At 52.2% G+C, this 56,207-nt stretch carries 50 protein-coding genes and 7 tRNA genes (2 of these 57 running past the window's edge); 36 read left to right on the top strand and 21 right to left on the bottom strand.

What is annotated here, in order from left to right:
• On the top strand, positions 1–405 hold the 3' portion of the coding sequence (locus CFK45_RS16530) for a chorismate--pyruvate lyase family protein (protein ID WP_096087552.1). Its footprint begins 132 nt before the window's first position; 405 of the gene's 537 nt are visible here — the last part of the coding sequence; its start codon lies off the left edge, out of view; its stop codon occupies positions 403–405.
• A gap of 24 nt (positions 406–429) precedes the next feature.
• Here CFK45_RS16530 and CFK45_RS16525 read toward each other — a convergent pair whose 3' ends face one another.
• A complete protein-coding gene (locus CFK45_RS16525) occupies positions 430–1,281 on the bottom strand; it encodes a helix-turn-helix transcriptional regulator (RefSeq protein WP_096087551.1) in 852 nt (283 codons plus the stop codon).
• Positions 1,282–1,451: 170 nt separating this feature from the next.
• Here CFK45_RS16525 and CFK45_RS16520 point away from each other — a divergent pair, with 170 nt between their 5' ends.
• The gene (locus CFK45_RS16520; RefSeq protein ID WP_239923731.1) at positions 1,452–1,775 is read left to right on the top strand and encodes a SemiSWEET transporter; all 324 of its coding nucleotides are present in this window, start codon (positions 1,452–1,454) and stop codon (positions 1,773–1,775) included.
• A 194-nt stretch (positions 1,776–1,969) separates the two neighbouring features.
• On the opposite strand, the gene CFK45_RS16515 is transcribed toward CFK45_RS16520, so the two are convergent.
• The 3 genes from CFK45_RS16515 to CFK45_RS16505 form a co-directional block, all read right to left on the bottom strand.
• Positions 1,970–4,198: an agarase gene (locus CFK45_RS16515; protein ID WP_096087550.1), complete on the bottom strand. Its 2,229-nt coding sequence runs from the start codon at positions 4,196–4,198 to the stop codon at positions 1,970–1,972.
• 183 nt (positions 4,199–4,381) lie between these two features.
• Positions 4,382–6,424 carry an agarase gene (locus CFK45_RS16510; protein ID WP_096087549.1) on the bottom strand — a complete coding sequence of 681 codons (2,043 nt, stop codon included), beginning with the start codon at positions 6,422–6,424 and terminating at the stop codon, positions 4,382–4,384.
• Between the two features lie 127 nt (positions 6,425–6,551).
• A complete protein-coding gene (locus CFK45_RS16505; RefSeq protein WP_096087561.1) occupies positions 6,552–7,235 on the bottom strand; it encodes a hypothetical protein in 684 nt (227 codons plus the stop codon).
• A 365-nt stretch (positions 7,236–7,600) separates the two neighbouring features.
• Between CFK45_RS16505 and CFK45_RS16500 the strand changes: the two genes are divergently transcribed.
• Genes CFK45_RS16500 through eno form a run of 3 tightly spaced genes read left to right on the top strand, consistent with a single transcriptional unit; the run spans position 7,601 to position 11,361 of the window.
• Positions 7,601–9,067 (top strand): aldehyde dehydrogenase family protein, encoded by a 1,467-nt coding sequence (locus tag CFK45_RS16500; protein WP_096087560.1) that lies wholly within the window; start codon positions 7,601–7,603, stop codon positions 9,065–9,067.
• A complete protein-coding gene (locus CFK45_RS16495) occupies positions 9,068–10,069 on the top strand; it encodes a phosphotransferase family protein (RefSeq protein ID WP_096087548.1) in 1,002 nt (333 codons plus the stop codon).
• Positions 10,070–10,071: 2 nt separating this feature from the next.
• On the top strand, positions 10,072–11,361 hold the full coding sequence (gene eno, locus CFK45_RS16490; RefSeq protein ID WP_096087547.1) for a phosphopyruvate hydratase: 1,290 nt from the start codon (positions 10,072–10,074) through the stop codon (positions 11,359–11,361).
• Between the two features lie 165 nt (positions 11,362–11,526).
• Here eno and traF read toward each other — a convergent pair whose 3' ends face one another.
• Positions 11,527–12,924 carry a conjugal transfer protein TraF gene (gene traF, locus CFK45_RS16485; RefSeq protein ID WP_096087546.1) on the bottom strand — a complete coding sequence of 466 codons (1,398 nt, stop codon included), beginning with the start codon at positions 12,922–12,924 and terminating at the stop codon, positions 11,527–11,529.
• A 355-nt stretch (positions 12,925–13,279) separates the two neighbouring features.
• On the opposite strand from traF, the gene CFK45_RS16480 reads away from it, so the two are divergent.
• A complete protein-coding gene (locus CFK45_RS16480) occupies positions 13,280–13,873 on the top strand; it encodes an outer membrane beta-barrel protein (protein WP_158224737.1) in 594 nt (197 codons plus the stop codon).
• A 71-nt stretch (positions 13,874–13,944) separates the two neighbouring features.
• Here CFK45_RS16480 and CFK45_RS16475 read toward each other — a convergent pair whose 3' ends face one another.
• Complete coding sequence (locus tag CFK45_RS16475) at positions 13,945–14,826, bottom strand: alpha/beta fold hydrolase (protein WP_096087544.1); 882 nt, start codon at positions 14,824–14,826, stop codon at positions 13,945–13,947.
• Positions 14,827–14,936: 110 nt separating this feature from the next.
• On the opposite strand from CFK45_RS16475, the gene CFK45_RS16470 reads away from it, so the two are divergent.
• The 5 genes from CFK45_RS16470 to CFK45_RS16450 all read left to right on the top strand — a co-directional run bounded on the left by CFK45_RS16470 (position 14,937) and on the right by CFK45_RS16450 (position 20,090).
• Positions 14,937–17,204, top strand: a complete 2,268-nt coding sequence (locus CFK45_RS16470; RefSeq protein WP_096087543.1) for a putative bifunctional diguanylate cyclase/phosphodiesterase — start codon at positions 14,937–14,939, stop codon at positions 17,202–17,204.
• 140 nt (positions 17,205–17,344) lie between these two features.
• Positions 17,345–17,704 (top strand): HvfA family oxazolone/thioamide-modified RiPP metallophore, encoded by a 360-nt coding sequence (locus tag CFK45_RS16465; RefSeq protein WP_096087542.1) that lies wholly within the window; start codon positions 17,345–17,347, stop codon positions 17,702–17,704.
• 140 nt (positions 17,705–17,844) lie between these two features.
• Complete coding sequence (locus CFK45_RS16460) at positions 17,845–18,729, top strand: HvfB family MNIO-type RiPP peptide maturase (protein WP_096087541.1); 885 nt, start codon at positions 17,845–17,847, stop codon at positions 18,727–18,729.
• Positions 18,729–19,466, top strand: coding sequence for an HvfC family RiPP maturation protein (locus tag CFK45_RS16455; protein WP_096087540.1), 738 nt, complete (start codon positions 18,729–18,731; stop codon positions 19,464–19,466). The genes CFK45_RS16460 and CFK45_RS16455 overlap by 1 nt, the downstream gene beginning before the upstream one ends.
• Positions 19,467–19,469: 3 nt before the next feature.
• Entirely contained in the window at positions 19,470–20,090 is a 621-nt protein-coding gene (locus CFK45_RS16450; RefSeq protein ID WP_096087539.1) for an HvfX family Cu-binding RiPP maturation protein, read from the top strand.
• Between the two features lie 34 nt (positions 20,091–20,124).
• Here CFK45_RS16450 and CFK45_RS16445 read toward each other — a convergent pair whose 3' ends face one another.
• Both CFK45_RS16445 and CFK45_RS16440 read right to left on the bottom strand, forming a co-directional pair.
• A complete protein-coding gene (locus tag CFK45_RS16445) occupies positions 20,125–20,706 on the bottom strand; it encodes a phosphoribosyltransferase (RefSeq protein ID WP_096087538.1) in 582 nt (193 codons plus the stop codon).
• Complete coding sequence (locus tag CFK45_RS16440; RefSeq protein WP_096087537.1) at positions 20,699–21,271, bottom strand: DUF1415 domain-containing protein; 573 nt, start codon at positions 21,269–21,271, stop codon at positions 20,699–20,701. The genes CFK45_RS16445 and CFK45_RS16440 overlap by 8 nt, the downstream gene beginning before the upstream one ends.
• A 155-nt stretch (positions 21,272–21,426) precedes the next feature.
• Between CFK45_RS16440 and CFK45_RS16435 the strand changes: the two genes are divergently transcribed.
• Both CFK45_RS16435 and CFK45_RS16430 read left to right on the top strand, forming a co-directional pair.
• Positions 21,427–24,435, top strand: coding sequence for a methyl-accepting chemotaxis protein (locus CFK45_RS16435; protein ID WP_096087536.1), 3,009 nt, complete (start codon positions 21,427–21,429; stop codon positions 24,433–24,435).
• A 90-nt stretch (positions 24,436–24,525) separates the two neighbouring features.
• The gene (locus CFK45_RS16430; protein ID WP_096087535.1) at positions 24,526–25,353 is read left to right on the top strand and encodes a sulfite exporter TauE/SafE family protein; all 828 of its coding nucleotides are present in this window, start codon (positions 24,526–24,528) and stop codon (positions 25,351–25,353) included.
• Here the strand turns inward: CFK45_RS16430 and CFK45_RS16425 are convergent.
• Positions 25,350–25,529 carry a zf-HC2 domain-containing protein gene (locus CFK45_RS16425; protein WP_096087534.1) on the bottom strand — a complete coding sequence of 60 codons (180 nt, stop codon included), beginning with the start codon at positions 25,527–25,529 and terminating at the stop codon, positions 25,350–25,352. The two genes, CFK45_RS16430 and CFK45_RS16425, sit on opposite strands and share 4 nt — an antisense overlap.
• Complete coding sequence (locus CFK45_RS16420; protein ID WP_096087533.1) at positions 25,522–26,133, bottom strand: RNA polymerase factor sigma-70; 612 nt, start codon at positions 26,131–26,133, stop codon at positions 25,522–25,524. Before CFK45_RS16420 ends, CFK45_RS16425 begins: the two co-directional genes overlap by 8 nt.
• A 104-nt stretch (positions 26,134–26,237) precedes the next feature.
• Between CFK45_RS16420 and CFK45_RS16415 the strand changes: the two genes are divergently transcribed.
• Positions 26,238–26,741: a DNA-deoxyinosine glycosylase gene (locus tag CFK45_RS16415; RefSeq protein ID WP_096087532.1), complete on the top strand. Its 504-nt coding sequence runs from the start codon at positions 26,238–26,240 to the stop codon at positions 26,739–26,741.
• Positions 26,742–26,750: 9 nt separating this feature from the next.
• Here CFK45_RS16415 and CFK45_RS16410 read toward each other — a convergent pair whose 3' ends face one another.
• The 9 genes from CFK45_RS16410 to CFK45_RS16370 form a co-directional block, all read right to left on the bottom strand.
• The gene (locus tag CFK45_RS16410) at positions 26,751–27,101 is read right to left on the bottom strand and encodes a hypothetical protein (protein WP_096087531.1); all 351 of its coding nucleotides are present in this window, start codon (positions 27,099–27,101) and stop codon (positions 26,751–26,753) included.
• 158 nt (positions 27,102–27,259) lie between these two features.
• Positions 27,260–27,336: transfer RNA gene (locus CFK45_RS16405), tRNA-Met, on the bottom strand.
• Between the two features lie 127 nt (positions 27,337–27,463).
• The gene (gene ychF / locus CFK45_RS16400) at positions 27,464–28,555 is read right to left on the bottom strand and encodes a redox-regulated ATPase YchF (protein ID WP_096087530.1); all 1,092 of its coding nucleotides are present in this window, start codon (positions 28,553–28,555) and stop codon (positions 27,464–27,466) included.
• A 23-nt stretch (positions 28,556–28,578) separates the two neighbouring features.
• Positions 28,579–29,175, bottom strand: coding sequence for an aminoacyl-tRNA hydrolase (gene pth, locus CFK45_RS16395; RefSeq protein WP_096087529.1), 597 nt, complete (start codon positions 29,173–29,175; stop codon positions 28,579–28,581).
• Positions 29,176–29,202: 27 nt separating this feature from the next.
• Complete coding sequence (locus tag CFK45_RS16390; RefSeq protein ID WP_096087528.1) at positions 29,203–29,838, bottom strand: 50S ribosomal protein L25/general stress protein Ctc; 636 nt, start codon at positions 29,836–29,838, stop codon at positions 29,203–29,205.
• Between the two features lie 139 nt (positions 29,839–29,977).
• Positions 29,978–30,910, bottom strand: coding sequence for a ribose-phosphate pyrophosphokinase (locus tag CFK45_RS16385; RefSeq protein WP_096087559.1), 933 nt, complete (start codon positions 30,908–30,910; stop codon positions 29,978–29,980).
• 71 nt (positions 30,911–30,981) lie between these two features.
• Positions 30,982–31,056: transfer RNA gene (locus CFK45_RS16380), tRNA-Gln, on the bottom strand.
• 222 nt (positions 31,057–31,278) lie between these two features.
• On the bottom strand, positions 31,279–31,851 hold the full coding sequence (lolB, locus tag CFK45_RS16375; RefSeq protein WP_096087527.1) for a lipoprotein insertase outer membrane protein LolB: 573 nt from the start codon (positions 31,849–31,851) through the stop codon (positions 31,279–31,281).
• The gene (locus tag CFK45_RS16370; protein ID WP_096087526.1) at positions 31,848–33,587 is read right to left on the bottom strand and encodes a tetratricopeptide repeat protein; all 1,740 of its coding nucleotides are present in this window, start codon (positions 33,585–33,587) and stop codon (positions 31,848–31,850) included. Before CFK45_RS16370 ends, lolB begins: the two co-directional genes overlap by 4 nt.
• A 190-nt stretch (positions 33,588–33,777) precedes the next feature.
• Between CFK45_RS16370 and hemA the strand changes: the two genes are divergently transcribed.
• From hemA to CFK45_RS16335, 7 genes are all read left to right on the top strand, one after another.
• Entirely contained in the window at positions 33,778–35,037 is a 1,260-nt protein-coding gene (gene hemA, locus CFK45_RS16365; RefSeq protein ID WP_096087558.1) for a glutamyl-tRNA reductase, read from the top strand.
• Between the two features lie 18 nt (positions 35,038–35,055).
• Positions 35,056–36,138: a peptide chain release factor 1 gene (prfA, locus tag CFK45_RS16360; protein WP_096087525.1), complete on the top strand. Its 1,083-nt coding sequence runs from the start codon at positions 35,056–35,058 to the stop codon at positions 36,136–36,138.
• A 4-nt stretch (positions 36,139–36,142) separates the two neighbouring features.
• Entirely contained in the window at positions 36,143–36,979 is an 837-nt protein-coding gene (gene prmC, locus CFK45_RS16355; RefSeq protein ID WP_096087524.1) for a peptide chain release factor N(5)-glutamine methyltransferase, read from the top strand.
• Positions 36,980–37,094: 115 nt separating this feature from the next.
• Positions 37,095–37,808 (top strand): spondin domain-containing protein, encoded by a 714-nt coding sequence (locus CFK45_RS16350; RefSeq protein ID WP_096087523.1) that lies wholly within the window; start codon positions 37,095–37,097, stop codon positions 37,806–37,808.
• A gap of 10 nt (positions 37,809–37,818) precedes the next feature.
• Positions 37,819–38,508, top strand: a complete 690-nt coding sequence (locus CFK45_RS16345) for a spondin domain-containing protein (RefSeq protein ID WP_096087522.1) — start codon at positions 37,819–37,821, stop codon at positions 38,506–38,508.
• Between the two features lie 143 nt (positions 38,509–38,651).
• Positions 38,652–39,368 (top strand): response regulator transcription factor, encoded by a 717-nt coding sequence (locus CFK45_RS16340; RefSeq protein ID WP_096087521.1) that lies wholly within the window; start codon positions 38,652–38,654, stop codon positions 39,366–39,368.
• Positions 39,368–40,867 carry a sensor histidine kinase gene (locus tag CFK45_RS16335; protein WP_096087520.1) on the top strand — a complete coding sequence of 500 codons (1,500 nt, stop codon included), beginning with the start codon at positions 39,368–39,370 and terminating at the stop codon, positions 40,865–40,867. Before CFK45_RS16340 ends, CFK45_RS16335 begins: the two co-directional genes overlap by 1 nt.
• A 7-nt stretch (positions 40,868–40,874) precedes the next feature.
• Here CFK45_RS16335 and CFK45_RS16330 read toward each other — a convergent pair whose 3' ends face one another.
• Both CFK45_RS16330 and CFK45_RS16325 read right to left on the bottom strand, forming a co-directional pair.
• Entirely contained in the window at positions 40,875–42,947 is a 2,073-nt protein-coding gene (locus CFK45_RS16330; RefSeq protein ID WP_096087519.1) for a methyl-accepting chemotaxis protein, read from the bottom strand.
• 252 nt (positions 42,948–43,199) lie between these two features.
• Positions 43,200–46,031: a M16 family metallopeptidase gene (locus CFK45_RS16325; RefSeq protein WP_096087518.1), complete on the bottom strand. Its 2,832-nt coding sequence runs from the start codon at positions 46,029–46,031 to the stop codon at positions 43,200–43,202.
• A gap of 184 nt (positions 46,032–46,215) precedes the next feature.
• On the opposite strand from CFK45_RS16325, the gene CFK45_RS16320 reads away from it, so the two are divergent.
• The 15 genes from CFK45_RS16320 to nusG form a co-directional block, all read left to right on the top strand.
• Positions 46,216–46,581 carry a response regulator gene (locus tag CFK45_RS16320; protein WP_096087517.1) on the top strand — a complete coding sequence of 122 codons (366 nt, stop codon included), beginning with the start codon at positions 46,216–46,218 and terminating at the stop codon, positions 46,579–46,581.
• Positions 46,582–46,658: 77 nt separating this feature from the next.
• The gene (locus CFK45_RS16315; RefSeq protein WP_096087516.1) at positions 46,659–47,921 is read left to right on the top strand and encodes a valine--pyruvate transaminase; all 1,263 of its coding nucleotides are present in this window, start codon (positions 46,659–46,661) and stop codon (positions 47,919–47,921) included.
• Between the two features lie 51 nt (positions 47,922–47,972).
• The gene (locus tag CFK45_RS16310; RefSeq protein ID WP_096087515.1) at positions 47,973–49,583 is read left to right on the top strand and encodes an NAD-dependent malic enzyme; all 1,611 of its coding nucleotides are present in this window, start codon (positions 47,973–47,975) and stop codon (positions 49,581–49,583) included.
• 118 nt (positions 49,584–49,701) lie between these two features.
• Positions 49,702–50,823 carry an alanine racemase gene (gene alr, locus CFK45_RS16305; RefSeq protein WP_143247621.1) on the top strand — a complete coding sequence of 374 codons (1,122 nt, stop codon included), beginning with the start codon at positions 49,702–49,704 and terminating at the stop codon, positions 50,821–50,823.
• 43 nt (positions 50,824–50,866) lie between these two features.
• Complete coding sequence (gene birA, locus CFK45_RS16300) at positions 50,867–51,871, top strand: bifunctional biotin--[acetyl-CoA-carboxylase] ligase/biotin operon repressor BirA (protein WP_096087513.1); 1,005 nt, start codon at positions 50,867–50,869, stop codon at positions 51,869–51,871.
• A 2-nt stretch (positions 51,872–51,873) separates the two neighbouring features.
• A complete protein-coding gene (locus tag CFK45_RS16295; RefSeq protein ID WP_096087512.1) occupies positions 51,874–52,593 on the top strand; it encodes a type III pantothenate kinase in 720 nt (239 codons plus the stop codon).
• 133 nt (positions 52,594–52,726) lie between these two features.
• Positions 52,727–53,383 carry an SPOR domain-containing protein gene (locus tag CFK45_RS16290; RefSeq protein WP_143247620.1) on the top strand — a complete coding sequence of 219 codons (657 nt, stop codon included), beginning with the start codon at positions 52,727–52,729 and terminating at the stop codon, positions 53,381–53,383.
• Between the two features lie 57 nt (positions 53,384–53,440).
• Positions 53,441–53,516 (top strand) — tRNA-Thr (locus CFK45_RS16285).
• 60 nt (positions 53,517–53,576) lie between these two features.
• Positions 53,577–53,660 (top strand) — tRNA-Tyr (locus CFK45_RS16280).
• A 79-nt stretch (positions 53,661–53,739) separates the two neighbouring features.
• Positions 53,740–53,813 (top strand) — tRNA-Gly (locus CFK45_RS16275).
• 30 nt (positions 53,814–53,843) lie between these two features.
• Positions 53,844–53,919 (top strand) — tRNA-Thr (locus CFK45_RS16270).
• A 74-nt stretch (positions 53,920–53,993) separates the two neighbouring features.
• On the top strand, positions 53,994–55,217 hold the full coding sequence (gene tuf / locus CFK45_RS16265) for an elongation factor Tu (RefSeq protein WP_096087510.1): 1,224 nt from the start codon (positions 53,994–53,996) through the stop codon (positions 55,215–55,217).
• Positions 55,218–55,287: 70 nt separating this feature from the next.
• Positions 55,288–55,363, top strand: a tRNA-Trp gene (locus CFK45_RS16260).
• 52 nt (positions 55,364–55,415) lie between these two features.
• Entirely contained in the window at positions 55,416–55,787 is a 372-nt protein-coding gene (secE, locus tag CFK45_RS16255; RefSeq protein ID WP_096087509.1) for a preprotein translocase subunit SecE, read from the top strand.
• Between the two features lie 10 nt (positions 55,788–55,797).
• A protein-coding gene (gene nusG / locus CFK45_RS16250; RefSeq protein ID WP_096087508.1) for a transcription termination/antitermination protein NusG crosses the window boundary here: on the top strand, positions 55,798–56,207 show its 5' portion. The gene runs 124 nt beyond the window's last position; only the first 410 of its 534 coding nucleotides appear in the window; the start codon lies at positions 55,798–55,800; the stop codon falls past the right edge of the window.

Here is a 56,207-nt window from a genome sequence, read left to right as displayed (position 1 = left end):
AAGATCCTCGAGAGTTATTTCTGGGAGCCGGTCAATGTCAATCGTTTGGCCCAGTGTCGCACGGTGTTAGCTAAGCCCAGTGCGAGTCTGGCGCTGCCGCGCGAGAGCGAGGTCATAGAGAGGCGCGTGAGTTTGAGTGGTGCCGATAGTGAGCGCCTTTACGCGCTGGCGCGCTCGTTTGTCAATCCGGCGGTGTTGCCCAGCAGCCTGGTGCAAGAGCTTGAAGCCGATCGTGTTGGCATTGGTGAGCTGCTTAGGGAGACGGGTTTGGAAACCTATCGTGAGCTGATATCGATAGGTCGCGACAGCATGCATATCAACCGTGTCTATCGCATCATGTCTGGCGGAAAACCCTGTATGGAAATCTGCGAACAGTTTCCGTTAGAGCTCTACAGCCGCTGTTAATGCCGGTTGCGGTACTTGCCTGCTTTATTTGTTTGCATTTTGTGATTTGCGGTAGTGCGCAGGTGCTTCGCCGACGCTTTTTTTAAAGCGCTTGGAAAAGCTAAATAGATCGTGGTAACCGACTTGTTCGGCTATTTGGCTCAGCGGCCACGCCGTGCTGCTGAGCAGGTACTTTGCACGCTCCATGCGCATATGAATAATTTGTTGCAGAGGGCTGCGGCCAAAGCGCTTTTGGCAGAGCCGGTGCAAGTGGGGGGCACTGTAGTGAATCAGCTGGCTCATTTCTTCAACGCTCCACGGGTAGTGCAGGCGCTTATCAATATCGCGAAACAGCTGATCGAGGCGTTGGCTTTCCTGGTTTTGGTTGGCCGGGGCTTTTAGGCTTTCCTGCAGGTAGTGCTCGAGGTAATCGAGCGTTGGCCGGCGCAGGCTGGCGTCGCGCTCGTAATAAAGCACTGCCAGGGCGTGAAAGATCTGCCGCCCACTTTGACAGAACTCGGCCGGCGCTTTGCCTGTGCACAGTTCGCTCCAGCGGGGGGTGTCTTCGAAGTCAAACCAGGTCATCGTCCAGAATGGCGCTTTGAGCTCAATTAAAAACGGCCTGTGCGCCGGCAAGATGATCAGCTGGCTTTTTCCGACAGTTTGACAGCCCTCGGGGGTATAGAGCTCAATGGCGCCGTCGACACTGTAAAGTATGGTATTGGCCACCGGTTTACTGCGCCCGACCCGGTAGTGGCCCTCCAGGTGGCTAAAACCACACAGTGGAATCGCGAGTTCTCTGAGCTCGGGGACCTTATCGGCATCTAAGAAGCGCTCATTACACTCCGGGCCGATCTCCAGTACATCCTGCCATTGCCAGTTTTTATCGATGATCATAATTTGATCTGTGATAGTTTTGGATAAGTTTTTGATAGCTTAATCCATAACCACTGCTGCGTGAAGTATTTAAACTATGCGCCATAGAGTGATGCAACACAGAACAAAATATCTGTCTGCGGTACTCAGGTCTTACGTCGCAAAGCGACATGAATTAGCGGAGATTAGAGATGACAAATTTAGAGCTGATGAACTTAGAAATGCTGGGCTTTATCGCTGCCATAGCCACAACTTCTTCGTTTTTGCCGCAGGCAATTCAAGTGTTGAAAACACGCGATACCGCGTCGCTGTCTTTAGCTATGTACAGTATTTTTACAGTGGGTGTAGCCCTGTGGTTGGGTTATGGTTTAGTTATTCAAGATGTCGCCATGATAGCAGCGAACATGATCACCTTTGTGTTAGCTGCCAGCATTTTGGCGGTGAAGGTTTATAACGAAGTTCAGGCTCGCCGCGAGAAAGATGAGCTGAACGAAGATTGTTTGGCGGAGTGTTAACGCTGCGGCCATTTTGCAAGTAGTTTTCTTAAAGCTTTCTTCAAGTTGCTTTCTTAAAATAACGAAGCCCGGCGACCGCCGGGTTTTTTATGCCTGTTAAGATGCTGCCCTGCTGGCGGCCTGTATTGGTGGGGTTTTCACGAGTGAAAAAAAACGGGCCTTGAGGCCCGTTTCAATGTCTATCTGGAGCTTTTTCAGTGTTCGTCAGCTTTGCTGCTTTCGGAATCCTCTTCGTTGAGCTCGGTTTTAAAGTGTTCCATTTTGTGTTCTTTGGGCTCGTTGCTTTCACCGCTTTGGGCCATGGCTTTGGCGTCTTTGAGTGCATCGGCAAAGCTTGGGTGCAGCAGTACCGGTTCAACCGCTGAGCGCTTAAAGGCTTTACTGTGCTGCATATTTTGCAGGGCGACAGAGCTAATTTTACCGCCGCTATCCGGGAAGCTGAGCTCGACGATGTTCTGTGTTTTTAACAACTCATAGGGCACAGGAATCTCAAGCACACCAAAGAAGCTGTCGCGCGCTTTGCCCGGCTCACCCGCGGCATTGTGGTATTGGTTGTAGCCGCGATAGTCTGTCGGAAGCTTGAGAGCGCTTCCGTTCAGGCTGATACTTGGCTCAAGGCTTAGACCAAAGTTGCGGCCCACGCCGAGCCGCAGTAGCGCTTCGCCCTGCTTACCAGGTTTGATACCGTCGATATCAAAGCGGAGCTTCTCGCCAGCTTCGATCGCTGTGTTCATTTGCTTGGCAAAATGGCGGCTCTCTTTGACCGAGGCCTTGGGTTTTAGCTTCTTATTGAAGTTAACCACAAGTACAGACGTAGCTTCAGCGCCGACGGGGATGCTTTGCGGGAGCTTTTTACCAAGCTCGGTCACTTCGTATTTGACGATTTTGTCATCGCCTAAATAGAGGTGGCGAAGCTCAGCACTTTTTACTTTCATTTTTTTCAAGCCGAGCACGTCGAGATCGAGCGTGATGTCTTTAAATTCAAGGCTGTTGGCGATGAGATAAAGTGTCTTGTCGTCAACGTAGGCGTCGACTTGCACATCCGGATCGGATGACCAGCTGTCGATGCGAGTTCCCGCAACACCGACCCACTGGTCGTAAAAGTGAATAAGGTCGGAGTAGACCCACTGCTCGCCTTGCTGGCCGGGCCGTTCTTTGGCCTGGATCATCAGGCGCCAGTAGTAGGGTACGGTGGGTGAGTTGCGCCCCCATTCGGCCTTAAGCGGGGTAAACGGCAGGCTCTGCTCAATGCGGTCTGGGCGCTCGAGAAATTGCATAAGCATGCTGTTGAAGGCTTTAATTTGCAGCCAGTCTCGCTCTGAGCTCCAGGGTTGGTGATACATGCCGTGCAGCTGTGAGCCGTACTCGCTGACAATGATGGGTTTGAGCTTGCCCCACTCGCTGGCCATGTAGGCGTCGAGCATGTCGAGCGTAGCTTCCATATTTGAGCCTTTGCGATATTGTTCGCGCACTACGGGCCCGTAGGGAATGTTGGGGAAGTCGTAAAGATGGATGCTGATAAAGTCCATGTTCTGACCGGCAACATCCATAAACAGCTTGTCGGTGTTTTCCCACTCCTGGAAGTTATTGACCTCGAAATTTGGGAAGGCGGCGGTGTAGCCGCCGATGAGTACTTCGCTGTCGTGTTTGCGGATTTGATCGGCCGCTGCATTGTGAAAATGCATGACCTGCTCAACTGTGGCCGGGTGGTGCTTGCCCGGGTACTCAACAAGCTCAAACAGCGGCTCATTCATGATTTCGACATACAGTGGTTTGAGCTGGCCGTCGCCTTTGCCATTGCGCGGGCGGAAAAACTCTTTGATATACAGGCCCATAAAATCACCTACGGCGGAGCCCAGCGGTTCGGCTTCGGTGTCGGCGGTAGAAAAATTCCAGGGAGTCGGGGTTAGGCCTCCAACTGGATCACCTCCGTCGGGCCAGTAAGGGCGCTGTTGAGCCCCGACAATTAAGCGGGTATTGCGGTTCTCGTATTTACGCGTGCTTTTTTCAAAGTCGTTGGTGCTATTGCTGTACCACCAGCGTGTATCTTTACCGGTTTTATTCATAAACGCCGGGTCGACCCAGCCCGGGCGCTTCGGGTTTTGCAAAGCGTTGACAACCTGCCATTTCATGCCGCCAGTATCGCGGCCAAAATACACGTCGCGTTTGATGATGACATCGTGCAATAAGTCTTTAACTTCGTTGGGCTGACCGAGGCTTTGAGGGTTGCCGCCAAACCAGTCGTGTTCGTTGTGAGTGGCGTGCATGGTGATATAGCGCTCGCGCTCGAAACTGTCGTAAGCGCCAACTTGATGTTTAACGTCTAAGTTAACTTGTACGCTGAACTTATCATCGGCCAGACTGGCTGAGGTGAGAAGAGAGGCGGCCAAGCTCAGGCCGCCGAAGTATAAAACTTTGCTCATAAGTATTCGCTAAGGTTGAATATAAAACACATCAAGTATAGGAGAGTTTAGTTGCCAAGCTAAAGCGCAGCGGCAAAGTTTGCGGCGCCAACTTGATCTATAAACTGACGAAATAAAAAAGGCGGTGCAAAGCACCGCCTTTTTGTTTAACTGTTGATCAGCATGCTTGATCAAGCATAGAACTTAGAGCCGTTTTATAGGCTTGCTGTGTTTCATATTTTGGATGGCTACCGAGCTAACTTTGCCACCGCTGTCGGGGAAGGTAAGTTCAACAACGGTAATTTTTTTCAGCAGTTCATAGGGTACGGGAATCTCGAGCACGCCAAAGAAATTGTCGCGAGCTCGGCCCGGTTTACCTTCGGAGTTATGCAGTTGGTCGTAACCGCGGAAGTCGTCCGGTATTTTGATTTCACTGCCGTTGACTAGCACTTTGGGTTTCAGGCTCAAGCCGTGCTTGCGGCCGAGGCCGAGGCGCAAAATAGCTTCGCCCTGCGCGGCGGGTTCTACCCCCCAGATAGTGAAGGTCATCGGATCTTTTGCGGCGATGTCCTGAGTCATGGAGTTGGCAAACAGGCGGCTCTCTTCAACTTTTTCTTTGGGGTTGAGTTTTTTATTAAATTCAATGGCAAGCACAGAGGTGGATTCGGCGGCCATGGGTAAGCTCAGGGGAATAACATTGCCCATGTCTTTGCTGACGTATTCGACCTGCTTGTTTTTGCCCAGAGATAGCTGGCGCAGCTCAACGTATTTGATTTTTAACTTATCGGCACCAAAAACACTGAGGTCGAGGTGCAAGTCTTTGTTTTCGAGGCTATTGGCGATGATATAAAGCTTTTTACCGTCGACATAGGCATCGACCTGAATGTCGGGGTCGCTGGCCCAGCTGTCGAGGCGCTTGCCCTGGACACCGTTCCACAGATCGTAAAAGTGCACCAGATCGGAGTAGACCCAGTCGTTGCCGCTTTGTCCCGGCCGCTCTTTTTGTTGAATCAGCAGGCGCCACTGGTAGGGGATGCCGGTTTTCGGGTCGCGGCCCCACTCGGCTTTAACTGGCACAAAAGGCACGGCCTGTTCGATGCGGTTTGGTCGCTCGAGCATTTGCATTAGCATGGCGTTCATCGACTTTAACATTTGCCAGTCGCGATAACTGCTCCACGGTTGGTCGAGCATGGCGTTGGCACGTGAACCGTACTCACTGATTACCAGGGGTTTGGGCTCGTCGTAGTTGATCGCCATATAGGCGTCGAGCATGTCGAGCGTCGCCTCCATATTTGCGCCGCGGCGCAGTTGTTCTTTGGGGCCTTCTGAAGTGGGTACCGCCGCTAAGTCATAAAGGTGCAGGCTGATAAAGTCCATATTGGGCCCGGCGATGTCGAGGAAGTATTTGTCTATCTTTTCCCACTCGGCAAAGTTATCGGTGTCGTAGTCCGGGTAGGCAGTGGAGTAGCCACCGACCTTCATTTCCGGGTTGAAGCGCCTGACATAGGTAGCCACCACATTGTGATACTTGGCGATCTGCTTAATAGTCGCCGGTTTCATGCCGTTGGTGAACTCCATCAAGCCGAGCACAGGTTCGTTCATGACTTCAAAAAACATCGGCTTGATCTGGCCGTCATCTTTGCTGCCCGGGGCGCGGAAATAATTGTTGAAATAAAGGCCGAGAAATTCGCCGACAGCGGAACCAAAGGGTTCTTCGGCGCTGTCAATGGATGAAAAATGCCACGGGCGGCCAGTTGCGCCGGCAACCGCGGTGGCGCCGTCGGGCCATATCGGGCGCTGCTGGGTGCTGTAGATCATACGTCCGTAGCGGTCATCGTATTTGCGAATCATCTTGTCGCGCTTGTCTTTACTGGTGCTGTACCAGGTTCTTTGGTCTTTGCCGGCTTTGTTGATCGCATAGGGGTCAGCCCAGCCCTCGCGGCTAAAGCTCTGCAGTAAGTAGTGCAGGCGCCACTGGACGTCGCCGGAGTCGCGGCCGAAGTACACGTCCCGGTCTACCAAGAAGTCTTCGTGCAGGTTGCCCACGGCGTGTTTTAAACCGCGACTTTGCTCGTTTTTATCGCTGAGATCATGGCCGCTGGGGGTTTCGTGAAAGGTGATAAAGCGGCTTCGATCGAAGCTGTGCTGATCCCCAACGTGGTGGGCAACATCGAGGTTGACTTGAATTTTGGCATTGGCAAAGGCTGCTTGGCTAAATGCAAAAGCCGCGCAGGTGAGGGTCGTCATCAATGATGTTTTAAGCATGGTAGTTTTAACGTTTTTGTTCTAATAAGTTGGAAACTAAGTATAAAGCATTAGTTCGTGTCTATTGTGGCTGGAGCCTAAAGATTGATCAAGTGCAAATCCCTACAGCTTATGTGTTTTTAGTCGGATTTTTGTTGCTGAGGCTCGCAACTAACAATACAAAAAAGCAAAGCACCACATTAAATAGTGGAACCTGCAGAGCTGGCGGCATGCTGTATACCACCGATACAGCCGGTATCCACAGCAGCCAGTTGCTGACAATGACACTGGGTATATGCAGCTGCCAAAGCTCTTTTTGTTGCCAGGCCTTGATGCTGCTGCGGATCTGAAAGCCACAATCACGCCATATGTAAAGAAGTACGATCGATGGTGCAGCCCACAGTGCACTGTAGATAAACTGGTCAACAATGACCTTCTTGGCGATGGTAAGGGCCGACGCGTCGTAGCCAAAGAGCCAGCCCTGGAAGCGGTAGAATAGGTCGACTTCCAAACCCTTTAGGCCCCAAAAAAGTACTTGAAAAGTAAGTAGGGGGTAAAACGCTCCCTCTGCCAGGCCTTTTACGCGCAGATATAAAAACGGCAGAAGGCCGCCAAAAAAAGCGGTGGCGAAAACTGAGTAACGCCATCCGTAGGCACTTTTTAAGTCGGCAAAAAACTCAAACGCCGGCAAGCTGGCCGGAATAAAAAAGTAACTTAGGCCCAGCGCGAGCGCAAAAGCCTGCAAAAACAATCCGGGAATTAAGTTGGCTCTAAATGCGTTGAAAACGATGTTGCCGAGAGCAGATTGAGGCATGAGCAATAATAACTTCGGTAAACGCAATTTGAGCCGCCATTGTCTCATGCTTTTTGCTTTCGTGTAATGCTGCATTGTGGCGGGATTTTCTGATCAAGCCTTAGCCTAAAAAATACTAAAAATATGTGATTAAGTGTGCTGGCATTTCTAAAAAAAACAGCTGAGCAAGTATTTAATATTTTCTGAGAAGATGCTGCTAAAAGTGTCGTAAATCTGTTTTCTTCTAGGTTTTTAACTTGATCTTGGTCAATCGTGGCTATCGCGCGGGTGCTACTGTTTTTTCATCCCCTGGGCCCTGCCGTACATTTTTTATCGAATGATTGCGCTTGTCGGGTACGAAAAAATAATAAATGGAGGATGTTCCGATGGTCGCTCAAACAGAAAAAGTTCAGGCCTTTTTGGCTCAGGACCCCGTTCCTTTTTTGCTTGCAGGGGAGAGCGCACTAAGCGCCGCTGCTAACGAAATTAAAGTCGAAAACCCGGCAGATAAATGTGTGCTGGCGATGGTGAGTAAAGCCGGGGCTGAGGATGCAAACAAAGCAATAGCTGCCGCCGATACGGCGTTCTTAAGCTGGAGTCAGTTATCCGCAGCCGAACGCGCCGCTGCACTGACAAAACTCGCCGAGCTGTGTGAGCGAGATGCAGAAGAGCTGGCTCAGTTGGAAACCTTAGACGTCGGCAAGCCGATTGAAAACGCGCGCGGTTTTGATGTTCCTTTTGGTGTTGAGGCGCTTCGCTACTACGCCGGGCTTGTGCAGACGACAGCGATGGAAAGCACACTGGATCTGCCCGATATCGATGCCAAAAGCGTGCGTTTGCCCCACGGGGTCGTGGCTTTTGTATTCCCGTGGAACTTTCCGCTAACGCTATGTCTCTGGGGCATTGCCCCGGCGCTTGCGGCCGGTAATACGGTAGTAATTAAACCGGCCGAGCTGACGCCACTTAGCACGCTGTACCTTGGCAAGCTTATTCAAGAAGCAGGTTTTCCCGATGGTGTTATTAATATTTTGCCCGGTGGCGGCTCTGAAATTGGAGCGGTATTGAGTTCCCACCCCAAAGTTAAATATCTGAGCTTTACCGGTTCCACCGCGGTCGGAAAAACACTCGGCGCGGCCTGTGGTGCTGAGCTCAAGCCGGTCAAACTCGAGCTCGGCGGCAAGGGCGCAGCTGTTATCTTTGACGATGCCGACTTAGACGCCGCGGCGGAGGGTTTGGCCGGGGCCATTACTCTTAACAGCGGCCAGGTCTGTTGTACGGCGACACGATGGATTGTTCACAGCGACGTACTGCCGGTGTTTGTCGAAAAGGTTAAAGCGGTGCTCGCGGCGACGGCGATTGAGGACGGCATGTCAGAAAGCTGTCAGATGGGGCCGGTGGTCAGCGAACAGCAAAGTACGCGTATTCTCGACTACGTTGAGCAAGGGCTCAAACAGGGGGCGAAGCTACTGTGTGGCGGCAAAGCTTTACAGAAACCGGGCTGGTTTATTGAGCCGACCTTATTGCTCGGCAGTGAAGACAATATTTGTTTTAAAGAAGAAATTTTTGGCCCGGTTGCTTATTTAACCGAGTTTAACGACGAGGCCGATGCCATTAGACAAGTAAATAGTCTCGATTATGGTTTGGCAAACAGTGTCTGGACAAACGATGGCGACCGCGCTGAACGCGTAGCCAAGGCGATGGTCAGCGGCAACAGCTGGATCAATGCCCACAATGTCTTTGCTTACGGCCTGCCTTATGGCGGCGTCAATGCCAGTGGTATCGGCGGCGGTGTCAACAGTCTCGATACGCTGCTCGATTACACGCGCTCATTATCTATAGCGGAACCGAAATAAATGGTGATGATAGAAACGTCCATTCACAACACCCTGCTGGCACAGGGTGTTGTTCAGCCGGGGAAGCTTAAGGTGACGCCGCTTTCGGGTGGTGTCAGCTGTGAGATTTTATTGCTCGAACAAAACAATAAGTCGGTGGTGCTTAAGCGCGCGCTGGGCAAGTTAAAAGTTAAAGATGACTGGTATGCCGACGTCGCACGCAACAAGGTTGAGCAGCAATATCTGCAATACGTACACGCATTTTTACCCGGTGTGGTGCCGCAGATATATTACTCCAACGACGACCTGCATTTTTTTGTTATGGAGCTCTTAGGTGGGGAGCTGGAAAACTGGAAAACCCGTTTATTAGCTGCTTGTTACGATAAAAACTACGCTCACGCTGCAGGTGAGGTGCTTGGCAAGATCCATCGTCATTCCCTCGGTGACAGAGATGCGCAAGCGATGTTTTCAACCCTGGAAAACTTTCGCCAACTTCGCATTGAGCCTTATTTATTAAAAACCGCTGAGCGCAACCCTGATTTAGCTGAATTCATCACTGGACAAGCAAGACGCATAGAAAGTAACGAGCGCTGCTTGGTTCACGGGGACTATAGCCCCAAGAATATATTGGTCTCGCCGAAGCGTTTAGTTGTGCTGGACTGCGAAGTCGCCTGGTATGGTGACCCGGTATTTGATGTGGCATTTTTCCTAAATCACTTTTTACTGAAAGCTGCGCGCAAACCTGAAGATAAACACGAGCTAATCGAATTGGCTTCTACGGCGTGGTCGGCCTATGTGTCTGAAGCCGGAGCAGTTGTTGATGAGAGTTTTGAAAAACACCTATGTGCACTGTTGCCAATACTGATGTTGGCGCGAGTGGACGGTAAATCTCCGGTTGAATACTTGAGCATGCGCGCTCAGGTAACGGTTAAATCTTTTGTGTATGAGTTGTTGCTCAAACAAAATATCAGTGAACTTAATGTGCTACTGCAGTTGTGGCAGAGTGCTTTAAAAGGAAAATAGAGATGAAAATACAAAATATCGATGCCTACCAAATTTACGACAGCCGAGGTTTCCCAACGCTGGAGGTTGAGCTGGAGTTGGAAAACGGTATAAAGGCCTGTGGCTTAGTTCCCTCTGGTGCATCAACGGGTCAGTTTGAAGCGCTTGAATTGCGCGATGGCGATATGAAACGCTTCCGCGGCAAATCCGTTTTTAAAGCTATAGCTAATGTGCGCGAAGAAATTGCACCGGCACTGATGGGTAAAAGCGTATTTGAGCAGCGCGCCAACGACGAGTTGATGATTGCGCTCGATGGCACAGAGAATAAAAGCCGTCTGGGCGCCAACGCTATTTTGGGGGTGTCGATGGCTATGGCAAAAGCTGCCGCTATCGCTCGCGATCAAGCTTTGTTTGAGTACCTTGGCAACGGCGAAGGAAATTTAATTCCTCTGAACGAAATTCAGATATTAGGCGGTGGTGCTCACGCGGGATGGGCGACAGATATCCAGGATTTTTTAGTTATTGCCGTTGGAGCAAAAAGCTACGAAGAGACCTTAGAAATAACCCACAATATTTATCATGCAGCCGGCGAACTTATGAAAAAACTTGGCAAGTGTGTGGGGATCGCCGATGAAGGCGGCTGGTGGCCTGATTATAAAAATAATGAAGAGCCATTTGAGGTGTTGTTAGAGGCGATAAAAATGGCAGGCTATGAGCCGGGTAGAGATGTGGCGATTTCTTTAGATATTGCCGCAAGCGATCTTTATGACGGTACAAACTACAGCTTTAAGCTTGAGGGTAAGACGTTCAGCCCTGACGAATTCTACGACTTGATGGCCGCATGGTGTAACAAATATCCGATCATTAGCATCGAAGATCCGTTTGCCGATACCGACTTTAACAACTGGAAGCGCTTCCAGAAAGAGTTTGGCAGCAAGGTTCAAATTATTGGTGACGACTTATTTACCACTAATATCAAACGTATAGAGCAGGGGATAGAACAAGAGCTGGCAAACTCAGTGCTGATTAAGCTCAATCAGATCGGTTCGGTCAGTGAAACTCTGGATGCAATAAACGTGACTCAACAGGCCGGTTGGTTGCCGGTTGTCTCGGCGCGATCGGGGGAGACCGAAGATGCATTTATTTGCCATCTTGCAGTGGCGACAAACGCAGGCCAGCTAAAAGTCGGCTCGTTTGCGCGCAGCGAACGGCAGGTAAAGTGGAATGAGAACTTGCGTATTCAGCGCAAGCTGGGGGCAAAGGCTCGTTTTCTTGGCGCGGAACTGTATCGAAAAATTTTGCGCTTAGATTAAAAGCAGCGATTAACAACAATGATAACCACGGCCAGTTTAGTTGTTTGCAATGAGCTGGTGGGTGTCCAGGGCCCGCCAGACCAATGCATTACGGTGGGCCGGCTTTAAACTTAAGCGGCCACGTAGGCCGCTTTTTTTGTTACGCTGGCTATGTGCTCAGACGTATTAAAAATTAAGCCCAAACTGGAAAGCGCCGCCGGCGTTATTTGAGCCGGCTTGAATGGCAAAGTCGATATGGGCCGCAATAATATTAAAACCTACGCCTGCGGTCAGAACCTGGTCGTCGCTGTTCTCGAGGTTACTGCGCAAGCCGCCCCTTAGTTTAATTACCTTGACGATATCCCATTCAGCACCCATTGATAAAAACTGAGTGTCTTCGCCGAGGAAAAAAGGTTTATTTTTGGTTAAATCGAGATCCGCTGCCAGCGTCACCCCCATCGGCGCGTACCAGGCGATGCCTGCTCTTGCCTGGCGATCTATGCTGTAGCTCGCGCTTTCACCATTTTTAGCTTGGCTGGTTCGATAATCCTGGCTGATTAAGTTTTTGATGACTAAACCAAGCGTTAAACTATCGCCGGGAAGAAAACTGGTGGCGATGCCTAAATCAGCATTAAATTGGCTTTCATCCTTTTCAGATGCTTCGAGTTCATCGCCGAGATCGTAGTTGTCGTCATCTAAATCCTGGACTGTGGGAACTGCCCAATAACTGGTGAGTTTTTGCAGCTTGGGCGTCAGGCCGATGCTGATGTCGGTGCCGGCAATTGTAAATTGATGGGCGATGGCAACACCAAACTCACTGACGGTTACACCGGCGACAATAACACGGCTGGCGAGATCGTCGCTCGGGTCGTATAGGCCCGGGGGCACAGAGCTTTGATCGATAATCGAGCGCTGTGTGCTTTCGCCGGGGCAAGTGTAAGTGTAAGGGGGCACGCCGGTATCGAGTGCGTTTTGAATATCGCTCTCGTCATTGATTTCACCGAGGAAATTGCTGTATTCGTCGAGGGTTGTACTGTCGCAGTCGTCGATAATCGGTGAGGTTTCTATTACCGCGTTGGCGTTGGCATAGACCGAAAAGCCGGCAATGCTGGTTGGAAATGCCACACTGCTGTAGATGCCCGCATTAATTCTGAATGGCTTTTCGCTAAGTACACTGAGTTCGCCATTGAGGCCGTCAGCGGCACTGACAAGATCACTTTTCCCCGCGAGGAAGGCGTCAGTATCCATGCCGGAAATAGCATCATTCATTTGTGTAGAACTATCGGAAATGCGGTCGATGTAGTTCTCGTCTTCAATGTTCTCAAGCGCGTCGAGCGCATCTTCATCGGCAAAATAACTTGCGCCAATATTGGGTAGGATGATCTGAATATTGCCCTGGGGTTTTTCGGCGAGCATGGCCGGGTTAAACAGGGCAGCTGCGTCGGCCCTGGCCGAAGCGACACCGGTATCGCCCATTGCCAGGGATCTGGCTTCGGCGTTGGTAAAAGGCTGGGCTTGGCCGAGGCTACTGATGGAAGCCAAAGCAACGGCTGAGAAAAGTGTGTTGAGTTTTAAGGTCTTCATACTCTGCGTCCCTGAACTGCGTGCGCTAACGGTTTGTTATGAGATTATTGATTTAAGCGTAGTTCAGCTCCTGAAAAGTCAAGTGCTAATGTGCTCAGTCGTCTATGTTCAGGTGTTCATTACACGGGCTTTCAAACGGTGCCCGGCAGTGGGGTATTTGATAACAAGGCAAAACAATGGAGCGGTCGCCTTACCCTCGAGGCTGTTGCTTTTAATTAATGCGCTGAATGTAGCGACAGTTGTTCGTTGATTGTGCTTTGGTCTGTGGTTGTGGCCCCGGCTGCCTATGGCTTACTTGTGTCTGCGCTTGCTGCCCCCTACAATGCCTGCTTCACTGACCTCGACGGAAAATTGGATGTTATTCAAAGCCTTAGCCACCGCATCTAAAGCGCTTGGCGCCGCTCTTATTGTTCTTCCTCTAAGTGCCAACGCCGATTTCTATATCGATGGTGACCTCGGCTATGCCACGCCGGAAGCCGACGAGATTCGAGCCTCATCCGGCCCGGGCTACAGTGTCGGTATTGGCAGTGAGCTCACATCCTGGTTGGCGCTTGAGCTCGACTACGTAGGGCTTGGCAACTTCTCGGTAACCGGCGCCGACGTTCTCCCCGACGACGCTTTAAATGTGATCGGAATTGGTGTCGCTTCGGATTTCACGATTACCGGTTTTAGTGCGAGCATGCTGCTTAGCTGGCGCCCTAATCGCTGGGATAACTTTTATGCTCGTGCAGGCTATTTTGCCTGGAGCAATGAAATTGAATACCGTGTGCGCCGCGGAGCTATCGATATTGATGAGAGCACCAGTATTGACGGTCAAGACCCTATGTTTGGTTTGGGTTACGCTTATTTACTGGGCGGTAGCATGGAGAGCTCGATTGAGTACAACCGCTACTACGCCGGAGACGTTTCGGTCGACATTATTGCCGTTGGCCTGAACTACCACTTCTAGTTTATTTTCACCTATCTTCGCCTGAAGCTTGCCCGTATCTGTTTGTATCTTATAGGAGCGCCGGCGGGCAACTAAAAGGAGCTGAATACGGGGCGCTTTTCTGAAGCAGCTCCGGGCTCTTGTGGGTTTAAGCCAGGGCTTGTTTCTTTCAGCAAAAAGCCCTGCAAAAAGTTATACACAATAGCGTTGATCTGCTCTGAGTGGCTGGTTGGGCTCATGTGGCCGGCGTCGCGAACGATGATCTGGTTGGCTTGAGGCAGGCAAGCGATCAGCTCGCGCTGTAGTTGTCGGGACAGGGCAGTGCTCTTACTGCCGTGAACTAAGGTCACGGCTTTGTTTAACGCCGCTAAATCAGCGCGTATGCCGCGGCCAAGACTCTGTTGATACTGCCACTCTTGCAGTGCCAGCGGTAGGTATTGCTCGAGTAATAGCTTGTCCTGCCTTGGCAGCCCCAACCAGTGGCCGAGCCCTGCCCAGAAGCTCATGTAGCGCCTAGCCGCTGACGCCAGCTGCCCTTTGTGAACTTTTTGTTGCAACTTATCGAGTACTTCGGCCTGTTGTTGGTAAAGCGGGGCGTCAGCGTTTAACAGCCCAAAAGGCAGCGCTTCTATCAGGCAAAAAGCGCGGCAGCGGGCGCTTTGAAGCAGCGCGAGCTCTAGAGCCAAGCTGGCGCCGTAGCCGTGCCCTACGATGATTACCGGGCTTTTTAAGTGCTCAATCAAGCCTCTGAGTGCGGTGAGGTCGTTGCATTTTTGGCGCTCGCCAGCCTCGTTCAGCGATACCCCGTGACCGCTGAGATCCGGAGCAAGGACACGAAAGCTTTTGCCGATCAGTTCGCCTAGGCGGCGCCACTGGTGGTGGTTGCTCGATGAGCAGTGCAGCAGGAGCACCGCCGGGCCCGCGCCCGTTTCTTCATAGGCTAAGCGCTCATTCGCATGGCTGAACATTTTCATGTCGGCACCTTAGCACAAGTGCTAGGAGTGCATAAGTCGGTGGCTACTGGCGAAAGCCTCTGGCTTCGACTTGAATGAAGAGTGGCGCAGAAGGGAACCGTGTCTGATCTATGACTATCACTAATGCAAGAATTCACTGGCAGGCCTGGGGGGTTGTGTCCTGTTTGGCAGTGCTGCTTGTTTCCCTGGCGTTTTTTGCCTACCTCGCTGCTGAGCGCTCGCAGGCCGAGTTGAGGCGTTTTAACCACAGCGAGTTGCCGCTTTTTGATGAAATTCAAAAGTTGCGCACCGCAATTGTGTCAGTTGAATCTTCCGTTTATGAATACTATTTAACCGCCGATGCCCGGGCCTTTCAGGCGCGCTATCGAACACGTCAAGCCGATCTGGAAAACAGCCTGGCTGCTCTGAGCTCAGTCTTGGGCGCGGATCCCGAATTGGCCGAGTTGGTGCAAATTAACGCAGAGATGGCCGAAGTCGCGTCGGTTTTTGCCGGCGTGATGCGCGATAGCCCAATAGACTGGGATGCCGCGCGCGAGGTTCTAAGTTGGTTTTCACCACTGATTGCACGCGCGAATGCCGCGAGCACGGCGCTGACTGAGCAAGTCAGGCGGAGGGTCGAGCAAAACTCGACAAGTTTTGCTAGCAATATGGGCAAAACGGTGTACTTGGTTGCCGGTGTGGCCTTGTTTTCTGTTCTCGCTGGGGCCTGGTTGGCTTTAAGTAATCAGCGCCGCCTCGAAGCCTTAAAGGAGCAGCAGCGCCTGGCCTCCTTCCCGCGAAGTAACCCCCACCCGGTTATTTCGTTAAATCGCCAAGGTGAGATCATGTATGCCAATGAGGCTGCGTCGATTGTCGCGTTAAACGCTCAGCTAGACTCGCTGCTGCCGGAAGATTTACCTGAGTATTTGGATGAAAACCCCAATTATCGCGAGTGGGAATTTGAGAAAGGCGGGCGCCACCTGCAAATAAGCCTCGGCTGGTTGCCCGAGTACTGTGAATACCACGCCTATTTAAGTGATATCACTGCGCGCAAGCACGCTGAGCAGGACCTGGCCTATCTCGCTTACCACGATGTCACAACCGGGCTGATTAACAGACAGCAATTTAACGAGTTTGTCGATCAGTATCTTCAGCAGAAACATATCGACATTTTGGTAGCGATTCTCGATGTGGACTTACTCGATACGGTGATGGCTGCGGCAGGGGTTGCTGTTGCAGAGAAAATTGCGCGCCTGGCGGCGATGCGTTTGCAACACAGCGTTACAGGTGAGGACAACTTTAAGCACAGCTGCCTGTCGTACCTTGGAGGCGGCCTGTTCTGTTTTGCTTACCCCGATGACGGCAATGGCGCTGCGCATGTATTTGAGCGCATGCAGCTCAGTTTCACCCGGCCGTTTGATGTGGACGGTTACGAGTTTTATTTAAAGCTGCGCATCGGAGTGGTCGACTCGAGTTATCTTAGTGAGGCCAACAGCGAAGAAGCACTGCGCCTGGCTGATGGTGCGCTGAATCAAACGAAAGGTAAAGAAGCGGCACTGATAGCTTATTATGAGCGCGGTATCGAAGAGCGCCACCGCTTTCGTGTTGAGGTAGAGTCGGGTTTGCGTCACGCGATAGAGCGCAACGAGTTATCGCTGTATTACCAGCCGAAAGTCAGCCTGCTCGAAGGGCGTATTACCGGAGCCGAGGCCCTGATTCGCTGGAACAGGTCTGGGCAGTGGATTAGTCCTGCGGATTTTATTCCGATTGCGGAAGACTCAGGGCAAATTCTCGAAGTCGGTTCGTGGGTGCTTGAACAAGTCTGCAAGCAGGCGGCGAAGTGGAATCGCCAAAGCGCAAGCCCACTCGAGCTCGCCATTAATGTCAGTGCCAAGCAACTGTTGCACACTGATCTGTGCTCAGCCGTTCTGGCCGCTCTGAAACGCAACGATATGCCGGTAGAGTGGATAGAGCTCGAAATTACTGAAACGGCGGCGTTGACGGATTTTGAGCACGCCCTGCTTAGGCTGCACGAGCTGCGCCGCCACGGTATCAAGCTTTCTTTAGACGACTTTGGCACCGGTTATTCCTCGCTGAGCTATTTACAGCGCCTGCCCGTGCAGACTCTAAAAATAGACCAGAGTTTTATCCGCTCACTACAGCCGGGCTCGAAAGATGAAGCCCTGGCCTCGACCATGGTTGAATTGGCTCACCAAATGGAAATTGCCGTGGTGGCCGAGGGGGTTGAGACCGACGAGCAGCTGCGCATGTTGCATCACTGGCACTGCGAATACATTCAAGGTTATCTGGTCAGCGCACCGCTGGCGGCCGACGCATTTTGGGACTTTTGGCAAAGTTTTAATGCCTCACAAGGCGCTATGCTGAAGATTGGCACCTAAATTTTTTTCATCCCGTGTAAGAAAGCCCAATTAACATGCTACTAAACAGGCAAGTGAGCTCGCTATACTTTCGCTGAGCCCTAATTTTTCCTGGTGTTAGTCCACGGTGGACGCGCCAACCCACTCTAAGGAGAGCTTCAATGAAAAAACAAACCCTGACTAGTTTGACCCTAGGTTCTGCCGTTGTGCTCGGTGCTGCCCTTGCCGTTCCCGCCAGCGCCGCAGAAAACCCATTTGCCGTGACCCCGCTTAAAAGTGGTTATGAGCTAGCAGCCAAAGAAGGCAAGTGCGGCGAAGGTAAATGCGGTGGCGCTAAAAAAGCTGATGGCAAGTGTGGCGAAGGCAAGTGCGGTGGCGCTAAAAAAGCTGATGGCAAATGCGGCGAAGGCAAGTGCGGTGGCGCTAAAAAAGCTGACGGCAAATGTGGTGAAGGCAAGTGCGGCGGCGCCAAAAAAACTGATGGCAAGTGTGGTGAAGGCAAGTGCGGCGGCGCTAGCTAATCCTGTTTGACAGCAAGCGGGTACTCATAGGCTAAGATGAGTAGCCCGCTTTTCGATATATCCGCCTCTATATTTTCAGCTTTTCCACCGTGCTCTTGCAAAGTGCAAAGGGCGTGCTCTGATACGACTAAGTGCTTCTCATGACCAGCTTGCTTCAAGGTGCCGGCCTCGGCCTTCGCCGGGAACTCATGCCCGAGTTAAAAAACACAAATCTCGACCGCATAGATTTTTTTGAAATTGCCCCGGAGAACTGGCTTTATGCCGGTGGCCGTTATGCAAAAGATTTACGCTTTTTTACCGAGCAAAAAAACTTTGCCTGTCACGGTCTATCGCTGTCAATTGGCAGTACTGAAAAGCTCGATGTAGAGCTGCTGAAAAATATTAAGGTTTTTCTCGATGAACACCGAATATCTCTCTATACCGAGCACTTAAGCTGGTGCAGTGACGATGGGCATTTATATGACCTGTTACCGATTCCGTGTACGCAAGAGGCTGTGCACTGGGTTGCGTCGCGTATACGCCAGGCTCAGGAAATTCTCGAGCGCCAAATCGCCTTCGAAAATGCCTCTTATTATTTTTCTCCACCCGGTGCCGAGATGAGTGAGGCTCAGTTTATTTGCGAGGTTGTCCGCGAATCGGGCTGCCTTTTACATCTCGATGTCAACAATATTTATGTCAACAGCCAGAACTTTAATTTTGATGCATTGAGTTATTTAAAATCACTACCGCTTGCGGAGGTTTGTTATCTGCATGTTGCAGGCCACTATGTTGAAGACGATGGGCTTATCGTCGATACCCATGGCGCCGATGTGATTGATCCTGTTTGGACTTTACTGCATCAGGCCTATCGAGAGTGTGGTGTCGATGCCGCTTCTTTGCCGACTTGCCTAGAGCGCGATTTTAATTTTCCCAGTCTTGTTACGTTACTCGCTGAAGTAGAGCAAATTCGACGTATACAAGCGCAGCATCAGTATCCGGGTAAAGCTGCGGTTGCCGCGCAGTACCAGAGCCAAAGGAGCGCTTAATGCAAGATAAAAACGCGCCGAAGTCACTGCGCGATTTCCAGCTGGCCTTTGGCCGTCACCTGCGCGACCCTGAACATGTTGCCCTGCCGGATGTGATTCCGGCGCGCCGAGCGCAGGTGTATGAAACCCTACTTTTTAATAACTTAAGTTCGTTTGTTGACGCCTGTTTCCCGGTTGCTAAATCTCTATTTACTAGCGATCAGTGGCAGGCGATTAATCGCGAATTTTTTCGAAGTTGGCGCTGCTCTACACCGATCTTCAGCCAGATCCCATTTGAATTTGTTCAGTTTATTCACGCTAGAGCTGAGCAGTTAGAGCTCGCGCCGTGGTTAAGTGAGCTGTTGCACTACGAGTGGGTTGAGCTGGAGGTTGACTTGAGTGAGGCCACCGTTACAGATACAGAGAAAAAAGAGCTGTGTGCCAACCCGAGTTTAAAGTTACTCGCCTACCAGTGGCCTGTGCATCGAATTAGCACTGACTATGCGGATCCACAGGCCGAGCCATGTTTTCTAGCCGTATGGAGAGATAAAAAATTAAGTGTAAATTTTTGTGAGTTAAATGCGACTACCCATGCGTTACTAAGTTTATTGCAGCAGCGAGAACAAAGCTTTGATGCGTTGATGTGCGTGATGGCTGAACAGCTCGGCCGAGACGATGTTGAACAACTCGCAGCCTTTGCCAGGCCGCTGCTCGCAGACTTAAAACAGCAGCACATACTAACTGGATGCGTGGAATAAAATATGAATACACTAACTTCTTTCGCCTGTAAGTCTTGGTCTACGTTTGATAAATCACGGCGAGCAGATTTTATAGCGCCGCTATTGTTGCGCATCTATCTGGCGCCAATTTTTATTCTTGCTGGCTGGGGAAAGTTAACTGCGCTTGATGACACTGCCTGGTACTTTGGCGAATACCTTGGCCTGCCTATGCCAGGCCTGATGGCCCTGCTTGCCGGTCTGGCGGAGTTTGTTGGCGGTATATGTCTTCTTGTTGGTTTTGCCGTGCGCTTAAGCGCGGTGCCGCTGATGATAACGATGTTAGTGGCTGCCTTCAGCGCGCACTGGCAATTTGGTTGGCACGCCCTTCCTGAGAGCACTTTAACAGTGCCCTGGGAGTGGCGCACGGATCTTATCGCTGAAGCGAACGAACGCAAAGCCGCAGCGATCAGTTTATTAAAAGAGCACGGTAACTACGCTTGGCTCAGCGAAACTGGTAGTTTTACCGTGCTAAAAAATGGAATTGAATTTGCGGCAACCTATTTTTTGATGCTGTTGGTACTGTTTTTTATTGGCGGTGGGCGCTACCTTGCTGTCGATTGGTGGCTCGCACGCCACTTCGCATGCAAAAAATCCGTCGAGTAGCTCGCCTTTTTGTCGTTTGCCTTGCCCACTAATTTTATTGTTGGGCGGGGTTGTTGTTTAAGAGCGGTGCGCACAACTTGGCAATCTGCTCGCCTTTACCCTTGCTGATTTCGTCGAGGCTCAGGCCGATAAGTTCGTGTGGGAAAACTAGCCAGTCGTCGGTTTCGTGCATATAAAAATCGGGCTTGCGTCTGGTCTGGTTACTCTGGGGTTTATACCAGGGGCAGGCTACTTTTATATGCTCCGGAAGCTCTTCGGCGCAGCGCAACTTAAGTTCATTGACGATGGCTTCGATTGAACGCCCGGAGTCAAATACATCGTCGATAATAAGTAGCTTGTCTTTTTTACTCAGCTTTGGCACCAGCTCGCTTAAGCCACTGACTTGAATAGTGCATCGCTGTTGCCCTATGCCTGTATACGAGCTGGTTTTAATCGCGCAGTGCTCACAGTTGATGCCGGCGAGCGCAAGCAGCTCCTGAACGGCAATAGCCGTGGGTGTGCCTCCACGCCATACACCAATAATAAAATCCGGATTAAACTGGGCTTGGATAATGCTTGTTCCGAGCTTGAGAGAGTCGAGTAATAACTCGTCGGCACTGATAAAATACTTATTCATCTGTGTGTAGGTTTAGGTGAGAAAAGAGTCTGTGTAGCTGTGTTGTGTTGAGCGTGTTAACGGTTTGAATATTGCGCTCGTAAATTCGCTCGGGCTCGGGGTAGTGCTCGAGCGCAGCGCTTAGGCTGCTTTCCCGAATGATATGAAAGATTGGCAGCGGCGAGCGGTTGGTCAGGTTTTCTCTGTCGTTTTTTTCGGTGCCGGCAAATTGGTAGTCGGGGTGAAAACTGGCAAGTTGAAATTGTCCGTGCCAACCCATTTGTTCGAGGTGACTGTTGGCCAAAGCCAGAAAGTCGTTGTAGTCGTAGAAGTCGTCTAGCGCTTCACTGCATGCGATCAGTGTGGTTTCACAGTAATCAGGCTGTTCAGGGATTTGGGCCGCCAGGCGTCGGTATTCGTCATTTAAGGTTTGCAGCAAGTCGCTGTCGGCGGGGCCGCTATAGATACTTATACGTATTTGTTTTTGCGCATAAGGCTGGGTTGCAAACGGACACAGCCCAAGGCCGATAACGACATCGCGCAGCCACTTTTCTATGCTTTCTTCGGCAGTTATTAATTTGTTCATAGTGGCTATTATACGGGCTCACTGGATGGCTTGCGCGCTCCGTTCAATCGGCCGCTCAGTAGCCGCGATCATTTTTAGTGTCAACAGGCTATGCCTGAACTAGGGTAATAAGAACGCCTAAAGATATATTTGATTGCATTTCAAGGAGTGAAGCCATGCTCGCATCACTGCTAACGCGTCTACACAACGCTTCCTTAGCCCGTAAAATTCAATTGATCGTGCTGCCGTCGATGGTTTTGTTGGTGGCCGTGGTGCTGCTTGAACTGTGGCAAAATATGCGCAGCATTCGCGATGCACAGGTTACTGCGCAAGTGGTTGAATTGGCTGCGGTGCTCGACGGTGTTGCGCACAACCACGCGGTTGAGCGCGGTTTGACGGCGGGCTTTCTCGCCAGCGGCGGAGAGCTCGGCGCCGATAAACTAAGCACTCAGCGGCAAAAAGCCGATGTCAGTCGCGAAGCCCTGATTGCCGAGCTCGACAGCAGCTTTGTGTTGTCGCTACCGCCAGCCATGCGCGAGCATTTGCAAGAACTTGCCGGCGAGCTCGCCTACGTGCCTGAGCTTCGAAAGCAGGTCGATCAACTGGATGCGAGCAACTCGCCATTTCTAATTTATTCTGCCATCAATAAAATGTCGCTCGATGCGATCGATGAATTAAGCTCAATGATTCGCGACATGGAAGTGGTCAAGGGCCTGCAGGCCTTAGTTGGTTTGCTCTGGTTAAAAGAGCGTTCAGGGCAGGAGCGCGGTGCCTTAAACGGCGTATTTGCCAGTGGCACGTATTCGATGGACAAGCTGTTGAGTGTCAACCACTACATCAATGATCAGGGGGCTCAGCTCGATTACATATCGCGGAACATGTCGAGTGAGCAGTTCTCGCAACTGATGGAGCAAATGAGCTCAAGCGCCAACAGCGAAGTGCTTCGCTTGCGCCAGGGTTTTTTTGACGCCGTTGCCGGCGAGCGATTGATGCCCCGAGATGCCAATCACTGGTTTCAGGTGTCGACGCAGCGTATAAAAAAAATCAAAGCGGTGGCCGACTCGCTCAGTGCGTCTGTTGATAAAACTGCGCACGCCAAAGCGCGCAAGGCTATGTTTTTGTTTTGCGTGTTGGCAGTGGGGGCGGGCCTTATCTGTTGGTTGATCTACCGCTTTAGTTCGTGGGTCAGCGAACAAATTCGCCGCCGTGTAACCGAACTCACGCACAAGCTAAACGAAGTTGCCCAGGTTAAAGATTTCAGTCAGCGTATCAACGAGCAGGCCAGCGATGAGATTGGCTTGGCGGCGCACGCGTTTAACAGTTTGTTACACGAGCTGCAGCGTGCCATTGAAGCGGTTACCAGTACGGTATCCAATGTGGCTTCGGGCAAGTTCGACACGCGTATCAACGAGCGCTTTGATGGCGACTTAGCTGTATTGAAACAGGGCGTGAATCAAAGCTCGGAAAAAGTCGAACAGACCATGGCGGCTCTGGCTGAAGTGATGCAAGCGCTTGCGCAGGGGCGTTTTGATGCGCGCATGAGCCACGCGGTTGAGGGGGAGTTCAAGCAGCAGGTCGACGGAGCCATGCAGGCGACCGAAGCGGCGATTAACAGTGTCGCAGGGGTTATTGGCGCAATGAGCCAGGGCGATTTTTCCGCGCGTATCGACAAGCCTTTGCCCGGGGTGCTCGGTGAGCTCAAGCGCAGCGTGAATGCTTCGCTCGACAATATTGCTGCGGCGATGACGGATATCAGCGACTGTGTGCAGGCACAGAAATTGGGGCAGTTTTCCTGGCGTATTCGCAACGATTACTCCGGCGACTTACAGCAGCTTAAAAATGGCATTAACGATAGCATGCAGAGCATCGATGAGGCGCTGCAGGATCTTAATCAGATATTTCGCCGTATCCGCAGTGGTGACTACAGCATGCGTATCGACAGGGCCATGAGCGGTGATCTCGGTGAGATGAAAGATGGCATTAACGCATCGTTAAACGAACTGGATGCCGCCATTGGTGAAATTGTCGATGTTGCCTCTGCGCAGCAACAGGGGCGTCTCGATGCGCGCATAAGCGGTGAATACCAGGGGCAGCTGGCTGAATTAAAAAACAGTTTAAACAGCAGTGGTGCGACACTTAATTTAACGGTCGACCTTATCAGTGAGCTGATGTTTAAGATGCAGGCGGGGGATTTCAGCGGGCGTATACAGGTGCCGATGCTCGGCGTGTTCGACGATCTTAAACTGGCGATTAATGAGTCGTTAGCCTCGCTGCAACACGCGGTTCGAGACTTAACCCGAATTGCGACAGCGCAGAAAAAAGGCGAGCTGTTTCAGCGTATGGAAGACGGCCATGTTGGAGAATTAGCGGTGATACGCGATGCTGTGAATGCGTCGATGAGCAATCTCAGCGACATTGTTCAGCAGGTTCAGCAGAGCTCAACCCATACGCTGTCTATGACCAGCGATCAGAGCAGTGCAACATTTGAAATGAGCCGGCGCACGGAAAGCCAAGCCGCTGCCCTGCAGCAAATTGCGTCAACGATGGAGCAAATAGCGGCTGCCGCCGGCAATACTGAACAGCGCTGCACACAAATTGGCGAGCAGTTTAACAAGGCGATTGGCGCCAGTGACAGCTCCTTAAAAACGGTTGATGAAACGGTTAGCTCGATGGAGCAAATGCGCGCTTCCAGCCAGAAAATAGCCAGTATCACCAGCATGATTGACGAAATTGCGTTTCAAACAAACTTACTGGCTTTAAATGCCGCGGTTGAAGCCGCGCGCGCCGGTGAGCAGGGCAGAGGTTTTGCTGTGGTTGCAGCGGAAGTTCGCGAGCTGGCTCAGCGCTCTAGTGACGCTGCGCGCTCTATTAAAGAATTGATCGCCGATAACGATAAAAAAGTAGATGTCGCCTGGGAGCTCAGTCAAAAATCCAAACAAAACCTGGGCCATATCGCCGAGGTTTTGGCGAGCTCATCTGAGTTAACACGGGAGGTTAGCAGGGCGGCGACAGAGCAGAACCAGGGTGTGCAAGAGATTAATTCGGCAATTAGCTCTCTTGATTCTATGACCCAGGAAAATGCGGCAATGGTTGAGCAAAGTAAAGCCGCAACAAAAAGTGTCGAGGATCAAAGTGAGCGCATGCACGCGCTGCTCGGTTTTTTTGTGCTTCGACACAGCGCTTAACCGCTATTTTATTCTGCGTGTCTGGAGGCTGGCGGTTTTATTGTCTTATTTGCCAGCCATTACTTATTTGCATGGGTTAAACTTGCGCCCATGGATCTTGTTGTTGGCCTATTGGCTCTTATTTGTGCCGGTTGCTGCGCCGGTTTGTTAGCTGGCCTTTTTGGGGTTGGCGGCGGCATCGTTGTTGTTCCGGTGCTTTATTTTTTACTGCAGGCACAGGGGCTTGATGTCGCTTCGGCAATGCTTATTGCAAGTGCCACGTCGCTGGCAATTATGATTAGCACCAGCTTTTCTTCTATGCGCAGTCATTTCTCAAGAGGCAATGTCGATGTGCTGTTATTGCGTCGCTGGGGGCCTTTCATCTTTGTTTCGGCCGCTGTTGTTGCGAGCCAGGCTGTGCGTATCGGCGGTTTAGTTGCCGCACTGGTTTTTGCCTGTGTTGCGTTTATTGCCGCGCTCAATATGCTTTGTTCAAGTTCGTCAGATCAGCAAGCTGCGCAAACAAATAAAGTGAAAAGTATGCCAGCTTGGCCCGGGCAGGCTGTGTATCCGCTTAGCATTGGTGCGATAGCGGTGTTGATGGGGGTTGGCGGTGGCACGTTGACGGTGCCCGTGCTGAGCTTTTACGGCTATACGACACATCGCGCGGTCGGCACCGCCGCAGTATTCGGTTTTTTGATTGCGCTGCCTGGCGCGTTTGTACATTTATTGTTTTCGCAGACACCAGCTGATGCACCGGCTTATACCTGGGGGCTTATCAGTGTGCCGGCTCTTGTTGTGATAATGCCACTGGCGGCGCTGTGTGCGCCACTCGGGGTTCGTTTGGGAACGCGCTTCTCTTCGGTTCAGCTAAAAAAAGTTTTTGCCTATTTTTTATTGTGCTGCGCTGTATTTATGTTTGCCCGAGCGTTGTATTAATCGTCGCGCTGCTTAAATTTTTGCATGGCTTTGCGCAAAGTATTTAAGTTGCCGCTGAAGCTCTTGCAGCGTTTGCACATCATCAAGTGCATTTTTAATTGCATGCGTTCAGAAAAGTTTAACTTGCGCTCCTGCGCTAAAGACAATAGACGAGTGACTTCTCGACAACTAAGCATAGGCTTCTCCCTCGCTGTACCAGCGCATTTCTAGGCACTGCTGCAAGCGCATGCGCGCGCGATACAGAATGACATGTAAATTGCTGACGCTCAGATCTTCATTGTTACAGATCTCATCGGATTCGAGACCAATAAACTCGCGCATCATAAATACTTTGGCTTGGCGCTCGGGCAGGTTTTCGAGGCAAATTTCAAACACTTGCCAAAATTGATCCTGTTTAAAGCTCGCTTCCGGGTCGCCCCAGCTATCCGGGCCCATGCCTTTGTGCCAGTGCCCACGCTCGTCAAACAGGCGGGAAAAATCCTCGTCTTCATCCGCGCTGTTACCGGCGAGATTGGTCATTTCCACAGTGCGGTGGCGCTTGCGCAGAATATCGGCAATCTTGTTTTTAAGTATCGCAAACACCCAGGTTTTATAAGCGCTTTTACCTGCAAATGAGCGGGCATTTTTGAGTGCGCCAATTAACGCTTCTTGCACTGCATCCTCCGCCAGTTGGTGATCGTTGAGCTGCATATTGGCAAACTTCAACATTTGGCTTTGCAGTTCTTGCATGTACGCCGCGTCGGAAAATTGCGCGTGCGCGTCGTTGTGGTCGGTGCTCATGGTTCCTGCCCTGAACAAAGAGAAGGGGCCTATTCTAAGGAACTTGAGCCTTGGCATGCAAAGCATGGTTTAATAGTCGCGACTATTTCTCATTTCTTACGTTTATGTTACTGAACAGTTTCGAGCCGCTGTGGCGCGAAGACGCCCATATTCTGGTGCTCGGTTCCATGCCCGGTGTCGCCTCACTCGAGCAGCAGCAGTATTACGCCCACCCGAGAAACTTATTTTGGCCTTTGTTGTTTAATGGTGATTTGTCTGCGGTGCCGCAAGACTACAGCCTGCGCTGCTGTCGTTTATTTGATCGGCGCCTCGCTCTTTGGGATGTGCTGAAGCACTGCCGGCGAGCGGGCAGCCTGGACAGCGCCATCGAAACACAAAGCGAAGTTGCCAATGATTTTGCGTATTTGTTTAAACGCTTACCGCTGTTAAAACGCATTTGTTTTAATGGCCAGAAAGCCGCGCAGAGTTTTTCGCGGCATGTAATAAAAGCGGGGCTCGATTGTTCTGCTTATGAGTTGTTAACCCTGCCGTCTACGAGCCCTGCCAACGCCGGTATTAGCTATGAAAAGAAATACCGGCTTTGGGCTGAGGCTTTGCAATTGCTATGAAGCTGCTCGTTACCGGCGGCTTTTTTGCTGTTGATAACAGGCTTCGAGTAAATCAAAGCAGCCGCTGAAGCTCTTCGCCATTTGCTTGACCAGGCCAGAGGCATTGGCTTCGGGACTTTCATGCATCTTTACTTGGCGGTGGCGCACAATATTGATGTGCCAGCGCTGCTCACTGTTTTTGCTGCAGTCGCGTTTAAACTCGAGAGAGTAGGCCGGCTGCTCACTAGCTAAGATAATGTCGAGCACGCCGCCGCCGCAGCGGCCAAAATATTTGAGTGTCTCGTCGCTGAAGTCTCCGCCAAAGGTGGCGTGAGGCGTGCTGCTTTGATCGTAAGCTGTGCCTGTTTGACATAGTTTCATAGATCTTCTCCACGCTTGTGTTGCTACTTGGACTTTAACCCTATAGCACGGGTTTCAAGCTGGAGAAAAAAGCGCTGAGGCAGTTGATTTCACTCAAAGGGGAGTGGCATAGGCACAAAAAAAGGCGACAAGTTTTCACTTATCGCCTTTTTGAAGGATGGTAGCTAGGGGCAGGGTTGAACTGCCGACCTCAGCATTATGAGTGCTGCGCTCTAACCAACTGAGCTACCTAGCCACAGGTTTATCTCGTTCACTGGCCGGGCCTAGTTTGCGAGAGGCGCGTATTTTGCTGATCAAGCCAGTTAAAGTCAAGCGGCAAATAGCGAGTTTTTTAGCTGTGTTTGATTGCGCTAGCTGATGGCTTAGACGTTGAAGCGGAAGTGTACAACGTCGCCGTCGACAACGACGTAGTCTTTGCCTTCAAGGCGCCATTTACCGGCGTCTTTGGCGCCGTTTTCACCGTTAAACTCGACAAAGTCATCGTAGGCTACGACTTCTGCGCGGATAAAGCCCTTTTCAAAGTCGGTGTGAATCTTGCCCGCCGCTTGCGGCGCCGTTGCCCCGACAGGGATGGTCCAGGCGCGAACTTCTTTAACGCCGGCGGTGAAATACGTGTGTAAGCCCAGAAGTTCGTAACCGGCGCGAATCACGCGGTTCAGGCCGGGTTCTTCTAAGCCTAAGTCGGCTAGGAACTCGGCTTTTTCTTCGTCTTCGAGCTCGGCAATTTCAGCTTCTAGTTTGTTGCACACCGGCACAACAACCGCGTTTTCGTTACTGGCAATGTCGCGCACGGTATCGAGCAGTTTGTTGTCTTCAAAACCGTCCTCTTCAACGTTGGCGATGTACATAGTTGGCTTTAAGGTCAGCAGGCTCAGCTGTTTTAGATCGGCCTTTTCATCGTCAGTTAAATCAAAGCTGCGCAGCGGCAGAGCTTCGTTCAGGTGGGGCAGAATCTTCTCGCACAGCGCCTTCATCTTGATGGCATCTTTGTCTTGGCCTTTGGCCAGTTTGGCGAAGCGCTGCAGCGATTTTTCAACACTTTCGAGGTCAGCAAGTGCTAACTCAGTATTGATAACGTCGATATCGGAGCTCGGATTTACGGCGCCGTCGACGTGGATAACGTTGGGGTCATCAAAGCAGCGCACAACGTGGGCAATGGCGTCGGTTTCGCGAATATTGGCCAGGAACTGGTTGCCGAGGCCCTCACCTTTGGAGGCGCCGGCAACGAGGCCTGCGATGTCGACAAATTCCATGGTGGTAGGAATGACTTTCTCGGGTTTGACGATGTCGGCGAGTTTGTCCTGGCGCGGATCGGGTACTGGTACGATGCCGCTGTTTGGCTCAATCGTACAGAAAGGGAAGTTTTCCGCGCCGATGCCTGCTTTGGTCAGGGCGTTGAATAAAGTACTTTTACCGACGTTGGGCAGGCCAACGATGCCGCATTTAAAACCCATGAGTTTTACCTAGTTAAAATAAGTTACTTGGTGCGAGAGTGCAGCTCGCGTGTGGCTTTGTCCCAGTCTGCGCTGACAACGTCATCGAGCACTCTGAGGCTCTCATCGATAGCGGTATCGATGGCTTGCTGGTCTGCCGCTGCTGCGCGCTTTAATACATAGGATGCGACCTGAGAGGCCTGGCCGGGGTGGCCTATACCTAAGCGCAGGCGCGCAAAATTCTTATTGTTGGCCAGGGCGCTGATAATGTCGCGCAGGCCATTGTGACCGCCGTGTCCGCCACCTATTTTAAGGCGCGCCACACCGGGGCTTAAATCGAGTTCGTCGTGTACCACTAAGATTTCCTCGGGCGCGATTTTGTAAAAGCGTGCGAGGGCGCCAACGGCTTGACCGCTGCGATTCATATAGGTGGTGGGTACAACAAGATGCACATCGCTATTGGCGATGCGTGCTTTGGCGCAGAGGCCAAAAAATTTGGGGGAGGGCGCCAGAGTGGAGCCCACCTGACGCGCCAGCAGTTCAACTAAATCTTGACCTGCATTGTGGCGCGTTCGCTCGTAGTCGGAGCCCGGATTACCCAGGCCCACGATCATACGAATAGGCACAGCCTTAGATTTCATAGTTGATCTCTCGGGCTGGCCTCAGACTTATTCGCCTGCTTCTTCTTCAGAGTCGCCAGCTTCGTCTTCAGCTGCGCCGCGGGTCTTGATGATCGCTGCAACAGACTGGTCGTGGTCGGCACCGTGGCTCAGAGCAACAGACTCAACGCCTTTAGGCAAAGTCAGGTCAGAGATGTGTACGGTTTGGCCAACTTCAACTTCAGCCAGATCAACTTCGATGAACTCAGGGATGTTAGCTGGCAGACAGCTTACTTCCAGTTCGGTGATCAGGTGATTAACGATACCGCCCTGCTGCTTAACGCCAACAGAAGTGTCTTCGTTGATGAAGTGCAGAGGAACGTTCATCTTCAGTTTCTTGGTCTTGCTCACGCGGAAGAAGTCAGCGTGGTAGATCTCAACTTTAGATGGGTGACGTTGCAGATCCTTAAGGATCACGTCTTCGCTTTTGCCGTCGATGTTCAGCTCGATAATGTGGCTGTAGAACGCTTCATTTTCGAGGTGCTTGATCAGCTCTTTGTACTCAACGCTGATGTTTTGTGGCTTTTTCTTACCGCCGTAAACGATGGCAGGAACAAGGCCAGCTTCGCGACGCAGGCGGCGGCTCGCACCTTTCCCTGAATCGTCACGAGCTTGAGCGTCTAATTTAAAATCTTCAGTAGACATAAGACTCAACTCTATAAGTTAGTTAAAAAAATAAACCCCGCTGCCCGCGACCAGGACAAGCGAGGTGTTTTCACGAAGCCAAACAGCTCTTGCGGAGCAAGTGCGGCTGGCTGCCGTGCTCTTTCAGTGTGCTGTGGGCCTATTCGGCAAACATCGCACTGAGAGATTCTTCATTGCTGATGCGACGCATCGCTTCAGCAAGCATATCCGCCAGGGTCAGTTGGCGAATGACTTTACATTTTTTTGCGTCGCCGACCAGTGGAATGGAGTCGGTGACTACCAACTCATCCAGTTCGCTCTTGTTTAAGCGTTCAACGGCCGGGCCGCTGAGTACAGCGTGAGTGGCGTAAGCGATAACTTTTTTCGCGCCGTGCTCTTTGAGCGCGCTGGCGGCATTGCACAGGGTGCCGGCGGTATCGACCATGTCATCAACCAGCAGGCAGGTGCGGCCTTCGACCTCACCGATAATATTCATAATTTCGGCAACGTTCGCGGTTGGCCTGCGTTTGTCGATAATCGCAAGCTCAACACCGAGCTGCTTGGCCACCGCGCGTGCGCGAACGACACCGCCAATATCCGGCGATACGACAACTAAGTCTTCAAAATTCTGGCGCAGAATGTCTTCAAGCAACACTGGCGAGCCGTAGACATTGTCGACCGGCACATCAAAAAAGCCCTGAATCTGTTCGCTGTGTAAGTCGACAGTCAGCACGCGGTCAACACCGACGGTGACCATCATGTCGGCGACAACTTTTGCAGTGATCGGCACTCGCGCGGAGCGAACGCGTCGGTCCTGGCGGGCGTAACCAAAGTATGGAACCACGGCAGTAATACGACCGGCTGAGGCGCGGCGCAGGGCGTCAACAATAACAAGCATTTCCATCATGTTGTCATTGGTTGGAACGCAGGTTGGCTGGATAACAAATACATCGCGACCGCGCACGTTCTCATTCAGCTCGACGCGAATTTCGCCGTCTGAAAACTTGTCGACCATAATGTCGCCAAGGGGAACATGAAGTTTGTCTCCAATGCTGGCCGCAAGTTCTGGGTTAGCATTGCCGGTGAAAACCATTAAGTCAGCCACGTAAGACCTCTTTGTATACTCACGTCATCGGAGTTAAGAGTGTGGCGAGCGGAAGGAAATGGCTGGGGTGGAAGGATTCGAACCTTCGAATGACGGGATCAAAACCCGCTGCCTTGCCGCTTGGCTACACCCCAGTAAAACTCGGTTGGGGAGGCGCTTATCGTCCAATTTGGACTGCCCTCGAGTATATAAACTCAGCGTTTATCTACCTTGTCGGGAAAGTCGTTTTCCCTGCCCCCCTCGAGGAAGGCCGGTACTTTAATGGCGCTTTTCTTAGTTGTCAAACCTTTGTTGAGCTTTTTTTAGCATTGGGCTGCTCGTGTGGCTTAACTTGCCGGCGCTTTGTCGTTTGGCGCTCAAATTGCCTGCCAGTTTTGGATAATGAGTTTGACTTGATAGGGCGCCTGCAGGGCTTTGATTTTTCCCGGCAGGGTTAAAGAGCCCTGTTGTTGAAAGCGGCTGAGTTCCAGTTGCCAGCCCTGCTGTTCAAATCCAATTAAGCGCCCGCTATCGCTGTATTGGCTGTTGCTGATGGGGAAGTTTGGGCTCGGCAGCCCGCGCACCCACCAGCGCAGCATATCGACCGGCATTTCCATGCCGACGAGCTGCAAAAACAACTGCTCGGCGCTGGCGGCATAGTGTTCGCCATCGGCATTGCGCAGCACAGCACCGCTGTTGTCGCTCTCTATTTCAATGCGCCCGGCGCCAAAAGGGCCGCTGAGGCTGATGTAAAAGTCGCTTTTATTTTGGCGCCACAACAACACTGCGCTGTGACCTTCGTCGGCAGTGCGCAGGGCGATTTTGCCACTGAGCTGCCAGCGCTCAAGGTCGCGGGCGTGACCGGCTTCGCCGCTGAGCTTTTGATATTGGCTGCTGCAGGCCACCAATAAACTTAAGGTGCCAATGAATGCAATAAGCCTGAATTTCACAGCTCAACTCCGAGGCGCTGCAGGGTGGTTAAGATCACGGGGCTCTGGGGCCTGAGCTCGAGCCCTTCGCGCCAGATTTTGCGCGCGGCCCGCTGCCTGCCTTGCTGCCAGAGCACTTCGCCAAGGTGGGCGGCGATTTCGTGGTCCGGGAAGATCTCATAAGCGCGGCGCAGAAGTTTCAGTGCTTCGTCATACTGCTGTTGTTTAAAGCGCAGCCAGCCCATGCTGTCGACGATGGCCGCATCTTCTGAGTCGAGCTCGTAGGCGCGCTCTATATATAAGGTGGCATCAGCGAGTCTGTCGGTCTGGTCGAGCAGGGTATAGCCGAGTGCGTTTAATGTAGCGGCACTGTTGGGGGCCTGGCTGAGTACGACCAGAAAATCTTGCTCGGCTTTTTCCGGTTCACGTATTTCTGTGTAGTACATCGCGCGGCTGTAGTGCAGGCGAACACTGCCTGGGAACTGCTCAAGCGCGACTTTATACAAAGAGGCCGCCTGCGCTTTTTGGCCGGCGCTGGCCAGGGTTTCAGCTTCAATCTGATACAGGGATTCCTGTGCTTCGGGGCTGCTCGCCTGTTCGCGGCGACCGCTGATAAAAGCTTGGGCGCTGCTAAAACCTTCGTTGGAGGCGATTAGGTCGGCGGCGCGCGACGAGGCATCAACGTAGCGGGGCCCGTCTTTAACCGCGATGAAATAGCTCAGTGCCTGGCGAGCGTTTCCCCGCTGGGCTGCGAGCAGGCCGAGATTGTAGTTGGCGGTGCTCTGGTGTTGCTTGCGGCTGATCAGGGTCAGGAAGTTGCGCTCGGCTTCATCGAGTTCGCCTTGGTCAAACTGCAGCAGGGCGAGGTTGAGCAGGATGTCGGCATCCTGTTTGTCTTGCCGGTGCAGGATTTCGTACTGCTTCATCGCCAAGTTTAAATCCGAGCCAATCAGCAGCTGGGCGTAGCGGTTGCGAAGCTGGATGTTTTCCGGCTGCAGCTCGACCATGCGGCCGTAGGCATCAAGTGCTTCGTCGTTGCGCTGCAGGGCGCTGAGCACTCTAAACTCCTGAAACAGGGCGCGGGGGTTACTGTCGTCTATTTTATTGGCTTTTTGAATTGCCGTCAGCGCCGGTTCGAGCTCGCCGAGGCTCTGCAGCAAGATGCTGTGGCCGACAAGCAGCTCTGGCACGCGGGGGTATTGTTTGCGCAGCTCGGCATAGGCCGTGCTGAGCTCGCTGCGGCCGGTATAATTTTTTTGCGCGGCGTCGATGGCAATATCTTCAAAGCCGGCACTGTGGCCGGCAGCGAGCAAGCGCTGGGCTTCGGCAAAGGCCTGTTCAAAACGCTCGGCGTAGATGTACTCGGAAATTAAAATAAAGCGCGCTTCGTAGCTGCCGGGGTCGAGCTCGCGCCACTGTTCGGCGAGCACTAAGGTTTCGTCGTGTTTCTTTAATATGCGCGCAACCTGGGTGGCGCGGGCGGTGACGGCAACATCGCGACTGCTGATGGCTTCTTCAACGTAATTGTCGAGGCCGATATCGTAGTACTCTCGCACCAGCGCCAGCTCCGCCGTCATCAGCCGGTAGAGGCTGTCCTGGCCAAAGTGCAGGTTTTGCTCAACTTCAACATCTGGCAGCGGATCTATGGCTTGCTCTGAGGGCTGATAATTGGCACAGCTAAACAGGGTGACAAGGGCTAGGCTCGTTACTGCGGGTCTGATTAATGCAGGGCGCTGGGGCCTGCGGCTAAAGAACATCGGGACTCCAGCTCTCCTCGGCGGCTGACTACTTTAATATATGCTTTTGCGCCGTCACTATAGCGGCAATGCTTCACATGTCGTTAGCAATTAGTTGGCGAATTGCACATATTCCGCTTTTTAGGCCTTGCCGACAAGGACACTAGGCCCGAAAATGCACGGTTTTATTCACCAGCAGCCCAGGCGGCTCATGACTCTCTTTGCTCTCGGACTCAATCACACTACGGCGACGGTCGACGTGCGCGAAAATCTCGCTTTCGCCCCAGACGAAGCGCAGCGCGCCTTAAAGCAGGCCTGCGCCGAGACCATGGTGTCGGAGGCAGCGATACTCAGCACCTGCAATCGCACTGAAGTCTATGGGCTCAGTGAGAAAAGTCTTGAGCAAATCAGCGCTTGGCTGGCTGAGTTTAAGGGCCTCGATGTCGCTGAGTTCAGCGCCTGCAGTTATGGCAAGCAGGGCGCTGAAGCGGTGCGCCACATGATGAAAGTCGCGTCCGGCCTCGATTCGCTGGTGCTGGGCGAGCCGCAGATCCTCGGGCAGATGAAAGACTGTTACGCGCTGGCCGGCGAGGCCGAGGTGCTCGGTTCGGGCATGCACAGCTGTTTTCAGCAGGTCTTTGCCACGGCCAAGCGAGTGCGCTCGGAAACGGCCATCGGAGAAAACCCGGTATCGGTTGCCTATGCTGCAGTTAGTCTGGCGCAGCAGATTTTCTCAGATCTGAGCAAAGATACAGCGCTGTTGGTGGGTGCGGGGGAAACCATTGAGCTGGTTGCCCGGCACTTGCGTGAACAGGGCATTAAACGTTTACTGATTGCCAACAGAACCCTGGAAAACGCCCGCCGCCTCGCTGCCGAAGTGGGCGCCGAGGTGCTGTTAATTCCAGAGATCCCCGACTATCTGGCCGATGCTGATATCGTTATCTCGTCAACGGCGGCGCCTTTGCCGTTGATCGGCAAAGGCATGGTTGAGCAGGCCCTAAAAAAACGTAAACACAAAATGATGTTTATGGTAGATATTGCGGTGCCGCGTGATATTGAAGCGCAAGTCGGTGAGTTAAACGATGTTTTTCTCTACACTGTCGACGATCTGACCGAGGTGATCGATGAAAATCGCCGCTCGCGTCAGCAGGCGGCCGAGCTTGCGCTCGACATCGTTGAAGAGGGCGTGCGCAAGTACGAGCAAGAGCACCGGGCACTGAGTGCGGTTAGCAGTATTAAAGCTTTTCGCACACAAGTTGCTTCGCTGACCGAGCAGGAGCTGGATAAAGCGCTGAAGAATTTGCGTTCGGGGCAGGACCCGGAAGAGGCTTTAAAGCGTTTGGCGAATAATATCGGCAATAAATTTATGCACGGCCCAACGGCGGCAATGAAAAAAGCCGCGAGTGACAACAATGTTGGCCTGCTACAACACATAAAAAAAATATTTTCTATTGGTGATGTCGACGACTGACATCAAAAAAGCATAACTATGAAACAGAGCATTTTAGATAAATTATCCCTGCTGGCTGAGCGTTATCAGGAGGTGGGGCATTTGCTCGGCGATGCCGATGTGATTGCCGACCAGAATCGTTTTCGCGATTTAGGCAAAGAGTACGCCGAGCTTGAGCCGGTTGTAAAAACTTACGAAAGTTACCAGCAACTGCTCGATAATATTGAAGAGGCAAAGTTGCTTGCCGCCGATGACGACCCCGACATGCGTGCGATGGCGCAGGAGGAGTTAAAAAGCAGTGAGGCCGAAGTTGAGCCGCTGGAGCTCAACTTGCAAAAACTGCTACTGCCAAAAGATCCCAACGATGCTAAAAATGTCTTTCTCGAAATTCGCGCTGGCACCGGTGGTGATGAAGCGGCTATTTTCTCCGGCGATTTATTTCGCATGTACAGCCGCTATGCCGAGAGTCGCGGTTGGCGCATCGAAGTGATCAGTGAAAATGCCGGCGAGCACGGCGGCTTTAAAGAAATCATCACGCGTGTGGTTGGCCAGGGGGCCTACAGCCAGTTGAAGTTTGAAAGTGGTGCCCACCGCGTGCAGCGGGTACCGGAAACCGAGAGTCAGGGGCGCATCCACACCTCGGCTTGCACTGTGGCGATTATGCCGGAAGCCGACGAGCTCGAGTCCATCGACATTAATAAGGCCGACTTAAAGGTTGATACTTTTCGCGCGTCGGGGGCCGGTGGTCAGCACGTCAACAAAACCGACTCGGCGATACGCATTACCCACCTGCCGACAGGTGTGGTCGTTGAGTGTCAGGACGAACGTTCGCAGCACAAAAATCGCGCCAAGGCGATGGCTCTGCTGGCTTCGCGCCTGCAGCAAGCTCAGGAAGAAGCCGCCGCGGCGGCGCACAGCGATCAGCGCAAGTCTCTGGTCGGCAGTGGCGATCGCTCCGAGCGCATACGCACCTATAACTACCCCCAGGGGCGGGTAACCGATCACCGCATTAATCTCACACTCTATAAGCTGGCAGAAATTATGGAAGGCAGTCTCGACGAGGTGATTCAGCCGCTGGTCAATGAGTACCAGGCCGACCAGCTCGCTGCGCTGAGCGAATAAGCGCATGACGCAGCCCCAATGTGTTGCCGATTGTTTAAAGCGCGCCGCACTTTTACAAGAGAGTGACAGCGCTCGCCTCGATGTTGAGTTGATACTGGCGTTTAGTTTAAAAAAAGATCGCAGCTTTCTTTTTACGTGGCCTGAGTACCCGCTAAGCCTGGATGAGCTGGCGACATTTGAGCAACTATTTCAGCGGCGCCTGCGCGGAGAGCCGGTGGCTTATCTACTCGGCGAGCAGGGTTTTTGGAGCCTGACCCTCAAAGTAAATACTTCGACCTTGATTCCTAGGCCCGACACAGAACTGTTGGTTGAAACTGCACTTGAGTTTGCTTTTGACGAAGCGCGCATGCTCGATCTCGGTACCGGCACTGGCGCCATTGCCCTGGCCTTGGCGTCGGAATTCCCGTGTGCTCATATTGAGGCGGTCGATCGTATGGATGATGCGCTTGCGCTGGCTAAGCACAACGCCCATTTAAATAAGCTCGAGCGCGTTAACGTATATAAAAGCTCGTGGTTTGAGCAGGTAGGCGGCCACTTTGACCTTATCCTAAGCAACCCCCCTTATATTGACTGTGACGATGTGCACTTGCGCCAGGGCGATGTGCGCTTTGAGCCGCACTCGGCTTTGATCAGCGGCGAGCAGGGGCTCGAAGACCTACGCCAGATTATCACTCAAGCAGGTGCATTTTTATTTGAAGGCGGCTGGTTGTTGCTTGAGCACGGTTGGCAGCAGGCCGACAGTGTCAGACAGCTTTTGCTGAAGTGCGGTTTTGACCAGGTGCAAAGTCGCCGCGACTTGGCCGGCCACGAGCGTATTAGTTTAGGGCAGTGGCCAAAATAATAATTGGCGCTGTAAATTAAAGCCGGGCTGTGATCCTTTTGTGATAAAGCGGTGATCGGCATTTGATATTTGCTTTTTACCATGGCAACTCCAGTCACACACGGAGACCTGTGTCATGAAATTAAAAGCCTCATTAAAAGCGGCCTTGTTCGGCGCGACCTTAACTACTTTGGCTGCCGGCAGTGCGTCTGCTGAAGTTGTCGATGTAAAAATTACCAACCTTACTCAAGGTATTTATTTCACTCCGATTTTGCTTGCTGCGCACGATGCAGATTCGATGTTGTTTCAGATCGGCGAGCAGGCGTCCGTTGAGTTGGCGATGATGGCCGAAGGCGGTGCGATTGACGGCCTTTACGACGCGGTAAAAGCCAGCGGTGGTGAAGCGCTGCGCAATCCGGCCGAAGGTCTGCTGGCACCGGCGGCAACGACCATGGCAACAGATTTTGACAGCAAAGAGCAGCAGTACTTGAGTATTGTGGCGATGATGCTGCCAACCAATGACGGCTTTATCGGCCTGAATTCCTGGCCTATCCCTTCCGAGCCCGGCGACTACGTTGTGTACCTCGATGCCTACGATGCAGGTACCGAAGCCAATGATGAAATTGTTAATGGCGGCGGCATGCTCGGCGCACCTGGCATTCCTGTAAATCCGGGAATGAATGGCGGCACAGGTGGCAGTGGTGTCACCACGGAAGAAAGTAACGACACCGTACATATTCACCGCGGCGTGTTGGGTGATACCGATGCCGACGCCGGCCCCAGTGATCTCGACTCCCGTGTCCACCGCTGGTTAAACCCTGTCGCTAAAGTCGTAATTAGCGTGAAGTAAGGGGGCGCTTATGAACAGCAAAATTTTGTTGGTCGCAAGCTTCAGTGCACTGGCTTTAAGTGCCTGTGGCGGCGACAGTGATAACGACGATATGAGTGCGCAGCGCAGTTACGAGCTGACCCTGGTAAACACCATGGCAAATCAGCCGCTGGCGCCTGCTGCAATTATCTTGCACGGCTCTGATTATCAGCCTTGGTACCTTGGCGAGCCGGCTTCACCTGGTCTTGAGATGCTCGCCGAATCGGGTTCGCCCGCCGACTTGCTGGCCGAGGCCAGTGAGGCAGACAGCACTCAAAGTGACGGTATTTTAATGCCGGGGCACAGTGCGCAAGTGAGCATCAGCACTATGGACGATGCGCACAAGTACTTGAGCGTAGCGACGATGCCGGTCAACACTAACGACGCATTTGTCGGCTTAAACACCATGGCTCTGGACAAGCTTGAGCCCGGTCAGAGTATGAGTGTTAGCCTGATGATTTACGATGCCGGCACCGAAGCAAACAGTGAAAGCTCTGCGTCCATTCCAGGCCCGGCTGCTGGCGGCGAAGGTTATAACGCCGACCGCGACGACCTTGTTGACGCCGTGCGCATTCACGCTGGGGTAGTTAGCATGGATGACGGCTACGATGATTCGGCGCTGGATCAGAGCCATCGCTTTGATCAGGGTGGCTTGCGTCTGGTTGTCACACGCAGTGAGTAAGAAAAGCGGTTAGTCATGCGACTACCGAGTTAGTGTCAACAGCAGGCGAGTTCAGTTCTCCACTGGGCTCGCCTGCTGTTGTTAGTTCTACTTTCGTTTATGCCGAAACTGCGTGTTTTGACCGTGAGAAAATGGAGTGAAAGGTGCCAGCTAAAATCTTGATCATTGAAGATCAGGCCGATATCGGAGCCTTGATCAGCTTGAATTTGCAGAACCTCGACTACGAGCTTGAACACTGCATGAGTGGTGCAGAAGGCTACCGGCGCGCAGCGGGGCAGGGCTACAGTGCCATTGTGCTCGATGTTATGTTGCCGGATATGAGCGGTTTGGATATCTGCCGCACCCTTCGTCAGCAGGGTAATACCACACCAATTCTGATGTTGACGGCCAAAAAAAGTGAAGCCGACCGCGTTGAGGGGCTGGAGCTGGGCGCCGATGACTACCTGACCAAACCGTTTAGTGTTCGCGAGCTGCAAGCGCGAGTCAAAGCCTTGATTCGGCGCGCATCCCTTGCCAATGACAGCAACAGACCTGAGCTTGAATCTATGCCGCTGCGTTTTTCTGCGCTGTTGATTGATATCGACAGGCGCATTGTCAGCTACGAGGGGAAAACCTTAAAGCTGACCAGCAAAGAGTTTGATCTGCTTTTGTACATGGCCTCATATCCGGGCAAGGTGTTTACCCGCGAGCAGTTATTGAACGCAGTGTGGGGCTATCAACACAACGGTTTTGAGCACACAGTCAACTCTCATATCAACCGTTTGCGCAATAAATTTTCGCATGCAGGCGCGTCACTGGCTTATATCGAAACGGTATGGGGGGTGGGTTATAAGTTCTCGGAGTTGGAGCAAGCTTCGTAATGCAGAGTTTAAAAACACGCCTGCTATTTGGCCTGTCGTTTATTTTGTTGCTGTTTTCAGCTGTGTTTGCCTGGCTTATTTTGTGCTCGTCGCAGAATTATGAACGGGAGCTTAGCCAGCGCATGCATCGGGAGCTGGCCGCCCATGTTGTCGATAATTATTTACTCTATCGCGACGGTAAGCCCGATTACGATGCCGCCAAAAAATTGTTTCACGATTTAATGGTGCTCGGGCCAAACTTCGAATTTTATTTATTAAATAAAGACGGTGTTATTGTTTCTGCAGACGCCAAACCCGAGCAACTACAACTTAAAGAAATCGACTTGCAGCCACTCAAAGCGTATTGGCAAGAACCGGATGCACAAAACTTTGTACTCGGTGAAGACCCTAAAGTTCCCGGCGAGAGAAAGATTTTTTCGGTTGCACCTATCTATCAGATGGGCGAAGTCTACGGCTATTTGTATATTGTTATCGGCAGCCAAATTCGCCACGAATTGCAGGCTCAAAGCCTGAGTGCGAAGCTGATGAGCTCTGGTTTGGGGGTGTTGACTATTGTTGTTGTGCTGCTGTTGTTGGTAGCTGTGTTTACACTAAGTTTGATTACGCGGCCGCTGCAGCGTTTAACGGCGCAGGTTCAGCGCTTGCGCGCTGAGGGTTTTCAAAAAAAACGCGAACCGGTGCAAGGGTTGGCAGATGAGTTAAGCGAGTGGTCGGCATTTAGCGAAAACGAAATTGATGTGCTCGGCTCTGCATTCCGGGAGGTGTTGGAACGCCTGGAGCAACAATACGATAAGGTTGTATCGGTTGACGAGTTGCGCAAAGAAATGTTGTCTCACTTGAGTCACGATCTGCGCACCCCGCTGGCATCCATGCTTGGTTATTTAGAAACCTGGGAGTTGCAGCGTGAGGAATTGAGTGAGGAGCAAAGTCGCTCCTATATTAAAATTGCCCGCACAAACGCTCAGCTTATTTCTCAACTCATTGAGCAGTTATTTGAGTTGGCCCAACTCGATGCTGCAAATGTAAAAGTGCGCAAAGAAACGGTAGCGATTGCGGATTTAGTTGCCGATGTTTTGTTGAAGTTTAAAGTTTTAGCGCAAGAGAAAGGTATCGAGCTTAGCTTGTTGCCGCAGGATAGCAGTATTCTGGTGCATGCAGATATCGAAAAACTTGAGCGAGTGTTCAGTAACTTAATCGAAAATGCCCTGCGTCACACCCCCAACGGCGGTCGGGTGCAAATTGTTTTGCAGCCGCAGGGCAGTAAAGTCAGTGTCGATGTTGCTGATTCTGGCATAGGTATTCCCGAGCAGGATTTACCCTATGTTTTTGATGCCCACTTCAAGGCGGGTAACAGTGTCAGGGAGGATGTTGCCCACGGTGGCTTAGGTTTGGCAATTACCAAAAAATTATTGGCTTTACACCAATCTGTGATTTCAGTGCAAAGCCAATTAAACAGCGGTACGGTATTTAGTTTTAGTCTCGAAGCATCAGCGGCTTAAGCTCGCTTTAATAACCGTCGCTTTCGTCTATTTTAAACTCATTGATATAGGTGTTGAGTTTGTCGCCACTTGCGGTTAGCGCCTGGGTGGCGTCGACGGTATTATTGGCTCTGGTCGCAGCCATTTCGGAATCGTCCCTGACGGCGACAATACGCTCACTGATTTCGTTACTGACGGAGGCCTGCTCTTCTGCCGCGGTTGCTATTTGCACTGCCATTTGAGTGATTTTGTCGAGCTCTTCTTTAACCACTTCAACGGTCGCGGCGCTGTCGACCACAACGTTGACAGCTTTGCCGCCTTCGTCTTGTAGGCGCTGCATATTGGCGGTAGCTGCCTGTGCGCCTTGCTGCAGGCTTTCAATTTGTTCGCGGATTTGCTCGGTGCTTTCCTGGGTTTGTTTGGCTAGGCTGCGAACTTCATCGGCAACAACCGCAAAGCCACGGCCTTGTTCGCCTGCGCGCGCAGCTTCAATGGCGGCGTTGAGGGCTAGTAGGTTGGTTTGTTCGGCGATGCCTTGAATAACATTTAATACATTAGAAATTAAGGTGCTCTCTTCATGCAGCTTGTTGACAACATCACTGGTGCTGCCTAGCTCTTGTGTCAAACGCTCCATCATCGAGCGGCTAATCGCGGCGTTGTCGGCGTTTTTCTTTGATACATCGCCGGCATTTTGTACCGCGGCCGATGTGCTCTTGGTCATTTCATTGATTTGTTCAATGGTTGTTGTCATTTCAGTAACGGCAACACTGATGCTATCGGTTGCACCCAGTTGGTTGTCACTGAGTGCGAGGCTTTGGCGCATTGCATCGGCAACATCGTTACTGATGTCGTTCATAATGCGGGCCTGACTGTGCACTCCCTGAAGTGCAGTATTAAAACTTGCCACGAGGTGATTAAACGCGCGCGCAAGGTCGGTGAGCTCATCGTTGCCTCGCTCTTCGAGGTGCGTGCGCATATCTTTTTCTTCGGCGAGGCGAGTCATTGATTTAACAAGATATCTCAGCGGGCTGTTTATGCTGTAGCCAATGAAATAAGACATTACTGCAATAACACCAACCATGCCGAGGGTGAAAATAACGGTTTGAATTAACACTGAATTTGCATCGGCTAGCTGCATATCTTTTTCTGTTAGAAGCTCGTCGAGCACATTTTCAATGGTGTCTTGATAGGCGCTAAAAACCTCTTCGGTAACGCGTGACCAGTCTAGCCCCTTGAGATCGATCTTTTGATTAATTTGTTGATCGCCTGTCGCGCGCACGTTGTTAATGAACTCTTCAGCCTGTTTGTAGTAGTTGTTGTTTTCGATACGTTGACTGAAAAAATCGCGGCTACCCGGACTGGCAAAACCATAAAATGTTCTAAGGAAATCCTGTTCTTTGGTTTGCACCCTAAATATCTGGGCGTAGACATAAGGCTCAAGGCCTTTTTCATTAAACGCCGCAGCAAATACAAAACTATTTGCTGCGGCCGATTCGGCGCTGGCAATGATTAAATTATAAAAAGCGTTCGACATCAGGCCGAGAGTTTTGTTTTCCGAGGCAATATTTACAACTTCACTCAGTGAGGTGACAAGTTCGCGAACGAGTAGGCGCATCTCGTAAATGGTATGCACATCGTAACCAAACGCAGCTTTGTTACTGGTGTCCATGTGGCTTTTTTTATCCGCTGCAGCGCGAACGTAATGGTATTTATCGAGTTTACCTTCCAGTAGCTCTATTTGCTGAGCCAGGCTTGGAAACTGCACAAGCTCGCTGCGGTGTTGCTCGATGAAATTGCGATATTCGCGGATGTAGCCGTCGCTAACCTGGCGCATTTGCAGCATGCGGGCGCGGGCACTGGCGGCCCTTGCTGTGGAGCTGTCGAGATACAGGCGGGTGTAAAGCGATTCTTCAATCGACGCGTTGATCACAGGTGAAGCCGCATTGACATAAAGCAGTACGGAATCGAGCTCTTCCATGCTCTTTTTATGCTGCCAGGCTAGGCTCATACGCTCATAAGACAAGATGAAAATCGCCGCCAGCGGAACCAGTGTCAGGATCAGTATACGGCTGCGAATTTTTATCTGATTTAAGAACTGCATCGTCGTTTAACTCTTTGTTGAAGGCCTGTTGTTTAGGCTGATAATAAAGCGCAGCGGTAGCGGCCCGGCCGGTGCTGCAAACACACGGCAGCCGTCAGAAAGCGGTGCCGGTTTTGAATTTAGTCTAGATGCAAAGCGAAGAACGCGCCATTTACTGGGGGGCAGTCTAGGAATAGAAAAAAGCGTTCTAAAAGAAGGGGGTAGGAGAGTATTAAGGAATAACAGGGGCCACAAAAGTGGCCCCTGTTCGGGCTAAAGTCTTTGTCCTTGTTCGTCGACTTCGACAAGCTCGTAGCCGAGCTGTTTGAGCTCCGGTAAAACCGCCTTACCATCGCCAACAACAACAATAATCATGTTGTCCGTCGGCAAGTATTTGCCGGCAAGTTCGTCGATGCGCTTTTTGCCGATGTTGTCGATAATCGTTTTTTGTTTGTCGACGTAGTCTTGGTTCAGGCCGTAGCGCTGCATATTGGCGAGGAAGCCAGACTTCTGCCGATTACTCTCATATTTGAGTGCATCGCGCTGGGCGACAGAGCTTTTGAGGAAGCTCAGCTCGTCGTCGCGTATACCTTGTGAACGCATGCCTTCAAGCTCTTTCATGATTTCTTTTACGGCCAGTGCGGTGCCGTCTTTTTTCACCGAAGTACTGACCGTAAAGTTGCCTGCGGGGAGATCGCTGCCTTCAAACCAGCTGCGCGCACCGTAGGTAATGGCTTTATCTTCGCGCAGGTTGAGATTGATACGGCTGTTAAAGGCGCCGCCGAGTGGGAAGTTCATCAAGTAGCGCTCAAAATACTCGCCGGTCGCGTCGTAGCGAAGATCGCTGACATAGCCGATGCGGATCTCACTCTGAGCGGCGTTGTCTTTGTTGGCAAAATATAGCTTTGTTTGGCTATAGGCGGGCACGTTCGGCAGGCTAAAGTCCGGTGCTGGGTTTGCACGCCAGTTAAAAAAGAAGTCGAGCTTGCGCATCAGTTGCGCTTGTTTGATATCGCCAACCACAACAATTTCGGCATTGCTGTTACCGAAGTGTTTGTTGTACATGTGTTTGGTGTCGTCACTGCGGATATGTGGCACGGTCTCAACCAGGCGAGTAGCGGGGATGCCAAAGCTGTGCTCCGGGCCGTAGAGCAAGCGGTTGTATACCATGCTGGCGATACTCGAGGTCTGAGTAGTGGCGGCTTTGGCACTTTCGATAGTTTGTTGCTGCAGGCGGGCAAAGTCGTCGTCGTTAAAGGCCGGTCGCAGCAATTTTTCTTCGAGCAGCTCGAGAGTGCGATCGAAGTGTTTGCTTAAGCTGCTGACGTAAACGGTAAAACGCTCTGCGCTGGCGCCAACACTGATGCTGCTGCCTATTAGGGCCAGCTCTTCGGCCATGGCTTTTTCACTGTAGTTTTCGGTGCTGGTATTAAGCATGGAGGCGCTGAGGCTGCTCAGGCCGCGCTGTTCGGGCTTGAGGTTGTCGAGTAGGTAGCCGCCGGGCAGGCTCAGCTGCAGGCTGATTATTGGTAGCTCATGGTTTTCGCTGCCAATAATGGCGATGTCATCGGCAGCCTCTGCGCGCCAGATTTGTGGTGGCTCAACTAATTTAGCCGGGCCGGGCTGAGGTTTGACGCTGCGATCGAAGCTGTCTTTTGCCTTGTGGTAAACCAAGCCGCTGTAGTCGATTTGCGGATAGGGGTTGGGGCCGCTGTGGGGGATTTTGTAATTATCGCTTTTTGCCGGTTTGCCATCGGCCTCGGCAAGAATACTGACGATGACCGAAGGCTGGTCTTTGATGTATTTGTTGTACACACGCATGACATCGTCGTTGCTCAAACTTAAGTGAGCTTCGAGCTCCTCGTCAAAGTAGGCGGGGTCACCGGCGAAGGTGTTGTAATAGGCAAGTTGGCTGACTTTTCCGGATACGGTTTCCAGCCCGTGCACAAAACTGCTTTCGTATTGCGCTTTGTATTTTTGCAAGTCGGCGTCACTCGGCCCCTGGGCTTCAAATTCGGCCAGGGCCTGGCGCAGTTCCTGTTCAAACTGGCCGAGATCTGCCCCTGGAAACGGCAGTACAAACATAAAGAATTCGCCGGCGAGTTCATCGCTGCGCTGGCTTGCCGAAGCCTCCAGCGCTTTGCGACTGGCGACGAGGTTCTGGTAAAGGTAACTGCTTTTGCCGCCGCCTAGGATGTTTGCCAGGCAGCGCAGCGCTGCTGCATCCGGGTGAAACTTTTTCACTGTGGGAAAGGTCATGGTCACCGCTGGAAAGCGGACGTGCTCGTCGTAGTAACTCAAGTAGCGGTCTTGGCTGAGCTCAAAGCCGGGTATGTTCGCCGCTTGAACATCGGGGCCGCGGGCGATACCGGCAAAATATTTGTTGACGAGTTTCATTGCTTCGCCGGCGTCGACGTCTCCACCTATGGTGAGTGTTGCGTTGTTAGGGCCGTACCAGCGCAGAAAAAAGTTGCGTAAATCTTGTGCATCGGCGCGATCGAGATCTTCAAGGTCGCCAATGGTTAGCCAGCTGTAGGGGTGGCCGTAGGGGTAGAGGCCCTTGGCGATCAGCTCAAATGTGCGGCCGTAGGCGCGATTGTCGTAGTTTTGCTGTTTTTCATTAATCACGGTGGCGCGCTGAACTTCAAACTTTTTCTGGGTGATGCCTTCGAGAAAAAAGCCCATGCGGTCGGCTTCGAGCCAGAGCATGGTCTCGAGATAGTTTGACGGCACGGTTTGGAAATAATTGGTGCGGTCGCGATTGGTGGTGCCATTCATTGTGCCGCCGGCTTCGGTGACGATTTTAAAGTGCTCCTCGTCGGCGACGTTTTCTGAGCCTTGAAACATCATGTGCTCAAATAAATGTGCAAAGCCGCTTTTGCCCAGCTGTTCTCTCGCCGAGCCGACGTGATAAGTGACGTCGACGTGCACAAGCGGGTCGCTGTGGTCCTCGTGTATCAGTACGGTCAGGCCGTTGTCGAGCACGTGGCGCTCATAGTTTATCTTGAGCTCAGGGCTGTTGTTTGCTTCTTTGCTGGCGTTGCAGGCGGCGAGGCTTAAACAAAACAGGCTCATCAGGATGAGTTGGATCGGACGGGCTCTCATACGTGGACTTTCCGTTGTTTGGTGGAGAACGAGTTAGCGAAAGCTATAAAGGGGCTAACCCTAACAAAGAGTCCGTCAAATGTCTGTGGCTGTGCTATTGCAAGCTTTTTATAAGGGGAGGTGCGCGTTTGGCTCAGCTCTGGCTATACTGATGGAGAACTGTATCTGGAGCTACCCTTAGCGAATGAGTCTCCCCCTGCTTATCTGTGATGACTCCAACATGGCGCGCAAGCAAGTGGCCAGGGCTTTACCTGAGCACTGGAACGCCGAGATTACCTTTGCCAGCAACGGCGCGGAGGGCCTGGAGGCTATTCGTGAAGGCAAAGGGGAAATTGTGTTTCTCGATCTGACCATGCCAGAAATGGACGGCTACCATGTGCTCGAGGCGATAAAAGACGAGGGGCTCAAGGCCATGGTTATTGTTATTTCTGGTGATATTCAGCCAGAGGCGCAGGATCGAGTGAAAAAGCTCGGTGCACTCGCCTTTATTAAAAAGCCCATCAATAAAGATAAGCTGGCATCAACGTTAAAAGATTACGGTTTGTACTGAGCTTACTCGCTGCGTACCCCATGCACCGCTCGGTGAAAGGCGCTATGCTAGCGCCTTGAATCACTGGCTTCATTTGCATGGCTTTTACATCATCTTTCTCTGCTCAGTTTGCGTCCGGCGCCGGAATTGTTGACCTAATGGCCGATCTCGGCGAAGCGCTTAACGTCAACCCCGATTTGCTTTTTCTGGGCGGTGGCAATCCGGCCCAAATCCCCGAGTTTGAGCAGCTTATGGCTTCTGAGCTTGCGGCTATTGCTGCTGATGAGGAACAGTTGCACCGCCTGCTCGGCGTCTACCAAAGCCCGCGCGGCTCAGAAACCCTGATCTCAGAGCTCTGCAGCTATTTTCAGCATTTAGGCTGGCCTGTTAGCGAAAAAAATATATGTTTGAGTTCCGGCTCGCAAAGCGCGTTTTTTATGCTGTTTAATTTGCTTGCCGGGCCCTCCGAGTGCAAGCAGCTTGGCAAGATTTTGCTGCCTATGCTGCCCGAATACCTGGGGTATGCCGGGCAGGGTTTAGGCAACAATATGTTTGTTGGTTGCGCACCTAAGCTCAGTCGTGTTGGCGAACACGAGTTTAAATATCACTGCGATTTTGATGCCGTTGAGCAGGCGCTTCGCTCAGAACATATTTGCGCCTTGTGTGTATCGCGGCCAACCAACCCCAGTGGCAATGTACACAGTCTTGAAACCATGCATCGGCTCGGCCAGCTGGCCGATAGTAACGCGGTGCCCCTTATTGTTGACGGCGCCTATGGCTCGCCGTTTCCAGGCATAGTCTACGACGAGCAGGCACTTGCATGGCAGTCGAACCGGGTTTTTGTGTTGAGCCTCAGCAAGCTCGGTTTGCCGGGAGCTCGAACCGGTATTGTTGTTGCCGACGAACAGCTTATTAGCAAGCTAAGCTCGGTAAATACGGTGCTAAGTCTCGCCAACGGCAATCTCGGCCCTGCGTTATTTGAGTCGCTGTTAAAAAAGCGTCAGCTCGATAGGCTCTGCGCTGAAACCATTCAGCCTTTTTATGCAAAAAAGCGCGAGTACATGCTGAGTTTAATCAAGGCAAACTGGGTGGGCTTGCCCTATCGTGTGCACCGCGCTCAGGGGGCGTTTTTTCTGTGGTTGTGGTTTGAAAATTTGCCTATTAGTTCGGCGCAGCTTTACGAGCGTTTAAAAGCGCGGTCGGTGTTGGTGATGGACGGCAGTCACTTTTTCTTTGCCAATGCCTCGACAAGTTTGCACACCGAGCAGTGTATACGCCTGTCGTACTGTGCTGACGATGAGGTGTTAGCGCGGGCGATTACAATTATTGGTGACGAATTAAAAGCGCTATACAGTGCTTAAGCTCTGGTCTTTGATGCGGGCAGAGTTTTGTTCAATATTAAGGAGAGCAGCATGGCTTTGTCCGGCAGTGATATTTTAAACAACCCTCGCTTGAATAAAGGTACTGCGTTTACCCACACGGAGCGAGACGCGCTGGGTTTGACCGGTTTGTTGCCCCCGTTTGTCTCGACGATGGAGCAGCAAGTACAGCGCGCGCTGGGCAATGTGCGCCGGCAAAAAAGTGATATCGATAAATACATGTATTTAAGTTCGCTGCAAAAGCGCAATGAACGCCTGTTTTTTCGCCTGTTAATCGATCACATTCACGAGTTGATGCCGCTGGTTTATACGCCGACCGTGGGGCAGGCCTGTGAAGAATTTGCGGCAAATTTTCGCGAGACCGCAGGCTTTTATGTATCGATTGAAGACCGAGGCAATATCGATGATGTGCTGTCTCACTGGCCCGAAAAAGAAGTTAAATTAATTGTTGTCACCGATGGCGAACGCATTTTGGGTCTTGGCGATCAGGGTGCAAATGGCATGGGCATACCTATTGGCAAGCTCGCCCTGTACTGCGCTTGCGCCGGGGTTGACCCCGCTCACTGCATGCCCATTATGCTCGATGTCGGCACCGAGAATGAAAGTTACCTCAACGACGCTCTGTATTTAGGTTTGCGTCGCCGCCGCGCTCGCGGCGAGGAGTACGACAGTTTTATCGAAGAGTTTATTCAGGCGGTCGTGAAGCGTTTTCCTCAGGCGCTGCTGCAGTTTGAGGATTTTGCTACCGACAACGCCGTCGCTTTGCTTGAGCGTTATCGCCGCCGCCTTTTGTGTTTTAACGACGATATTCAGGGTACCGCCGGGGTAGCAGTTGCCGGCCTGTTGGCATCGACGAGGTTGACGGGGCTGAAGCTCAGTGAGCAAAAGTTTTTGTTTTTAGGTGCAGGTTCCGCTTCAACCGGCATTGGCGATCTACTTTGCCGCGTACTTCAGCGCGAGGGTTTGAGCGAAGATCAGGCGCGAGAACGGGTTTATTTTGTCAATCGTAAAGGCCTGGTTGTCGACCGGGATGGGGTTGACTACGGCCCTCATCTGGCGCCGTTCAGCAAGGCCATGCCTGAGATGAGTTTTGGTCAGGCGCTCGATGCGATCAAGCCCCAGGTGTTAATTGGGGCCAGTGGCACGCCGGGTGTGTTTACGCAAGACATTATTGAATTTATGGCCGAGCACAATCGGCAGCCGGTTATTTTTGCGCTCTCTAATCCAACCTCTAAAGCCGAATGCAGTGCGGAAGATGCCTATCAATGGAGCGGTGGGCGAGCAATTTTTGCCAGTGGCAGCCCGTTTGGCCCTGTGCATATTAACGGCGAGATCAAGGTACCGGGCCAGGGCAATAACGCTTATATTTTCCCAGGCCTGGGGCTGGGCGCGCTGAGCGGCGGAATAACAAGTATTAGTGATGATCTACTTATTTGCGCCGCCCAGACTTTGGCCGATAGCGTCACCGATAATGAACTGGCACATGGCTGTCTCTACCCTCCGCTGCAGGATATTCGCCAGGTAAGCCAAGCCATTGCGGTGGCGGTTGCCGAGCGCGCGGCGCAGCTCGGCGCGGTGCGCTCGCCACTTGTACCCGATTTTGCCGAGCGCCTGCGGGTCTCGCTCTACGATCCTCGCTATTGATATAGCTTTCGAAATTTTTCTCAGGCTGGTATTTCGCGGCGCGCTCTGTTTAGATGCGCGTTTGTTTTTTTTAGCGGATCTGCTTCTTGTTCATTCTTATTTTTGCTGTGCCGAACCTATGTCTACGCTGAACATTAATCTCAGTGCTATCGCGAGAAACTGGCAGCGTCTTAACGATTTTTGTGCGGGCGCAGAGTGTGGCGCGGTGGTCAAGGCCGATGCCTACGGTTTGGGGGTGAAGCCGGTTGCTCGCAGCCTCTGGCAGCAGGGCTGTCGACACTTTTTTATAGCCTCGGTTGCCGAGGGGCGAGAGCTGCGCAAGACGCTGCCCGAGGCAAAAATTTATGTGCTAGGTGGCGTTCTCCCCGGCGAAGAGCGCGAGTGTCTGTCGCTGGCAATGTTGCCGGTGCTGGTTTCGCTGGAAATGGTTCGGCGCTGGTCTGAGCTTTGCCCCCGGGCACCGAGCGTGTTGAAGCTCGACACCGGCATGGGCCGCTTGGGCCTGGATGAAGAAGAGCTCGATGCTTTTTTGCAGCAGCCTTCGCAGCTAAAGCGCGCAGGCGTTGTCTTGGTGATGAGCCATACAGCCTGTGCGGATCAGGCTGAGCACCCGCTTAATCGCGCCCAGCTCGACGCTTTTGTCGCCGCGCGTAAGCGCTTACTTCAAATCGACGCGTCGCTTAAGTTTAGCTTTGCTAACTCTGCCGCCATCCTGCTTGGCAGTGAATACCATTTTGATATGGTCAGGCCGGGCATCGCCTTATTTGGTTCCAATGCATTTATCCGTTCACCGCTGCGTTTTGAAACAGTTGTTCAGCTGCTGTTGACGATTGTGCGCCTGCGTTTCATTAACAAGCCTTGTCAGCTCGGTTACGGTGCGACCTACAACGCGCAACCCGGCCAGTTGATTGCCGCAGCATCGGGCGGTTACGCCGATGGTTTACTGCGCAGCTTGGGTAATCGGGGGCAGGCGTGGCTGTACAACAAGCCCGTACCGATCTGTGGCCGCCTGTCTATGGATGGTGCCTTGTTTGATGTAAGTGCCTGTTCTGCCGAGCTTGAGCACTTGAGTGAGGCCGAGTGGCCCGAGCTCGAATTGCTCGGGTCGCAGCAGAGCATTGATGATTTGGCCTTGGCCGCCGGTACGGTTGCCTATGAAATATTAACTTCGCTCGGTGTGCGCTATCAGCGCAATTATCAAGTGCTTGATCCGCTATCTGGCGATAACGATGCCGGCTAATTTAATCAGCCCTGACGGGGCGCTCAGGCTGTGGAGCTAATCTATGAGTGACGTTTCCCCTCGTACGGAAAGGCTGCTGACCTTGCTGGCCGACGGTCAGTGGCACAGTGGTGAGGAGCTCGGCGCAGCGCTCGGCGTTAGCCGCGCGGCCATCAGCAAGCAGTTAAAGCAGTTGGCCGCTGTTGAGTTGCCGCTGGAGTCGGTGGTCGGGCGTGGATATCGTTTAAAAACGCCGCTCGACCTGCTTAGCAAAGAGCGGGTAGTGGCCGCGATGCAGCCGGATGCGGCCGCGCTACTGAAAGACTTTGCGCTGCACACTCAGCTGGCTTCGACCAATGCGCTGCTAATGGAGCAGCAAAGGCAGGGGCAGATTCACGCTCAGCTGTGTGTGGCCGAGCAGCAAAGCGCCGGCCGCGGACGTCGAGGCCGGGTTTGGCACAGTCCTTTTGCTCAAAACCTGTACTTTTCTTTGGGCTGGCACTTTCAATCGGGCATCGCTGCTATTGAAGGGCTGAGTCTGGCTGTTGGCGTTGCGCTGTGCGAAGCCCTGGCTGATATCGGTATTAACCAGCCTCGCTTGAAATGGCCAAACGATGTGTTGGCAGAGGGCAAGAAGCTTGCGGGGGTGCTGATTGAGTTGGCCGGTGACGCTGACGGCGAGTGCTCTGTTGTTTTAGGTATTGGCATGAATGTCGCGATGCAGGCGGGGCAGGATATAGACCAGCCCTGGACGAGTTTGTCGGCGCTGGGCAGTCGCTGCGATCGCTCAACGGTATTGGCTGCGCTTTTGGATAGATTACTGCCGCTGATGGATAGCTACGAAGCGCTTGGTTTCAAATATTATCAGCAGCGTTGGAACAGTCTAAACGCTTTTGCAGGAACGCATGTTCAGCTGTTGTCTCCGTCCCAAACAGTCAATGGGCTTATGCTCGGTGTTGATAACGACGGTGCGCTGCTGCTTGAGTGCGATGCTCAAGCCCGGCGTTTTATTGGCGGCGAATTAAGTCTGCGCCCTGGTAGGGCGCAAACGAAGCATGCGGGAGCTTAACATTGAGGCTCTATCTGGATAGAGGTAACAGCGCCTTAAAGTGGGCGCTGGAAGCGCCCGGTCAGGCTCCGCTCTACGGTCGAGGCAGCCTGGATTTATTGAAGCAGCAGTTGTCTGCGCAAAAAATAGACGCCTGTTATCTGGCTAATGTTGCCGGTGAGAGCTTTGAGGAGGAATTGAGTGCGGGCCTGGATCTGCCCGTCGAATCTCTACACCGTGCGCGGGTCGAGCAGGGCTTTGCACGGCTGCAGCTGGCTTATTCCGATGTGTCTAAGCTCGGTGTCGACCGCTGGTTGTCGTTGTTGGCGTGCTGGCACGAGCGCGTGGCGCCGGCGCTGGTTTTGTCGTTGGGAACCGCTGTAACGGTCGATAAACTCGACGCCGGTGGGCGCCATGTGGGCGGCTTGATTGCTCCTGGCTGGCCTTTGTTGAGTGCGAGTTTGCAGCGGGGCACGGCAAATATTGCCCATGTTCCGCAGGTCTTTAACGGTAGTTCCGAGCTTGGTAGGGATACCGCGGCGTGTGTAAATGCAGGTGTGTCACAGATGTGCAAAAGTTTTGTTCAATCTGTACTTGAGGATTTTGCAGAAGCTGACTGCACTATTATAGTTTGCGGGGGCGGTGCACAGGCGCTCGCTGAGGTGTTGCCTGAGCGGGCAAAGCTGAGAACAACATTGGTGTTGGACGGCTTGTCTTATTGGCGCCTGTTAAAGGGTTTCTAGTGGATGCGCGGCTTTGGCCTGAGGTCTTGAAGCTTGGTGTTTTGGGTCTGGGCCTGGGGCTTGGGTAGGGCTTGAGCTTTTTCTGCTCGGGTGGGCTGTGCATATGAATTTGCTGTGGGTATAAAAGAAGGCGATGAGATATATATTTATCACTTTGGTGTTAGTGAACCTGGCTTTGGCGCTTTGGGGGGGCTTTTTTTTAGGCGAGCCAGAACCGTCTGTCGGCACTGTGCCAGAGCTGGCGCCGGTGTTGAAGACGGTGAGTCAGGAAGCGAAGGCGCCCATTTACAGTGGTGACGAAGAGTCGCCAGCGCGGAGGATGTGTGAGCTCGTTGGGCCGTTTGCTGATGATCCCGACGCGGCGGCCTTTGTCGAGCGGCTGCGCTCGATTGATATCGAGGCAAAAATTGAGCAAATGGAGTTGCCGGCCGGGCAGAGTTACTGGGTGCACCTCGCCCCGGAAGACAGCGAGCAGGCGGCCTATCGCAGCCTCGCTTCGCTGCAGGCCCAGGGCGTTGAAAGTTATGTTATCGCCAAAGGGCAGCTAAAAAATGCGATCTCACTCGGGGTTTTTACTTATATAGATTTGGCTAACAAGCGCGTTGAGTCGGCAAAAGAGCTCGGCCTTGATGCGCAGATCAGCACAATGAAGCGTACACAGATCGAAACCTGGGTGGTTATTGAGCCCGTTTTTGCTGAAAAAATGAGCGAGTTAACCTGGGAACGTATGCTTCAGGGCATGAGCTCGCAGGAAAGGCGACAAAATTTCTGTTTACCTGTTGCATCCTGAAAAATGTTTCTCTATTATCCGCGTCCTCATTCAGGCGATGGCCTGTTTTGATGTTGAGCTGGTGTAGCTCAGTTGGTAGAGCAGCTGACTTGTAATCAGCCGGTCGGGGGTTCAACTCCTCTCACCAGCTCCATTTTTTTGCTGTGTATGCAGCACTTGTTCCGGCCAAGAGTATTGGGGCAAGTAAAACTTCGCAGGGGTTCCCGAGTGGCCAAAGGGATCAGACTGTAAATCTGACGCGCAAGCTTCGGTGGTTCGAATCCACCCCCCTGCACCATATTTAAGAAAGTTGCTCCGGCGGCTTTCTGGGTGGGATCCCTACGGTCGCACCGGCCTTTGCAGTGATGCAGGTGATTGCGGGCGTAGTTTAGTGGTAGAACCTCAGCCTTCCAAGCTGATGATGCGGGTTCGATTCCCGCCGCCCGCTCCAGAATTTGGCTCAATTGAGCTTGAAGTTTTGGCTCTTGTAGCTCAGTTGGTAGAGCACACCCTTGGTAAGGGTGAGGTCAGCGGTTCAAATCCGCTCAAGAGCTCCACGTTTTAATAGCCATCAGGGTTGGCCCTGGTGGTGTTTTTGTATGTATAGGTCCCAATTGAGGAGACGTTAGCGATGGCTAAGGAAACTTTTGAACGTACGAAACCCCACGTCAACGTGGGTACCATCGGTCACGTTGACCATGGTAAAACTACCCTGACTGCTGCACTGACTCGTGTTTGTGCTGAAGTGTGGGGCGGTGAGCTGAAGAACTTTGATGAGATCGATAACGCTCCAGAAGAGCGCGAGCGCGGTATCACCATCGCTACTTCTCACGTAGAGTACGATTCACCAAGCCGTCACTACGCCCACGTAGACTGCCCGGGTCACGCCGACTACGTTAAAAACATGATTACCGGTGCTGCTCAGATGGATGGCGCTATCCTGGTTTGTGGCGCGACCGACGGTCCTATGCCTCAGACTCGCGAGCACATCCTGCTGTCTCGCCAGGTTGGTGTTCCTTACATCGTTGTATTCCTGAACAAAGCTGACCTGCTTGCAGAAGACTGTGGCGGCGTTGACTCTGAAGAATACGCTGAGATGCTCGAGCTGGTAGACATGGAAATCCGTGATCTGCTGAGCACTTACGAATTCCCTGGCGACGACACGCCAATTATCGCCGGTTCTGCTCTGATGGCTCTGAATGGCCAGGACGACAACGAGCTCGGTACTTCTGCTGTTAAGAAGCTGGTTGAGACTCTCGACGAGTACATCCCTGAGCCAGAGCGTGCTATTGATCAGCCGTTCCTGATGCCAATTGAAGACGTATTCTCGATCTCTGGTCGTGGTACTGTTGTTACCGGTCGTGTTGAGCGCGGCATCATCAACGTTGGTAACGAAATCGAAATTGTCGGTATCAAAGAAACTCAAACCACTACTTGTACTGGTGTTGAGATGTTCCGCAAGCTGCTCGACGAAGGTCGTGCAGGTGAGAACGTTGGTGTGCTTCTGCGTGGTACCAAGCGTGACGAAGTTGAGCGTGGTCAGGTTCTGGCTATCCCAGGTTCAATCACTCCTCACACCAAGTTTGAAGGCGAAGTTTACGTGCTGTCTAAAGATGAAGGCGGTCGTCACACTCCTTTCTTTAAAGGTTACCGTCCTCAGTTCTACTTCCGTACTACTGACGTAACGGGTGCTTGTGAGCTGCCAGAAGGCGTTGAAATGGTAATGCCTGGTGACAACATTCAAATGTCTGTTACCTTGATCGCGCCTATCGCGATGGAAGAAGGTCTGCGTTTTGCTATCCGTGAGGGTGGCCGTACCGTAGGTGCAGGCGTTGTAGCTAAAATCATCGAGTAATCGGTGTGCTTCAGGCCCGAAGCGTTAGCTCTCGGGTCTAGTTGGCCGGCCTGATCAGTCGGCTCAATACAGGCCAGTAGTTCAATTGGTAGAGCGTCGGTCTCCAAAACCGAAAGTTGGGGGTTCAAGTCCCTCCTGGCCTGCCAAATTCTCATTGCAGCCTAATGGCTGCTTTGGTCGTTTATGAGTACGTCATTCATGAGTACTAAGTTGGAAGAAAAAGAGTACCGCTTTGATGCGTTGAAGTGGTTGGTTGCTGTCGCATTAGTTGTTGGTGGCGCAGTCGCCTTTACTTATTTTGATGAGCAGTACGCGCTTATTTTGCGTGTTGTCGCTGTTGTGGCTGTAATCGCTTTGGCGGCCTTTGTTGCGGTGAATACTGCCAAGGGTGCAGCGTTTTGGGCTTTGCTTAAAGCCTCTCAGGTCGAGATTCGCAAAGTTGTCTGGCCGACTCGCCAAGAAGTGACACAAACAACCTTAATTGTTGTTGCGGTGGTGCTCGTTGCGGCGTTAATTCTCTGGGGCCTCGATACCTTGATAGGTTGGTTGGCTTCGTTGGTAATTGCTTAGGTAGAATTTCATGGCGAAAAACTGGTACGTCGTTCATGCCTACTCCGGCTACGAGAAAAAAGTAGCTTCGGCGCTCAAAGAGCGCATTGAGTTGCACGGCATGCAGGATATTTTTGGTGATGTGCTTGTTCCGACCGAGGAAGTGGTCGAAATTCGCGGTGGTCAGAAGCGTAAGTCGGAGCGGAAGTTTTTCCCCGGCTACGTGCTGGTGCAGATGGAGTTAAATGACGACAGCTGGCACTTAGTTAAAGAAACCCCCCGAGTAATGGGTTTTATTGGTGGTAAGGCTGACAAGCCTGCACCAATCACTCAGAAAGAAGCCGACTTGATCTTGCAGCGCGTTGATGACAGCGCCGATAAGCCCAAGCCTAAAACCTTGTTTGAGCCGGGCGAAATGGTTCGTGTTATTGACGGCCCATT

Origin of the sequence: Agaribacterium haliotis (assembly GCF_002312815.1) — a bacterium.
GTDB lineage: Bacteria > Pseudomonadota > Gammaproteobacteria > Pseudomonadales > Cellvibrionaceae > Agaribacterium > Agaribacterium haliotis.
Note: the sequence above shows the minus strand (reverse complement) of the source record. Positions and strands in the feature narration are given on the sequence as shown.

What these genes read in the sequence shown, in the direction of transcription:
- CFK45_RS16475 (WP_096087544.1), bottom strand. Translation starts at nt 14,826, where the DNA reads ATGAAAATGTTCAGCCATGCGAATGAGCGCTTAGCCTATGAAGAAACG.
- CFK45_RS16330 (WP_096087519.1), bottom strand. Translation starts at nt 42,947, where the DNA reads ATGCAGTTCTTAAATCAGATAAAAATTCGCAGCCGTATACTGATCCTG.
- CFK45_RS16505 (WP_096087561.1), bottom strand. Translation starts at nt 7,235, where the DNA reads ATGCCTCAATCTGCTCTCGGCAACATCGTTTTCAACGCATTTAGAGCC.
- CFK45_RS16460 (WP_096087541.1), top strand. Translation starts at nt 17,845, where the DNA reads ATGACCAGCTTGCTTCAAGGTGCCGGCCTCGGCCTTCGCCGGGAACTC.
- CFK45_RS16500 (WP_096087560.1), top strand. Translation starts at nt 7,601, where the DNA reads ATGGTCGCTCAAACAGAAAAAGTTCAGGCCTTTTTGGCTCAGGACCCC.
- CFK45_RS16445 (WP_096087538.1), bottom strand. Translation starts at nt 20,706, where the DNA reads ATGAATAAGTATTTTATCAGTGCCGACGAGTTATTACTCGACTCTCTC.
- tuf (WP_096087510.1), top strand. Translation starts at nt 53,994, where the DNA reads ATGGCTAAGGAAACTTTTGAACGTACGAAACCCCACGTCAACGTGGGT.
- eno (WP_096087547.1), top strand. Translation starts at nt 10,072, where the DNA reads ATGAAAATACAAAATATCGATGCCTACCAAATTTACGACAGCCGAGGT.
- CFK45_RS16370 (WP_096087526.1), bottom strand. Translation starts at nt 33,587, where the DNA reads ATGTTCTTTAGCCGCAGGCCCCAGCGCCCTGCATTAATCAGACCCGCA.
- CFK45_RS16440 (WP_096087537.1), bottom strand. Translation starts at nt 21,271, where the DNA reads ATGAACAAATTAATAACTGCCGAAGAAAGCATAGAAAAGTGGCTGCGC.
- traF (WP_096087546.1), bottom strand. Translation starts at nt 12,924, where the DNA reads ATGAAGACCTTAAAACTCAACACACTTTTCTCAGCCGTTGCTTTGGCT.
- CFK45_RS16350 (WP_096087523.1), top strand. Translation starts at nt 37,095, where the DNA reads ATGAAATTAAAAGCCTCATTAAAAGCGGCCTTGTTCGGCGCGACCTTA.
- CFK45_RS16510 (WP_096087549.1), bottom strand. Translation starts at nt 6,424, where the DNA reads ATGACGACCCTCACCTGCGCGGCTTTTGCATTTAGCCAAGCAGCCTTT.
- CFK45_RS16515 (WP_096087550.1), bottom strand. Translation starts at nt 4,198, where the DNA reads ATGAGCAAAGTTTTATACTTCGGCGGCCTGAGCTTGGCCGCCTCTCTT.
- CFK45_RS16495 (WP_096087548.1), top strand. Translation starts at nt 9,068, where the DNA reads ATGGTGATGATAGAAACGTCCATTCACAACACCCTGCTGGCACAGGGT.
- alr (WP_143247621.1), top strand. Translation starts at nt 49,702, where the DNA reads ATGTCTACGCTGAACATTAATCTCAGTGCTATCGCGAGAAACTGGCAG.
- CFK45_RS16390 (WP_096087528.1), bottom strand. Translation starts at nt 29,838, where the DNA reads ATGTCTACTGAAGATTTTAAATTAGACGCTCAAGCTCGTGACGATTCA.
- CFK45_RS16470 (WP_096087543.1), top strand. Translation starts at nt 14,937, where the DNA reads ATGACTATCACTAATGCAAGAATTCACTGGCAGGCCTGGGGGGTTGTG.
- ychF (WP_096087530.1), bottom strand. Translation starts at nt 28,555, where the DNA reads ATGGGTTTTAAATGCGGCATCGTTGGCCTGCCCAACGTCGGTAAAAGT.
- CFK45_RS16410 (WP_096087531.1), bottom strand. Translation starts at nt 27,101, where the DNA reads ATGAAACTATGTCAAACAGGCACAGCTTACGATCAAAGCAGCACGCCT.
- CFK45_RS16420 (WP_096087533.1), bottom strand. Translation starts at nt 26,133, where the DNA reads ATGAGCACCGACCACAACGACGCGCACGCGCAATTTTCCGACGCGGCG.
- CFK45_RS16345 (WP_096087522.1), top strand. Translation starts at nt 37,819, where the DNA reads ATGAACAGCAAAATTTTGTTGGTCGCAAGCTTCAGTGCACTGGCTTTA.
- CFK45_RS16525 (WP_096087551.1), bottom strand. Translation starts at nt 1,281, where the DNA reads ATGATCATCGATAAAAACTGGCAATGGCAGGATGTACTGGAGATCGGC.
- CFK45_RS16335 (WP_096087520.1), top strand. Translation starts at nt 39,368, where the DNA reads ATGCAGAGTTTAAAAACACGCCTGCTATTTGGCCTGTCGTTTATTTTG.
- CFK45_RS16290 (WP_143247620.1), top strand. Translation starts at nt 52,727, where the DNA reads ATGAGATATATATTTATCACTTTGGTGTTAGTGAACCTGGCTTTGGCG.
- CFK45_RS16465 (WP_096087542.1), top strand. Translation starts at nt 17,345, where the DNA reads ATGAAAAAACAAACCCTGACTAGTTTGACCCTAGGTTCTGCCGTTGTG.
- CFK45_RS16425 (WP_096087534.1), bottom strand. Translation starts at nt 25,529, where the DNA reads ATGCTTAGTTGTCGAGAAGTCACTCGTCTATTGTCTTTAGCGCAGGAG.
- prfA (WP_096087525.1), top strand. Translation starts at nt 35,056, where the DNA reads ATGAAACAGAGCATTTTAGATAAATTATCCCTGCTGGCTGAGCGTTAT.
- CFK45_RS16435 (WP_096087536.1), top strand. Translation starts at nt 21,427, where the DNA reads ATGCTCGCATCACTGCTAACGCGTCTACACAACGCTTCCTTAGCCCGT.
- CFK45_RS16315 (WP_096087516.1), top strand. Translation starts at nt 46,659, where the DNA reads ATGGCTTTTACATCATCTTTCTCTGCTCAGTTTGCGTCCGGCGCCGGA.
- CFK45_RS16320 (WP_096087517.1), top strand. Translation starts at nt 46,216, where the DNA reads ATGAGTCTCCCCCTGCTTATCTGTGATGACTCCAACATGGCGCGCAAG.
- prmC (WP_096087524.1), top strand. Translation starts at nt 36,143, where the DNA reads ATGACGCAGCCCCAATGTGTTGCCGATTGTTTAAAGCGCGCCGCACTT.
- CFK45_RS16325 (WP_096087518.1), bottom strand. Translation starts at nt 46,031, where the DNA reads ATGAGAGCCCGTCCGATCCAACTCATCCTGATGAGCCTGTTTTGTTTA.
- hemA (WP_096087558.1), top strand. Translation starts at nt 33,778, where the DNA reads ATGACTCTCTTTGCTCTCGGACTCAATCACACTACGGCGACGGTCGAC.
- CFK45_RS16415 (WP_096087532.1), top strand. Translation starts at nt 26,238, where the DNA reads ATGTTACTGAACAGTTTCGAGCCGCTGTGGCGCGAAGACGCCCATATT.
- CFK45_RS16450 (WP_096087539.1), top strand. Translation starts at nt 19,470, where the DNA reads ATGAATACACTAACTTCTTTCGCCTGTAAGTCTTGGTCTACGTTTGAT.
- CFK45_RS16430 (WP_096087535.1), top strand. Translation starts at nt 24,526, where the DNA reads ATGGATCTTGTTGTTGGCCTATTGGCTCTTATTTGTGCCGGTTGCTGC.
- birA (WP_096087513.1), top strand. Translation starts at nt 50,867, where the DNA reads ATGAGTGACGTTTCCCCTCGTACGGAAAGGCTGCTGACCTTGCTGGCC.
- pth (WP_096087529.1), bottom strand. Translation starts at nt 29,175, where the DNA reads ATGAAATCTAAGGCTGTGCCTATTCGTATGATCGTGGGCCTGGGTAAT.
- CFK45_RS16455 (WP_096087540.1), top strand. Translation starts at nt 18,729, where the DNA reads ATGCAAGATAAAAACGCGCCGAAGTCACTGCGCGATTTCCAGCTGGCC.
- CFK45_RS16480 (WP_158224737.1), top strand. Translation starts at nt 13,280, where the DNA reads ATGTTATTCAAAGCCTTAGCCACCGCATCTAAAGCGCTTGGCGCCGCT.
- CFK45_RS16310 (WP_096087515.1), top strand. Translation starts at nt 47,973, where the DNA reads ATGGCTTTGTCCGGCAGTGATATTTTAAACAACCCTCGCTTGAATAAA.
- CFK45_RS16385 (WP_096087559.1), bottom strand. Translation starts at nt 30,910, where the DNA reads ATGGTTTTCACCGGCAATGCTAACCCAGAACTTGCGGCCAGCATTGGA.
- CFK45_RS16520 (WP_239923731.1), top strand. Translation starts at nt 1,452, where the DNA reads ATGACAAATTTAGAGCTGATGAACTTAGAAATGCTGGGCTTTATCGCT.
- secE (WP_096087509.1), top strand. Translation starts at nt 55,416, where the DNA reads ATGAGTACTAAGTTGGAAGAAAAAGAGTACCGCTTTGATGCGTTGAAG.